This is a genomic window from Mesorhizobium sp., assembly GCF_041661565.1.
In the GTDB taxonomy this organism is placed as follows: domain Bacteria; phylum Pseudomonadota; class Alphaproteobacteria; order Rhizobiales; family Rhizobiaceae; genus Mesorhizobium.
Genome location: NZ_JBAZUD010000023.1, coordinates 1 through 44,007 on the forward strand (window position 1 = coordinate 1; position 44,007 = coordinate 44,007).

Annotated in this window: 46 protein-coding genes and 1 pseudogene; 26 read left to right on the forward strand and 21 right to left on the reverse strand. The window is 63.4% G+C overall.

From position 1 onward, the window contains the following. The 5 genes and pseudogenes from WC739_RS06430 to WC739_RS06450 form a co-directional block, all read right to left on the reverse strand. Positions 1-221 (reverse strand): annotated as a pseudogene (locus WC739_RS06430) (hypothetical protein); the annotation flags it as partial. Between the two features lie 172 nt (positions 222-393). Continuing rightward, entirely contained in the window at positions 394-1,242 is an 849-nt protein-coding gene (locus WC739_RS06435; protein WP_372952187.1) for a 23S rRNA (adenine(2030)-N(6))-methyltransferase RlmJ, read from the reverse strand. Next, positions 1,239-1,850, reverse strand: coding sequence for a hypothetical protein (locus WC739_RS06440; RefSeq protein WP_372952188.1), 612 nt, complete (start codon positions 1,848-1,850; stop codon positions 1,239-1,241). Before WC739_RS06440 ends, WC739_RS06435 begins: the two co-directional genes overlap by 4 nt. Positions 1,851-2,088: 238 nt before the next feature. Next, a complete protein-coding gene (locus tag WC739_RS06445) occupies positions 2,089-2,538 on the reverse strand; it encodes a DNA polymerase III subunit chi (RefSeq protein WP_372952189.1) in 450 nt (149 codons plus the stop codon). 28 nt (positions 2,539-2,566) lie between these two features. Then, a complete protein-coding gene (locus WC739_RS06450) occupies positions 2,567-4,063 on the reverse strand; it encodes a leucyl aminopeptidase (RefSeq protein ID WP_372952226.1) in 1,497 nt (498 codons plus the stop codon). On the opposite strand from WC739_RS06450, the gene WC739_RS06455 reads away from it, so the two are divergent. The 8 genes from WC739_RS06455 (at position 4,055) to WC739_RS06490 (ending at position 12,337) form a co-directional block, all read left to right on the forward strand. Continuing rightward, complete coding sequence (locus WC739_RS06455; protein ID WP_372952190.1) at positions 4,055-4,384, forward strand: hypothetical protein; 330 nt, start codon at positions 4,055-4,057, stop codon at positions 4,382-4,384. The genes WC739_RS06450 and WC739_RS06455 overlap by 9 nt on opposite strands. 31 nt (positions 4,385-4,415) lie before the next feature. Beyond that, on the forward strand, positions 4,416-5,618 hold the full coding sequence (gene lptF / locus WC739_RS06460) for an LPS export ABC transporter permease LptF (RefSeq protein ID WP_372952191.1): 1,203 nt from the start codon (positions 4,416-4,418) through the stop codon (positions 5,616-5,618). Beyond that, positions 5,615-6,700 carry an LPS export ABC transporter permease LptG gene (gene lptG / locus WC739_RS06465; protein ID WP_372952227.1) on the forward strand — a complete coding sequence of 362 codons (1,086 nt, stop codon included), beginning with the start codon at positions 5,615-5,617 and terminating at the stop codon, positions 6,698-6,700. Before lptF ends, lptG begins: the two co-directional genes overlap by 4 nt. Continuing rightward, positions 6,700-9,135 carry an LPS-assembly protein LptD gene (locus WC739_RS06470; protein WP_372952192.1) on the forward strand — a complete coding sequence of 812 codons (2,436 nt, stop codon included), beginning with the start codon at positions 6,700-6,702 and terminating at the stop codon, positions 9,133-9,135. Before lptG ends, WC739_RS06470 begins: the two co-directional genes overlap by 1 nt. Before the next feature lie 87 nt (positions 9,136-9,222). Continuing rightward, on the forward strand, positions 9,223-10,158 hold the full coding sequence (locus tag WC739_RS06475) for a SurA N-terminal domain-containing protein (protein ID WP_372952193.1): 936 nt from the start codon (positions 9,223-9,225) through the stop codon (positions 10,156-10,158). 13 nt (positions 10,159-10,171) lie between these two features. Next, positions 10,172-11,188: a 4-hydroxythreonine-4-phosphate dehydrogenase PdxA gene (gene pdxA, locus WC739_RS06480; RefSeq protein WP_372952194.1), complete on the forward strand. Its 1,017-nt coding sequence runs from the start codon at positions 10,172-10,174 to the stop codon at positions 11,186-11,188. Positions 11,189-11,213: 25 nt separating this feature from the next. Next, entirely contained in the window at positions 11,214-12,050 is an 837-nt protein-coding gene (gene rsmA, locus WC739_RS06485; protein WP_372952195.1) for a 16S rRNA (adenine(1518)-N(6)/adenine(1519)-N(6))-dimethyltransferase RsmA, read from the forward strand. A 26-nt stretch (positions 12,051-12,076) separates the two neighbouring features. Then, on the forward strand, positions 12,077-12,337 hold the full coding sequence (locus tag WC739_RS06490; protein WP_372952196.1) for a hypothetical protein: 261 nt from the start codon (positions 12,077-12,079) through the stop codon (positions 12,335-12,337). Positions 12,338-12,342: 5 nt separating this feature from the next. Here WC739_RS06490 and gmk read toward each other — a convergent pair whose 3' ends face one another. The 10 genes from gmk to WC739_RS06540 all read right to left on the reverse strand — a co-directional run bounded on the left by gmk (position 12,343) and on the right by WC739_RS06540 (position 19,623). Beyond that, entirely contained in the window at positions 12,343-12,999 is a 657-nt protein-coding gene (gmk, locus tag WC739_RS06495; RefSeq protein ID WP_372952197.1) for a guanylate kinase, read from the reverse strand. A 3-nt stretch (positions 13,000-13,002) separates the two neighbouring features. Then, positions 13,003-13,893, reverse strand: a complete 891-nt coding sequence (locus WC739_RS06500; RefSeq protein WP_372952198.1) for a YicC/YloC family endoribonuclease — start codon at positions 13,891-13,893, stop codon at positions 13,003-13,005. 156 nt (positions 13,894-14,049) lie between these two features. Beyond that, a complete protein-coding gene (gene mltG, locus WC739_RS06505; protein WP_372952199.1) occupies positions 14,050-15,297 on the reverse strand; it encodes an endolytic transglycosylase MltG in 1,248 nt (415 codons plus the stop codon). Positions 15,298-15,399: 102 nt separating this feature from the next. Further along, positions 15,400-16,662, reverse strand: coding sequence for a beta-ketoacyl-ACP synthase II (gene fabF, locus WC739_RS06510; RefSeq protein WP_372952200.1), 1,263 nt, complete (start codon positions 16,660-16,662; stop codon positions 15,400-15,402). Positions 16,663-16,696: 34 nt separating this feature from the next. Beyond that, positions 16,697-16,933, reverse strand: coding sequence for an acyl carrier protein (locus WC739_RS06515; RefSeq protein ID WP_006203723.1), 237 nt, complete (start codon positions 16,931-16,933; stop codon positions 16,697-16,699). A 211-nt stretch (positions 16,934-17,144) separates the two neighbouring features. Beyond that, positions 17,145-17,882: a 3-oxoacyl-[acyl-carrier-protein] reductase gene (gene fabG, locus WC739_RS06520; RefSeq protein ID WP_372952201.1), complete on the reverse strand. Its 738-nt coding sequence runs from the start codon at positions 17,880-17,882 to the stop codon at positions 17,145-17,147. 40 nt (positions 17,883-17,922) lie between these two features. After that, positions 17,923-18,189 carry a type II toxin-antitoxin system RelE/ParE family toxin gene (locus tag WC739_RS06525; protein ID WP_372952202.1) on the reverse strand — a complete coding sequence of 89 codons (267 nt, stop codon included), beginning with the start codon at positions 18,187-18,189 and terminating at the stop codon, positions 17,923-17,925. Further along, positions 18,173-18,394 carry a CopG family transcriptional regulator gene (locus WC739_RS06530; RefSeq protein ID WP_372952203.1) on the reverse strand — a complete coding sequence of 74 codons (222 nt, stop codon included), beginning with the start codon at positions 18,392-18,394 and terminating at the stop codon, positions 18,173-18,175. Before WC739_RS06530 ends, WC739_RS06525 begins: the two co-directional genes overlap by 17 nt. Positions 18,395-18,450: 56 nt before the next feature. Further along, positions 18,451-19,389 carry an ACP S-malonyltransferase gene (fabD, locus tag WC739_RS06535; RefSeq protein WP_372952204.1) on the reverse strand — a complete coding sequence of 313 codons (939 nt, stop codon included), beginning with the start codon at positions 19,387-19,389 and terminating at the stop codon, positions 18,451-18,453. Positions 19,390-19,467: 78 nt separating this feature from the next. Further along, positions 19,468-19,623, reverse strand: coding sequence for a hypothetical protein (locus WC739_RS06540; protein WP_372952205.1), 156 nt, complete (start codon positions 19,621-19,623; stop codon positions 19,468-19,470). A gap of 134 nt (positions 19,624-19,757) precedes the next feature. On the opposite strand from WC739_RS06540, the gene WC739_RS06545 reads away from it, so the two are divergent. From WC739_RS06545 to WC739_RS06605, 13 genes are all read left to right on the forward strand, one after another. Then, the gene (locus WC739_RS06545; RefSeq protein ID WP_372952228.1) at positions 19,758-21,593 is read left to right on the forward strand and encodes an LTA synthase family protein; all 1,836 of its coding nucleotides are present in this window, start codon (positions 19,758-19,760) and stop codon (positions 21,591-21,593) included. A 359-nt stretch (positions 21,594-21,952) separates the two neighbouring features. Next, positions 21,953-22,453: a 30S ribosomal protein S6 gene (rpsF, locus tag WC739_RS06550; RefSeq protein ID WP_372952206.1), complete on the forward strand. Its 501-nt coding sequence runs from the start codon at positions 21,953-21,955 to the stop codon at positions 22,451-22,453. Further along, the gene (rpsR, locus tag WC739_RS06555) at positions 22,453-22,701 is read left to right on the forward strand and encodes a 30S ribosomal protein S18 (RefSeq protein WP_006203718.1); all 249 of its coding nucleotides are present in this window, start codon (positions 22,453-22,455) and stop codon (positions 22,699-22,701) included. Before rpsF ends, rpsR begins: the two co-directional genes overlap by 1 nt. Positions 22,702-22,915: 214 nt before the next feature. Next, positions 22,916-23,500, forward strand: coding sequence for a 50S ribosomal protein L9 (gene rplI, locus WC739_RS06560; protein WP_372952207.1), 585 nt, complete (start codon positions 22,916-22,918; stop codon positions 23,498-23,500). A gap of 172 nt (positions 23,501-23,672) precedes the next feature. Further along, positions 23,673-24,977 (forward strand): class I SAM-dependent methyltransferase, encoded by a 1,305-nt coding sequence (locus tag WC739_RS06565; RefSeq protein WP_372952208.1) that lies wholly within the window; start codon positions 23,673-23,675, stop codon positions 24,975-24,977. 63 nt (positions 24,978-25,040) lie between these two features. After that, positions 25,041-25,364, forward strand: a complete 324-nt coding sequence (locus WC739_RS06570; RefSeq protein ID WP_372952209.1) for a YnfA family protein — start codon at positions 25,041-25,043, stop codon at positions 25,362-25,364. Positions 25,365-25,367: 3 nt separating this feature from the next. Next, positions 25,368-26,336, forward strand: coding sequence for a small ribosomal subunit Rsm22 family protein (locus tag WC739_RS06575; RefSeq protein ID WP_372952210.1), 969 nt, complete (start codon positions 25,368-25,370; stop codon positions 26,334-26,336). Positions 26,337-26,533: 197 nt separating this feature from the next. Then, positions 26,534-28,024 (forward strand): replicative DNA helicase, encoded by a 1,491-nt coding sequence (locus WC739_RS06580; RefSeq protein WP_372952211.1) that lies wholly within the window; start codon positions 26,534-26,536, stop codon positions 28,022-28,024. 120 nt (positions 28,025-28,144) lie between these two features. Further along, positions 28,145-29,563 (forward strand): DNA repair protein RadA, encoded by a 1,419-nt coding sequence (radA, locus tag WC739_RS06585; protein ID WP_372952212.1) that lies wholly within the window; start codon positions 28,145-28,147, stop codon positions 29,561-29,563. A 27-nt stretch (positions 29,564-29,590) separates the two neighbouring features. Then, positions 29,591-30,253: a CvpA family protein gene (locus WC739_RS06590; RefSeq protein WP_372952213.1), complete on the forward strand. Its 663-nt coding sequence runs from the start codon at positions 29,591-29,593 to the stop codon at positions 30,251-30,253. Between the two features lie 91 nt (positions 30,254-30,344). Then, a complete protein-coding gene (purF, locus tag WC739_RS06595) occupies positions 30,345-31,814 on the forward strand; it encodes an amidophosphoribosyltransferase (protein ID WP_372952214.1) in 1,470 nt (489 codons plus the stop codon). A 27-nt stretch (positions 31,815-31,841) separates the two neighbouring features. Then, complete coding sequence (locus WC739_RS06600; protein WP_372952215.1) at positions 31,842-32,582, forward strand: SDR family NAD(P)-dependent oxidoreductase; 741 nt, start codon at positions 31,842-31,844, stop codon at positions 32,580-32,582. Positions 32,583-32,776: 194 nt separating this feature from the next. Continuing rightward, entirely contained in the window at positions 32,777-32,995 is a 219-nt protein-coding gene (locus WC739_RS06605; RefSeq protein WP_224662188.1) for a hypothetical protein, read from the forward strand. Positions 32,996-33,045: 50 nt separating this feature from the next. Here WC739_RS06605 and WC739_RS06610 read toward each other — a convergent pair whose 3' ends face one another. Continuing rightward, a complete protein-coding gene (locus WC739_RS06610) occupies positions 33,046-33,552 on the reverse strand; it encodes an OsmC family protein (protein WP_372952216.1) in 507 nt (168 codons plus the stop codon). A gap of 233 nt (positions 33,553-33,785) precedes the next feature. On the opposite strand from WC739_RS06610, the gene WC739_RS06615 reads away from it, so the two are divergent. Beyond that, positions 33,786-34,673, forward strand: coding sequence for a DMT family transporter (locus tag WC739_RS06615; RefSeq protein WP_372952217.1), 888 nt, complete (start codon positions 33,786-33,788; stop codon positions 34,671-34,673). A 59-nt stretch (positions 34,674-34,732) separates the two neighbouring features. Further along, positions 34,733-35,638: a DMT family transporter gene (locus WC739_RS06620; protein ID WP_372952218.1), complete on the forward strand. Its 906-nt coding sequence runs from the start codon at positions 34,733-34,735 to the stop codon at positions 35,636-35,638. A 166-nt stretch (positions 35,639-35,804) separates the two neighbouring features. Here WC739_RS06620 and WC739_RS06625 read toward each other — a convergent pair whose 3' ends face one another. Then, entirely contained in the window at positions 35,805-36,668 is an 864-nt protein-coding gene (locus WC739_RS06625) for a LysR substrate-binding domain-containing protein (RefSeq protein ID WP_372952219.1), read from the reverse strand. Between the two features lie 112 nt (positions 36,669-36,780). Here WC739_RS06625 and WC739_RS06630 point away from each other — a divergent pair, with 112 nt between their 5' ends. Beyond that, positions 36,781-37,188, forward strand: coding sequence for a 4-oxalocrotonate tautomerase family protein (locus WC739_RS06630; RefSeq protein WP_372952220.1), 408 nt, complete (start codon positions 36,781-36,783; stop codon positions 37,186-37,188). A gap of 204 nt (positions 37,189-37,392) precedes the next feature. Further along, positions 37,393-39,615, forward strand: coding sequence for an AMP-binding protein (locus WC739_RS06635; protein ID WP_372952221.1), 2,223 nt, complete (start codon positions 37,393-37,395; stop codon positions 39,613-39,615). 27 nt (positions 39,616-39,642) lie between these two features. On the opposite strand, the gene pssA is transcribed toward WC739_RS06635, so the two are convergent. The 3 genes from pssA to WC739_RS06650 form a co-directional block, all read right to left on the reverse strand. After that, positions 39,643-40,392, reverse strand: a complete 750-nt coding sequence (pssA, locus tag WC739_RS06640) for a CDP-diacylglycerol--serine O-phosphatidyltransferase (protein WP_372952229.1) — start codon at positions 40,390-40,392, stop codon at positions 39,643-39,645. A 69-nt stretch (positions 40,393-40,461) separates the two neighbouring features. Beyond that, positions 40,462-41,244, reverse strand: a complete 783-nt coding sequence (locus WC739_RS06645; RefSeq protein WP_372952222.1) for a phosphatidylserine decarboxylase — start codon at positions 41,242-41,244, stop codon at positions 40,462-40,464. A gap of 39 nt (positions 41,245-41,283) precedes the next feature. After that, entirely contained in the window at positions 41,284-41,955 is a 672-nt protein-coding gene (locus WC739_RS06650) for a glutathione S-transferase family protein (RefSeq protein WP_372952223.1), read from the reverse strand. Between the two features lie 224 nt (positions 41,956-42,179). On the opposite strand from WC739_RS06650, the gene WC739_RS06655 reads away from it, so the two are divergent. After that, on the forward strand, positions 42,180-43,091 hold the full coding sequence (locus WC739_RS06655; RefSeq protein WP_372952224.1) for a LysR substrate-binding domain-containing protein: 912 nt from the start codon (positions 42,180-42,182) through the stop codon (positions 43,089-43,091). 151 nt (positions 43,092-43,242) lie between these two features. On the opposite strand, the gene WC739_RS06660 is transcribed toward WC739_RS06655, so the two are convergent. Beyond that, the coding region (locus WC739_RS06660; RefSeq protein ID WP_372952225.1) for an ATP-binding cassette domain-containing protein at positions 43,243-44,007 on the reverse strand (765 nt) is incomplete at its 5' end.

Genomic DNA, 44,007 nt, shown 5'->3' on the forward strand with positions numbered 1-44,007 from the left:
GTGATCCGCACGTCCGGCAGATGCGGGACGTGATGCACCTGATAGGAAAAGCGGCTGGTGATCTTGTTGAGCACCCAGGCTTCGCCACAGACGCCGCTGTCTTCATCGGAATAGACCTGAAGATCGGCCGCATGCACCGCCTGCGTGACGCCAAGGGGCGCGGCCAGTGGAGCGCACAGGGCGAGCAGTGCGGCGAGCGCGGATTTAGCGAAGCGAGTCATGGCAGCCTCATTTGAACGATTGCGCGCACTGTGCGGATTCGCTTGGCGGCGGTCAAGCGGTTGTATCGGCGATGGGTTCCCGGTTGAAGTGCCTTTCGGCCAATGCAGGCTCGGGGGAGCCGGAATGCCATCGGCCCGTTCGGATCCAGGAGGGCAAGTACGGCCCGCAACGCTACTCGCCGGCCAGCCACTCCAGCGACCAATGCGCCGGCTTCGCCAGGGCGAGCACTCTGTGCAGCGCCGGCAACAGAACCCTCAATTCGCCCTCCAGCGTGAAGGGCGGGTTGACCACCACCATGCCGCTGCCGTCGAGACTGGGTTCCGAAGAGGCCGGCCTGATCTCGAATTCGATGTCGAGCAGCCTCGGGATGCCGGATTGTTTCAGCGCTTTCCTGAAGGCGATGATCGCCTTGCGGTCCTTGATTGGATACCACAGCGCATAGATGCCGCCGGGCCATCGCCTGTGCGCCCTTGCCAGCCCGTCGACAAGGCGATCGAACTCTCCCGATTCCTCATAGGGTGGATCGATCAGCACCAGGCCGCGCTTTTCCTTGGGCGGAAGATGCGCGCCCAGCGCCAGCCAGCCGTCGAGCTCGATGATCCTGGTCTGGAAATCGCCGGCGAAGAGGGTCCTCAGTTTCGCGACATCCTTGGGATGCAGTTCGATCGCCGACAATCGATCCTGCTTGCGCATGAGATGGCGCGCAATCAGCGGCGAGCCCGGATATTTCTGGATGCCGCCATCGGGATTGAGGGCGCGCACAGCGTCAAGATAGGGCGCCAACAGGCCTGCCACCGGTGCGCCGAGCGGCGCATCGATCAGCCGGCCGATGCCGCCCAACCACTCGCCGGTCTTCTGCGCTTCGACCGAAGACAGGTCGTAGCGGCCAATGCCGGCATGGGTGTCGATGATGCGAAACGCCTTGTCTTTCTGCTTGAGATATTCGAGCAGTCGCGTCAGCACGACATGCTTGACGACATCGGCGAAATTTCCGGCGTGATAGGCGTGACGATAATTCACTTGGATCCCCTGCCCCAGCGCGGCGGTGGCGGCTGCGAGTTCGGATTTTCCGGCCTGCCGCCACCAGAGCGCAGGGTCAGCAGCAACCCGACCAAACCGATGGCCAGCAGGGCGAGACCAATCGGCCGCGCACGCGCGTCGGCCTCGCCCGCACCGGAGCGCAAGATGAGATCGACCGCGCGCATCGGAACGTCCTCCGCGTCGCCCTGGCCGACGGTGAAAATATAGGGGCCAGGACTGACGGTGGCGATCACGCCGGCCTCATCGCGGAAGATCTTGTCGGGCAGTTGCGGGCTGGCCTGCCGCGGGTTGTCGGAATGATTGAATTGAAGGGTCGACGCCAGCACCGTGCGGCCATTGGTGGCGGCGGTCAGCGTCAGCACGGTGCGCTGCTGCGAAACGATGCGTTCGGCGCGAGCCGTCAAATCGACCAGCACCCGCACCGGAGCGTCGCCGCTGGCGAGAGCCACCGTCACCGGTTTGAAGCGACCCTGCTCGTAGACCCGCCAGGTGCCGATCTCACGACCGGAGAAATTGGTCATCGCCCAGGGATAAATGACACCAACGCCGGCGCCGGCAAGCAGGATCAGGACAAAGAGAAAGCGCATTCACATCACCAAACAGTGTCATAGCCTTGCCAATACCGCCTGAATGAAAAAAAGGCGATGGAGACAACGCCGGACGCAAATTCGCCGGCGATCCCTGCATGAGCCGCACCAGCGTCAAGGTTCTTTGCAAGTTGACACGTTCTGGCAAGGGTGAGGACGTCGGGCGGTTGGAAACCTCTATCGCCAGGACCAGCCGGTCGGAACGAAAATCAACAAGGTGACGGCGGCCGTTGGCGCCTCAGGCTTTGCGCTCCCAGCGCCGATCGGGCGTCTGCTGCCAGTAGGTAACCGCGTGGCCGGCCTCCTTCATCAGCTTCCAGTGTCCCCGCGCGGCCCCGACCTGAGCCGAGTCATGCCCGTCGAACAGGAACACCGCACGTTCGTAGCCGCTGAGGTCGGACGGCGACGCGCCGTCGACGAGGAATCGTATCCTGGCCCCGTTGGGGTTGGCGTCGCCAGTGGTCAACAGGATCGGCTGGTCGCCGGGATAGGCCTCGCGGTCGGTCGCGTGCGCCAGGAACGAATCGTCGCGGAAGGTCCACAGATGCTGGTCCAGCGCGTCGCGCCGTTCCTCGGTGCCGGTCTGCACCACGGCGCGCCAGCCACGGTCGACGCTGCGTTCCAGCAGGCCGGGCAGAGTCTCCTCCAGCGTCGATTCGGTCAGGTGGTAGAACAAGACGTCGGCCATCGCTTCCGCCTATGTCGGCTCCCCGCGCTCACTGTTCATAATTGTCGCGCACCAGCCGGTCGAGCAGCCGGACGCCGAAGCCCGAACCCCAGGACTGGTTGATCTCGCTGGACGGCGCGCCCATGGCGGTGCCGGCGATGTCGAGATGCGCCCAGGGCGTGTCTTTGACGAAGCGCTGCAGGAATTGCGCGGCGATGGTGGCACCGCCATAGCGGCCGCCGATATTTTTCATATCGGCGTTCTTGGAATCGATCAGCTTGTCGTATTCGGCGCCGAGCGGCATGCGCCAGAGCCGCTCCTGCGTAGCCTGCCCAGCCGCCGCCAGCCTTTCCGCCAGGTCGTCATCGTTGGAAAACAGGCCGGCATAATGCTGGCCAAGAGCCACCATGATGGCGCCGGTCAGGGTCGCCAGGTTGACCATGAATTTCGGCTGGAAGCGGTCGTTGCAGTACCAGAGCGCATCGGCCAGCACGAGGCGGCCTTCAGCGTCGGTGTTGAGCACCTCGATGGTCTGGCCCGACATCGAGGTGACGATATCGCCTGGACGCTGGGCATGCCCGTCGACGGCGTTCTCGACAAGGCCGATGATGCCGACGACATTGGCTTTCGCCTTGCGGGCTGCCAGCGCGTGCATCAGGCCGGTGACGGCCGCCGCACCTCCCATGTCGCCTTTCATGTCCTCCATGCCCGAGGCGGGCTTCATCGAATTGCCGCCGGTATCGAAGGTGACGCCCTTGCCTACGAAGGCGATCGGACTGTCCTTCGGCTTGCCGCCATTCCACTGCATGACCGCCATGCGGGCGCCGCGCGGCGACCCCTGGGCGACGCCGAGCAGCGAGCCCATGCCGAGCTTCTTCATCTCCTTCTCGGCCAGGATCTCGACCTTGACGCCGAGCGCCTCCAGTTCCTTGGCGCGGGCGGCGAACTCGACCGGGCCAAGCGTGTTGGCCGGTTCGTTGACCAGATCGCGCGCCAGCAGCACGCCATCGACTATCGCCTCGCTCTCGGCGAAAGCCTTCTTGGCGGTCGACGGATCGGCGGTATGGATGGTTATCTTGACCGGCTTTTTCGATTCGGCCTTGCCGTCGTCCTTGTCCTTCCTGGTCTTGTACTTGTCGAAGGAATAGCCGCGCAGCAGAATGCCCGCCGCCAGGCTCGCGGCGTCCTTGCCGCTCGGCGAGGCGCCGACCAGGTCGAGCACAATAGCCACATCGGCGGCCTTGCGCAGCGATGCCGCGATGGTGCCGCCAAGCTTCAGCCAGGCATATTCGTCGAGCCCCGATACCTTGCCGACGCCGATCGCAACCAGCCTGTCGAGCGAACTTGCCTCGGGCGCCAGCACTTCCACGACAGCGGCGAACTTGCCCGTGAATTCCGCGACGGGAAAGGCGCGCTCCAGCGTATTGCCCGGATCGCAGGCCTTGGCCGCGTCGCTCGGTCCGCCCTCCTCCGCCGACAACACGAAGACGCTGCCCTTCCTGGGTACGGAAATCCTGGCAAAGGCGATCGACGGTCTGTGATTCATCATGTCCTGCTTTCGGGGAAAACCTGGCCTGCGGCGAAGCGGTTCGAAGCGAAGCGCGACATTTGGTCGTTTTCGGTCGTTTGGCAAGACTTTGCCAAATCCGCATCCCATATGACCAACGGAATCGATGGCGATTCTTGGCGACCCGGCCCCGCTTTTGGCCGCAACATGTTGTTAACCATCGATGTTCTCCCTTTCTTATCCATTGACGCCGACACTCCGGCTGCCTGGGCGGGTGACGTGGAACGGGACCGGATCGATCACCTGATGGAGCCAGTTGTGCAGGCGACGCCGGACAGCTACCCTTGCGCGGTGGCATGATGCCGTTCGAAGAAAATCGAGAAAAGCCTTCATGAAGGTTATTGAACGCTACATCATGCGCCGCGCTTTCGTGGTCTTTATCGCCGCGCTCGTCTGGACGCTGGCGATCGTGTGGACGACGCAGGTTCTGGCTAAGATCGATCTGGTCACCGACAGCGGCCAGTCGGCGCTGACCTTCTTCGAGGTTGCAGGCCTGATCCTTCCCTCCATCATCCCGATTGTCGTGCCTTTCGCGCTGGTGGTGGCCGTCGCCCAGACATTGAGCGTCATGAATTCGGATTCCGAGCTCGCCGTCGTCAACGCTTCGGGCGCCTCGCGCTGGACGATCGTGCGGCCGATCATCCTCCTGGCGCTGGCGGCGAGCGTCTTCTCCTTTGCCGTCGACAACGGCATCGACCCCTATGCCCGCCAGAAAAACCGCGCTTTGGTAGCGTCGTCTCGCGCCGACCTGCTGTCGCTGATCATCCAGGAGGGGACGTTCCGCAAGATCGAGGACGGGCTGTTCCTGCAGATCGGCGAGCGGCTTCCCAACAATCGGCTGGGCGGCATCTTCGTCGCCGATTCGCGCGAGGAAGGCGTCAATCTCGTTTATTACGCCAAGAGCGGCAGCATCATCGAACGCGGCGGCGAAAAGGTGCTGATGATGAATGACGGCGTCATCCATCGCAAAACCCTGACCGGCGACCTCAGTGTCATCCGGTTCACCTCCTACGCGTTCGACATGTCGGCTTTCATGGCGGCCGCTTCGGCGGTGACGCTGCTGCCGAAGGACCAGACGACACAGTACCTGCTTAACCCGAGCGCCAACGACAAGCACTACCAGCAAAGTCCCAACGAGTACCGGGCCGAGGTTGACCAGCGTTTCTCGGAATGGACCTATTCCATTGTCTTCGCGCTCATCGCGCTTGCCGTCGCCGGCGACGCGCGCTCGCATCGCGAGGCGCGGGTCAACCCGTTGATCACGGCCATCGCGATATCGCTGTTCGTTCGTTGGCTGGGCTTCTTCGCCGCCAGCAAGGCCGATGAGATCCCGCAATACGCCTATATGGTCTACGGCGTGCCGATCGTCGCGGCCGCGGTGGCGATCTGGTTCATCGTCTCGAACCGGACCATGGAGTTGCCCGTGGCCTGGGCGGACTGGATGACAAATTTCGCCAGCCGGATCGGCGACAGCTGGAATGCCGTCAAACTGCGTCTTTCCCGGCGTGACGCTTCTGGTCAGGGAGCCGGCTGATGGGCTGGACGCTGGGCCGCTATTTCTTCTTCCGCTACGTGACGATCACGGTCTGGTTCTTCATCGGCCTGCTCGCGCTGGTGTTTCTGATCGACTTCACCGAGCTTTCGGGCCGCACCACGGGGCTGCCCGGCTTCACCTACGGAACGGCGGTGGCCATTTCGGGGCTTCGCATGCCGATGATCATGCTGCAGACGGTGCCCTTCGTCGGCCTCTTCTCGGCGATGGCAACGCTGGTCTCGCTCAACCGGCGCTATGAACTGGTCATCGCGCGCTCGGCCGGCGTTTCCGCGTGGCAATTCCTGTTGCCTTGCTGCATCGGGGCGCTGCTGTTCGGGGTGCTTTCGGTGGGCGTCATCAATCCGCTCGCGGCGCATGCCTTTTCCTGGTCCGAGCAGATCGAGACCCAATTGCGCTCCGGCAAATCGAATACGGTCTCCGCCGACGCCGCCCCGTGGATCCGGCAGAAAACCAGTGCGGGCGACACCATCATCGGCGCGCGGGCGATCCTCAACCAGGGCCTCGAGATGGCTGATGCCGTGTTCTTCATTCTCGACCCGCAAGGCAACATCGTCGCGCGCAAGGACGCCGAGCGCGCCTTCCTGCGGGACGGCTATTGGGAATTGCAGAACGTCAAGACTTTCCAGAATGGGACGATCCAGGCAACCGCCAACGAGCGAGTGGCCACCAATCTAAAGCCGGAATTCGTGCAGGAGCGTCTGGCGCGGCCCGAAACAATCCCCTTCTACGACCTGCCCGGCAAGATCGAGGTTGCCCGCTCGTTCGGCCTCAAGGCAAATGCCTTCGCCATGCAGTTTGATTCGCTTGTGGCGTTGCCGTTCCTTCTCGTCGCCATGACGCTGATTGCGGCAACAGTTTCAATGCGATTTGCTAGGATGGGGCAGTCGGCGACGATGATTCTGGGTGGCATCGTGGCCGGGTTTCTGCTTTATGTCGTTTCGGTCCTGGTCAAGGCATTCGGCATCGCGGGGTTTGTGCCGACTGTTGTAGCCGCCTGGGTGCCGGTCGTGGTAGCTATGTTCTTCGGGGTGACTTTCCTGCTATACAAGGAAGACGGCTAGTGAGGGAGGCGTTTTTGCCCAGCAACAGGCAGCCCGTTTTGGCGCGCCTCTACGCGGCGAGCGCCTTGGCGTGCCTGCTTGCCTGCGCGGTCCCGTTGCCGGCTCTCGCGCAGGACGTTTCCGAGATGGCGGCCAAGGTCCCGTCGGGCTCGCAGATGTTGCTGGCCGCCGATACGCTGGTCTACAACAACGACAACCAGACCGTGACCGCTGTCGGCGCCGTGCAGATCGACTACGGCGGCAATCGCCTTGTCGCCCAGCGTGTCGAGTACAACCGTAAGACCAAGCGGCTTGTGGCCAGCGGCAATGTCGAGGTCGTCAACAGTGACGGCACCAAGATCAATTCGCAGCATGTCGACATCACCGATGATTTCGCCGACGGCTTCGTCAACGCGTTGCGCGTCGAGACCATCGACAAGGCCTATTTCGCCGCCGAAAGCGCCGAGCGCATGGGCGGCGTGCTGACCACGTTCCACAATGGCGTCTACACCGCTTGCGAACCGTGCGAGGACAAGCCCGACAAGGCGCCGACATGGCGCGTCAAGGCCAGGAAGATCATCTGGAACGGTGAGAAGAAGACTGTTCGCTTCGAGAACGCGAATTTCGAATTCTTCGGCTTCCCGCTCGCCTATCTGCCCGCATTCGAGATCGCCGACCCGACCGTGAAGCGCAAGAGCGGCTTCCTGATCCCCGGCATCGTCTACCAGAGCGATCTCGGCGTCGGCGTCAAGATCCCCTATTACCTGGCGCTGGCACCGACTTATGACCTGACCGTCACCGGCACCGGCTATACCAAGCAAGGCTTCCTCGGCGAGGCCGAGTGGCGCCAGCGGTTCAACAATGGCGAGTACACCCTGAAGATCGCCGGGATTCAGCAGCAGGATCCCGATGCCTTCGTCGACCAGCAAGGCTTCCCCGGCAGCTTGGGCCACAACGTCAATTCGGGAGAAGTCGGAGATCCGAACAAATTCCGCGGCATGATGGGCACCCAGGGCAATTTCGCCATCAATCCACGATGGGATTTCGGCTGGGACGTGCTGCTGCAGACCGACAAGAATTTCTCGAATACGTACAACATCGAAAAATACAATGCGTCCGTCCACCAGTCGTCGGTCTACCTGACGGGCCTCAATGGCCGGAACTATTTCGATGTGCGCGCCATGCATTTCGAGGTTCAGGAAGACACGCTCGACAGCAATCCCGCCGCGCGAAATGGCCAGCAGCCCTGGGTGCTGCCTTCGCTGGACTACGCCTATATCCCGGATGTCTCGGTGGGTGGCGGCCAGTTGTCGCTCAACGTCAACGCGCGCGTTCTTCGTCGCGACGATCTCGATGAGACCTACTTCGACCCATACGTTCCCGCGTCTGGCACGCAGCGTGTGCGCGGCATCGAAGGTGAATCCGGCCGCCTCACCGCCGAGGCCGAGTGGAAGCGGACATTCATCACCGATGGCGGGCTGGTGCTGACGCCTTTGCTGGCCCTGCAAGGCGACGCAGACTACGTCAACGCCTCATCCGGTTCTCTCGCCGCCATCAATCAGATGGCGACCAATCTGGGCGAGCAAGATGACACGCGCTCGTCATTTTCGCGCTACATGGCGACCGCCGGGCTCGAAATGCGTTGGCCGGTGCTGTTTTCGGGCATCAGTTCGAGCCATGTGTTCGAGCCGATGGCCCAGGTCTTCGTGCGTCCCAACGAACAATATGTCGGCGGCCTCGCCATTCCCAACGAAGACGCACAGAGCATGGTCTTCGACGCCACCACATTGTTCGAGCGCGACAAGTTCTCCGGCTACGACCGCATCGAAGGCGGTTCGCGCGCCAATGTCGGAGTGCGCTATTCCGGCTCGTACAACAATGGCTGGGGCACCAACGCCATTGTCGGCCAGTCCTACCAGATTGGTGGCGACAACTCGTACGCCGCGCCGGACCTGGTCAATGTCGGCGCCTATTCCGGGCTGGAGAACTCCAAGTCCGACTATGTCGGCCTGTTCGGCATCAACAGCCCCAACGGCTTCGCAGCCTCGGTCAGCGGCCGTTTCGACGAACAGACCTTCGAGGTTCGCCGTGCCGAGGTGAAGGCCGCCTATTCCGGCCTGCCAGTTTCGCTGAGCGCCAAATACGCGTTCATTGAAGCCCAGCCCCTTTATGGCTTCACGACCGATCGCCACGAGGTCACGCTGGGCGCTTCGACGCACCTTGCCGAGAACTGGCGCGTCTTCGGGACAGGAACCTACGATCTGCAGGAGAGCCTGCTGGTCAAGGACGGCGTCGGCTTCGCCTACAATGATTCCTGCTTCACCTATCTGATGACTTACTCGCAGTCGCGCGACCTGAACACCAGGGAGGTGACGCAGAGCATCGGCTTCAACCTGTCGTTCCGCACCTTGGGCGATTTCGGCTCGTCGACCAATGCCGTCGACACGATCCAGTAGTCGGCGACATCGTTTTGCCGCATAGGGCTGGCACCGGTTTCGCGCGCCGGAAACGATGAAATTGGGCGGAGCCGGGATAAAATTGGGATGCCAACGATGAGGAAATACGTCTTTTCAGCCGGGTTCGCGTTGCTTGTGGCAGCGACATCCGTGTCGATCACGGTGATGACGCCGCCGGCTTTCGCCAGCGAGATCAAATACGTGGTCAACGACATTCCCGTCACCACGGGCGACATCGCGCATCGGGCCGCTTTCCTGAAGCTGCAGCGCAAGAAGGGCGACGCCGGCCAGGAAATGATCGACCAGACCTTGCGAATGGCCGAGGCCAAGCGACTTGGCATCCGCATCAGCGACGCTCAGGTCGAGGCCGCTTACCAGCGCTTTGCAACCAACAACAAGATGCAGCTCAGCCAGCTCGACGGTGTGATGGAGAAATCCGGCGTCACCAAGGGCCATTTCAAGGAATTCATACGCGCGCAGATGGCCTGGAACCAGGCCTTGAGCGCGCGCTACCGGTCCGGCGACGGCACGGGTAAGGTCACCGAACAGGACCTCGTCCGGAAGATGCTGGAGAAGGGCGGCTCCAAGCCGAGCGCCACCGAGTACATGCTGCAGCAGGTCATTTTCGTCGTCCCCGCCGCCGAACGCAGCGCCACGCTGGCCAAGCGCAAGCGTGAGGCCGACGCCATGCGCGCCCGCTTCAATGGCTGCGGCACGACGCATGAGTTCGCCAAGGGCCTGATCGACGTCACCGTTCGCGATCTGGGCCGCGTGCTGGCGCCGCAACTGCCGTCGGACTGGGCAGAGCAGATCAAGGCAACCAAGGTCGGTGGCGCCACTGTCACCCGCGAGACCGATCGCGGCGTTGAATTCATCGGCATCTGCTCGTCACGCGAAGTGTCGGACGACAAGGTGGCACAGATGGTGTTCCAGAACGAAGGCTCCAGCGACAAGAACGCCGACGAGCTCAGCAACAAATATGTCGAAGAGCTGAAGGCGAAAGCCCGCATCGTCAAGCGCTGACGTGGGCGATGCGATGACATCGCTCGCGCTGAGCGCCGGCGATCCGTCCGGGATTGGGCCTGAAATCGCCATCGCGGCCTATATGGCGCGCGACCCCGCGGGCCTGCCTCCGTTTTACCTGCTGGCCGATCCGGCCCTGATCGCCTCACGGGCGCGCCGCCTCGGCATTTCGCTGCCGATCGTCGAGACCACGTCGGCGGAGGCGGCGCGGGTCTTCGCGCGAGCCCTGCCGGTCGTCGCGCTGGCCGCCCGTTGCATCGACAGCCCTGGCATGCCGGAGCCGGCCAATGCGGCCGCCACCATCGAGGCCATCGACCGCGCCGTCGCCGACTGCCTTGCAGGCGAGGCGGCGGCCGTCGTCACTTGCCCGATCGCCAAGAAGCCGCTCTACGATGCCGGCTTCCGCTTTCCCGGCCACACCGAATATCTGGCGCATCTGGCGGCCCGCCACAGCGGCGTCGAGGCGATGCCGGTGATGATGCTGGCCGGTCCCGACCTTCGCACCGTTCCCGTCACCATCCACATAGCGCTGGCCGAAGTGCCGAAGGCGCTGACCACCGACTTGATCGTCGCCACCGCGCGCATCACCGCCGCCGACCTCGTCAGCCGCTTCGGCATTGCCAGGCCCAGGCTGGCCATTGCCGGGCTCAACCCGCATGCCGGCGAAGGCGGCGCCATGGGCCTCGAGGATGAGCGCATCGTGCGGCCGGCCGTCGACATCTTGCGCGCGCAGGGCATCGATGCCTTCGGCCCCCTGCCCGCCGACACGCTGTTCCACGCCCGGGCTCGGGCCGGCTACGACGTCGCCCTTTGCATGTACCACGACCAGGCATTGATCCCGGCCAAGGCGTTGGCCTTCGACGAGGCCGTCAACGTGACGCTCGGCCTGCCCTTTATCAGGACGTCGCCCGACCACGGCACCGCCTTCGACATCGCCGGCAAGGGCGTGGCGCGCCCCGACAGCCTGATCGCGGCGCTGAAACTTGCCAGGCTGCTGGCGGACACCGACGCAAAGGCCGCCGCCGCGTGAACGCCTCCTGCCCGGACCTCGGCGCATGAGCATCGACGGCCTGCCGCCGCTGCGCGACGTCATCGAGCGCCACGGATTGCAGGCGAAGAAGGCGCTCGGCCAGAACTTCCTGTTCGACCTCAATCTCACCGGCAAGATCGCACGGACAGCGGGTGACCTGACCCGCTGCACGGTGATCGAGGTCGGGCCCGGACCCGGCGGCTTGACCCGGGCGCTGCTCTCGCATGGCGCGCGCCGCGTCATCGCCATCGAGCGCGACGAGCGCTGCCTGGCGGCGCTCGCCGAAATCTCGGATCATTATCCGGGCCGACTGGAGATCATTGCCGGCGATGCGTTGAAGACGGATTTTTCGGCGCTGGCCGGTACGCCGGACGGTGGCGGGCCGGTCAGGATCGTTGCCAACCTGCCCTACAACATCGGTACGGAACTGCTGGTTCGGTGGCTGACGGTCACGGAGTGGCCGCCCTTTTACCTCTCGATGACACTGATGTTCCAGCGTGAGGTGGCTCAGCGAATCGTCGCCCCGCCCGGCAGCGATGCCTATGGCAGGCTTGGCGTGCTCGCGGGCTGGCGCACGCAGGCCAGGATCGCCTTCGACGTGCCGCCACAGGCGTTCACGCCGCCGCCCAAGGTGACCTCCTCTGTGGTGCATCTGGAGCCGCGAGCGATGCCCCTGCCCGCCGATGTCAAAAAACTCGGCCGCGTCACCGAAGCCGCCTTCGGCCAACGCCGGAAGATGCTGAGGCAGAGTGTGAAAAGCCTGGGCGGCGAGGCGTTGCTCGAACGCGCAGGCATCGATCCGACGAGGCGGGCCGAGACCTTGAGCGTCGAGGAATTCGTTCGCCTCACCAACACGGTCTGACAGCACGCTGGCGAGAAACGCCGATCGTGACGGGCTATATGCGCTATGTCTGTGACGGCGATGTCAGCCGAACGACCATCGTGTGGGTCACGCGCTGCACGCAGATGCCGCTCGCCGAGGCCGCGCAATTTGTCGGTCGCGCCAGCGAATGGACAAAGGATGTCATGCCTTCAGGAATGCGGGAGTACTATCCGAACATCGAATGGACCGACAAGGTGCAGATCGTCGAACATCTGACTCCTGCCGACAGCGTGCGCCTGCCCGGCTATCGCGCCGGCACCCCATAGCGGGTTCAGTTCGTCTGCTCGTCCAGCAGCCCCGACACGAAATCGAACAGGCCCGGCCGGCGGTCCCGTCGCAGACGCTCGGCAATAACGATACCGCGCACTTCCGCGAAGGCACGGTCGAGATCGTCATTGATGATGACGAAATCATATTCCTTCCAGTGCTCGATCTCGTTGCGGGCGTTTTTCAGGCGCGTCTCGATCACCGCTTCCTGGTCCTCGGCGCGGCGTTTCAGCCGCGACTTCAATTCCTTCATCGACGGCGGCAGGATGAAGATCGAGACAATGTCGGCGCGCATCTTTTCCTTCAGCTGCTGCGCGCCCTGCCAATCGATGTCGAACAGCATGTCGCGGCCTTGCGCCAGCGCCAGTTCGGCCGGCTCGCGCGGCGTCGCGTAGCAGTTGCCATGCACCTCGGCCCATTCGAGCAGCGCGTCCGAATCGCGCAGCCGCTCGAACTCGCGCATCGTGCGGAAATGATAGTGAACGCCCTCGATCTCACTGCCGCGGCGGGGCCTTGTGGTGACCGAAACCGACAGTTCGAGGCTGGAATCGCTTTCCAGAAGATTGCGCGCGATCGTCGACTTGCCGGCGCCGGACGGCGACGACAGGACGAGCATCAGGCCTCGCCGGCGAATGCGGGACCCCAAATCCTTGGCAACCATCGGCTACTCCAGATTCTGGACTTGTTCGCGAAACTGGTCGACCACCGCCTTCAACTCCAACCCGATCGCGGTGACGGCCGCAGCGTTGGACTTCGAGCAGAGCGTATTCGATTCGCGGTTAAATTCCTGTGCCAGAAAATCGAGCTTGCGTCCGACAGCACCGCCTTGCCCGAGCAGCGCGCGAGCGGATGCGACGTGCGTCTTCAGCCGATCGATCTCTTCGCGAATGTCAGCTTTGGTGGCAAGGAAGGCCGCCTCCATGTGCAGGCGGCTGGCGTCCAGGCCGGCTGAAGCGTCCAACAACAGGCCGACCTGTTCGGCGATCCGCTCGCGGATGGCCGCCGTTTCGCGTGACGGATCCGCCTCTGCCCGCAGTGTCAGCGCCTCGATCGTGTCGACATGTCCGAGCAGCAAAGTGGCCAATGCCGCGCCTTCGCCCTGCCGCGCTTGCTCCAGTCCATTCAGGGCCCGCTCGAGCGCGGCCGTGATCGCGATATCCAGCGCTGCCCGCGCCTCTTCGGTCTCGACGGTTTCGGGAATGTCGAGGACGCCGCGCAGCGAAAGCAGCCCGTCGGCCGTCGCTGGCGCCACGCCGAACTGCTCCTGCAAGCGTTTGGCGAGCCCGGCCAGATCCTTCAGAAACGCCTCATTGACGACCGGCTGCGCCTGGGAACCGGCGGCGCGGCCGATTGTCAGCGTGGCCTGGAAATTGCCGCGCGAAAATCGCTTCTGCAGCGTCTGCCTGACGGCCGGCTCCAGCTGCTCGAACCCTTGCGGCAGCCGCAGACGCACTTCGACGCTCTTGCCGTTGACGGACTTGACCTCCCAGGCGATCGACGTGCCTTCATGCTCGGCAACGGCACGAGCAAAACCGGTCATGCTTTGCAAATTCATATAGCCCACAAACCCCTGGCGCATCACCCTCGACCGGTCACCGGAAAGGGAAGCAATGCTGCTTGAAAAGTAATCCAGCGCGGGCGCGTCCACATCGGAACGCGGCGCTCTTCCAAATGTCAGGGCATTGCGGTCAAGGCAACGCCTTTCGTCATCTTAATCGGCAGCGCCAGCATCACCGGCGTCGTCACTGCCATCGGCCGGCTTGTCGGCGGTGCTGGCGTCGGCCGGCTTGTCGCCATTGCTGCCGGCGGCCGCGGCCGCCTTGGCGGCGTCATCGGCCTGCTTCTTCTGCAAGGCGCGATAGCGGGCTACGTTCTCGTTGTGCTCTTCCAGCGTCGCCGCGAAGACATGCCCGCCGGTCCCATCGGCAACGAAATAGAGATCGTCGGTCTTGGACGGATTGGCGACGGCCTCGAGCGCGGCCCGGCCAGGATTTGCGATCGGCGTCGGTGGCAGGCCGCTGATCATGTATGTGTTGTAGGGCGTCTGCTTTTGGATATCCGACTGGTAGATGGGCCGGTCCGCTGGCTTGCCCTCGCCGCCGAACAGGCCATAGATGATGGTTGGGTCGGATTGCAGGCGCATGCCCTTGGCCAGCCGGTTCAGGAAAACGGCGGCCACGCGGGAGCGTTCGTCGCCCTTGCCCGTTTCCTTCTCGACGATCGAGGCCAGGGTGACGAACTCCTCGATGTTGGCAAGCGGAAGATCGGATGCGCGCCGCGCCCAGACGTCCTCGACCAGGCGCTTTTGATCCGCGAGCAGCTTATCGACCATCTGCTGGCGCGTCGCGCCGCGGGTGAAGCGCAGCGTGTCGGTGGCAAGGCTGCCCTCGGGAGGGGTCGCGGCCGGCATGTCGCCGGTCAAGGCTGCCTCGTCGGCGATGCGCTTCAGCGCCTGCTCAACCGTCAGCCCTTCCGGGATGGTCAGCGAATACATCACCGACTTGCCGCTCTTCAGAAGCTCCATGATGTCGCGCATGGAAGCCCCGGGCTTGATCTCGTACTCGCCGGCCTTCAGCGCCGAATCATTGCCAAAGGCACGCACGCCGAGGCGGAAGACGCGGGCGTCGCTGATCAGTCCGCGGCGTTCGAGCTGGTCGGCTATATCCTGGACGCCGGTATTGGGCTTGACCAGGAACGTGTCGCCATTGGCGGACGGACCGGACTCGGTGAACGCTTGCTTGCCGAGATAAAGGGCGACGCCGGCAGCCAGAACCATCAGCATCACCGAGGAGATGACGAAGTTCATGAACACGACGAACTGGCTGCGCGATGCACGCGAACGCTTCGGCGGCGGAGTCCCGGCTTCCGGGCGCAAAGCCTCGTTGGCCGTCTTTGGCACGATCGGTCCCGACGTCGGACCTCGCCCGAATTCCCCGCTGCCCGCCGGATTTGTGTTCATCTTGCCCTGCCGTTTGATCGCCCAACGAATCCCCTGCGGCAGAGTAGGGGCGAATATGGCAAAATTGACGACACGCCACCGCGTCGCCCGGCGGCTCGACGGTCAGCCATTGTAGCGCTGGAAGACGAGCGAAGCGTTGGTTCCGCCAAAGCCGAAGGAATTGGACAGCGCCACGTCAATCTGGCGGGCCCGCGGCTTGTTTGGCACTAGGTCGATCGCGGTTTCGCGCTCCGGATTGTCGAGATTGATGGTCGCCGGCGCGACATTGTCCCGGATGGCGAGGATCGAAAAGATCGCTTCGGCGGCACCCGCCGCTCCCAGCAGATGGCCGATCGACGACTTGGTCGACGACATGGAAATCTTCGAAGCGGCATTGCCGACGAGCCGCTCGACGGCACCGAGTTCGATCGTATCGGCCATGGTCGAGGTGCCGTGCGCATTGATGTAGTCGACATCGGCCGGCGTCAGCTTGGCCCGGTTCAGCGCCGCCGTCATGCAACGGAAAGCGCCATCGCCGTCCTCCGCTGGCGCGGTGATGTGATGGGCATCGCCAGTGAGGCCGTAACCGGTCACCTCGGCGTAGATTTTCGCGCCGCGCGCCTTGGCGTGCTCGAGTTCCTCGAGCACGACGACGCCGGCGCCTTCGCCCATGACGAAACCGTCACGATCGCGATCGTAGGGACGTGACGCCGTTTCCGGCGAATCATTGCGATCGGTCGACAGCGCCCGGCACGCGGCGAAGCCGGCGATGGACAGCCGCGTCACCGGCGCCTCGGCGCCACCCGCCACCATCACGTCGGCATCGCCCCACATGATCAGCCGAGCGGCGTCGCCGATGGCGTGCGCGCCGGTCGAACAGGCCGTCACAACGGCATGGTTCGGGCCTTTCAGCCCGTGCCGGATCGAAACCTGGCCGGAGACGAGATTGATGATCTGGCCCGGAATGAAGAAGGGGCTGATGCGGCGCGGGCCACGCTCCTTGAGGATCATCGCGTTCTCGGCGATGCCCTCGATGCCGCCAATGCCGGAGCCGATCAGCACGCCGGTGGCGCACTGTTCGGCATGAGTCTTGGGTTCCCACCCGGAATCCTTCAGCGCCTCGTCGGCGGCGGCAATCCCGTACAGGATGAAGTCGCCGATCTTGCGCAATTCCTTCGGCTCGAGCACTGCCTCGGGATTGAAGGTGGCATTGGAGCCGTCACCGCGCGGAATGACGTGGGCGATCTTGCAGGCAAGATCCTCCACCTCGAACTCGGTGATTCGCTTGGCGGCGCTGCGGCCAGTCAGAAGTTCCTTCCAGCTGTGCTCGAAGCCCATGCCGAACGGCGACAACAACCCAAGGCCCGTGACGACGACACGCCTCATCGCAGGTCCTCCCCGGTGATGACTGCGGAAAGCGTCAGGCCGAAGCCTTGTCGATGTACTTCACTGCGTCGCCGACCGTCAGGATGGTCTCGGCCGCGTCGTCGGGAATCTCGACGCCGAATTCTTCTTCGAACGCCATGACGAGTTCGACCGTGTCGAGGCTGTCGGCGCCCAGATCGTCGATGAAGCTCGCCTGCTCCGTCACTTTGTCGGCATCGACACCAAGGTGCTCGATGACGATCTTCTTGACGCGCTCTGCGGTGTCACTCATTTGGGGCATCCTCGTCTTGTGTTTGTCTGTCTTCGTTAGCGGGCGGAATGCCGCTAATCAAGCTGAAAGATGGTCCTGCCGGAAACGCAACGGCCGCGGACCGGTTTTTGCCCGAACCGCCGGGTTGCGGGCCGCCTTACACGAAAAACGGCCCTCGTCCAAGGCGAAATGGCTCTTTTCACAACCCGGCAGGATCGCTGCAGGACCGCGTTCAGATCATCGCCATGCCGCCGTTCACATGGATGGTCTGGCCCGTCACGTAGGCCGATTCGTCGGAGGCGAGATAGGCGACGGCGGACGCCACTTCGGCACTGGTGCCCATGCGGCGCGTCGGGATCGCCGCCATGATCGCTTCCTTCTGCTTGTCGTTGAGCTTGTCGGTCATTGCCGATTCGATGAAGCCGGGAGCAACGCAGTTGACGGTGATGTTGCGCGTGGCGATCTCCTGCGCCAGCGATTTGGAAAAGCCGATCATGCCCGCCTTGGAGGCGCAGTAATTGGTCTGGCCCGGATTGCCGGTGACCCCGACCACAGAAGTGATGTTGATGATGCGGCCGTGGCGGCGGCGCATCATTGGATGGGTGAGTTCACGCGTGAGCCTGAAGACGGCGGTGAGATTGACCTCGAGCACCGTGTCCCAATCCGCGTCCGCCATGCGCACGAAGAGGCCGTCCTTGGTGATGCCGGCATTGTTGACGAGAATGTCGACGCCTTCGAGGTCGGCCTCCGCCTTCTGGCCGAGCGCCTTGACCTCGTCGCGGTTCGACAGGTTGGCCGGGAACAGCTTGACCCGGTCGCCAAGCTCCGCGGCCAGCGTCTCCAGTTTCTCGACACGCGTGCCATGCAGGCCGACAGTGGCGCCTTGCGCATGCAGCACACGCGCAATCGCCTCGCCGATGCCTCCCGAAGCGCCGGTGACGAGCGCCTTGCGGCCGGTCAGTTCGAACATGTTTTTTCCTTCTCTCAAGTCGGACAGCCGTCGAGTTTGGCTATCTGTAGACGTCGCCGCGGTGACCTATTGTCACCACCAGAATTACGAGCCGGTTTTCCTGTACATCACAGATAATTCGATAATCCCCAACCCGATATCTCCAAAAGGTCGCAAGCGGACCGTTCAGCGGCTTGCCAGCTTCACGCGGATCGTCGAGCACCGCGATACGGTTCTCAATGAAATCCCTGATGCGATGACGCGTTTGCGGATCCAGCTTTTCGACGAATTTGCGCGCCGAGCGGGCATATTCAAGCGTCCAGGCCACGCCAGAAGTCCTCGCCCTTCACAACATCCTCTTCGCCACGCCTGATCCGTTCCACAACTTCGGCGGCGAGATAGTAATCTTCCATCTCCTCAATACCGCGTTCGATGAGTTCGCGCAGATAGTAGGCCTTGCTGCGGCCTGTTCTTGCCGCGAGGAAATCCAGACGCTCTTCGATCCCAGGGGCCAGGCGTATAGAGGTTGGCATGGCAATTCTCCATGAATACATGTATTCATGTACAACTGTGCAATCAGGAATTCAAGTCACAATGCGGCTAGCGCCGCCTCGACATCGGCCGAGGTGCCGACGGCTGATGTGGCGATATCGCGGTTGATGCGCCGAGCCAGGCCGGACAGCACCTTGCCGGCGCCGATCTCGTAGAGAGTGGCAACGCCGTTGGCGCCGAACCATTCCACCGTTTCGCGCCAGCGCACGCGGCCGGTTATCTGCTCGACCAGGCGCCGCGCGATCTCGTCGGGATCATTCGTCGGGGTTACGGTGACGTTGGACAGCACGGGCACCGCCGGAGCATGCTTCGTTACCCCGGCGAGCGCGTCGCTCATGACATTGGCGGCCGGCGCCATCAGCGCCGAATGGAAAGGCGCCGAGACCTGCAGCATCAGCGCCCGCTTGGCACCCTTTTCCGTACATCGCTTCGCCGCCAGCTCGACCGCGGCCTTGGCGCCGGAAATCACCAGCTGGCCGCCGCCATTGTCGTTGGCGACCTGGCAAACCGACCCTTTCGCCGCCTCGGCGCAGGCGGCTTCGACCTCGGCCTCTTCCAGCCCGATGATGGCCGCCATCGCACCCTCTCCCGCCGGCACTGCCGCCTGCATGGCATTGCCGCGGATGCGCAGAAGCCGGGCAGCGTCCGCGACCGAAACGAAACCGGCGGCGGCGAGCGCGGAATATTCTCCAAGCGAGTGGCCGGCGACATACGCGACCTTATCCTTCAGCACGAAACCTCGCGATTCCAGCGCCCTGATCGCAGCCAGCGACACCGCCATCAACGCCGGCTGTGCGTTGGAAGTCAGCGTCAAAATCTCCTCGGGGCCCTCCCACATCAGCTTCGAGAGATTCTCGCCGAGAGCGTCATCGACCTCCTGGAAGACCGCGCGCGCCTCGGGAAACGCGTCGGCAAGATCCTTGCCCATGCCGACAGCCTGGCTGCCTTGTCCGGGAAAGGTGAATGCAACGGTCATGCGCAGGCTCCGAACGGCTGGTTATGCTTGTCTGAAAGGCGAGTTTTTCTTGCCTGTGACGCAAGGCGGCACGCCAAGTCAAGTCACTTCGGCCTCGATGATGGCCGCGTTGCTGACGCAATGCGCGCTCCAAAGGACGTTTTTGCCGATCACTCCTGATGAAAACCGCTCACGAATCGTTTGCTGGCTCTTCTTATTTGCGCAACAGGCGCTAGTTTCGCGTGACAGTTCCATGACAATCGCGTGACGGGCGGTCGCTGGGTGGGGAAGTTGCGGTGGTAAAGAGTTCGAAAAGCGTCGGCAAGGTCGCGCCTCAGTTCCTTGAGGACGACCCATCGACCGGTTATCTGCCCGGCAGGACATGGCCGATGCTTCGTTACGGGCTGATCAGCCTGGCGATGTCGGCCGTCCTGGTGTTCGCGATCGAACTGATCGTGCGCGGCGATTTCGCGGGCACCGTCTCCTTCTTCCTTCAACCGCTGAAGCCGGGCTGGACGACGATCGTGGTGTTCGCGCTGATCCTGGTCGGCCTCGACGCGGTCCTCGGCCGCAGCCACCAGAGCCTGATGATCGTCGCGCCGCTGACGCTCGCCCTTGCCTTCGTCGGCCACCAGAAGTCGCATTATCTCGGCGACCCGCTTTATCCGACCGACTTCCTTTATGCGCGCCAGATCTTCGCTCTGCTGCCGCTGCTGGTGCGCGACAGGCCGATGACCGCCCTGGCGATGGTCGTCGGGATCGTCGCCGGCCTGTCGCTGCTCGCCTATGGCTGGAGGCTGTGGCGCCGCAAGGTGCCGGTCCTCAGCCGCAAGGGGCGTCTCGCCCGGCTAACGCTGGCGGTGCCGCTGCTCGCCTTCTTCGTTTCAATCATGGATTATGCGACTTTCTCCTGGACCAGGGATCGGCTGCAGATCATCCCGATCATGTGGGACCAGAAGGAGAATTATGCCTCCAACGGGTTCGCGCTGGCCTTCGCGCTCAACGTGCCGATGGCCCATGTCACGGCTCCGCCCGGCTATTCCGAAAAGGCGATCGCGGCGATTGCGCGGCCGCAGGTCGCGGCCTCGGTGCCTGATGAAAAGCCCGACATCATCATCGTCATGAGCGAATCCTTCTGGGATCCAACCCAGCTGCCCGGCGTCACCATCTCACCCGACCCGATCCCGAATGTTCGGGCGTTGCGTTCGGGTTCGATGTTCTCCCCTGAATTCGGCGGCATGACCGCCAATATCGAGTTTGAGGCGCTGACTGGTTTTTCCAATGCATTCCTTCCGGCCGGTAGCATCCCCTACCAGCAATATGTGCGCACCCCGACGCCCTCGCTGGCAACGTTCCTGAAAAGCGAGGGCTACGAGGCACGCGCGATCCACCCCGGCACCAACTGGTTCTGGAACCGTGGCGCGGTCTACGCCGATTTCGGCTTCAGCGACTTTAAGTCGGAAGAGACGTTGCCGCCCTTGGCAAAGCGCGGCCCGCTGGCATCCGATGCGGCGATGACCGACGAGATCATCAGCGAGGCCGATGCCAGCGTTGAGCCCGTATTCTTCTTCGCGGTCAGCCTGCAGAACCACGGTCCCTACGAACCGCGCCGGTATGACAACCCAACCCACGCGGTACAGGCGCCGATCAGCCAGTGGGCGCGCGAATCGCTGCTCAGCTATGCCGAGGGATCGGCGGACGCGGATCACGGCCTTGAGCGGCTCATCGAATGGGCGAAGAAGCGCTCCCGCCCAACGGTGATCGCCTTCTTTGGCGACCATCTGCCGCCACTAGGACCGGTCTATGTGGAAACCGGTTTCCTCAAGGACAATGTCGCGCCCCGCAAGGAAGCGTCGGCGGATGCTGCCCTCCTGCATCACGACACGCCGTTGGTCATCTGGTCCAATCGCACCGGTCCGGCCCAGGACCTGGGCACCGTCAGCCCGGCCTTCCTGCCCTATCACATCCTGAAATCAGCCGGGATCAGCCACCCCTACTATACCGGCTTCCTGGGCGAGATGCGCGAGCGCTACCGGGTCGTCGACCGCAACCTCTTGCTGACGCCGGCAGGCGGGGCTACGCCCGATTGGGCACGGCAGAAGCAGGTCGATCCGGCGATCAACGATTTTCGTTTGCTGCAATATGACATGATGTTCGGCAAGCGCCACGCTGCGCCCGACTTCTTCCCCGAAACGGTCGACAAGGTTGTCGCCCATACGAGTTGAGAAGATTGGGGCCGCCTGAGTTGCTGGGTTCCTGAGAGGCAGCGAGCTTTGCGGTTTTTGACGCTGGATGTCCGCATCCGCGACACCCAGCGCCCTGTTCACCCTTGCGCCGCGGCAGAATTGCTGTATAGACGCCCGCAATCTGCCGGTCCCAGCTGGGGGCTGAACGGAGGGCCGGAGGTTTTCTCGAAAACCTTCGTGTGAAGCCAGAAGTGCTTCCGCCTCCCGTGTCTCCGCTCTCGACCGTCTCGTAATGCTCCTTTCTTCCCCGTGCCTTCACAGGATCGCGGGTCAGAGAAGTTGCAGAGGCTTTTGCCGCCGGGAACCGGGAGAGAAACGAAGAAAGGCAAAGAACCATAATGGCTCTCTACGAACATGTGTTTCTTACCCGGCAGGACCTCTCGCAGCAGCAGGTCGATGCGCTTGTCGAACAGTACAAGGGCGTCATCTCCGCGAATGGCGGGTCCGTCGGCCGGGTCGAGAACTGGGGACTGAAGTCCCTCACCTACCGGGTCAACAAGAACCGGAAAGCTTACTACACACTGATGGACCTCACCTGCCCGCCAGCCGCGCTCAACGAGATGGAGCGTCAGATGGGCCTGTCCGAGGACGTGCTGCGTTTCCTGACCATCAAGGTCGAGGCGCATGAGGAAGGCCCCTCGGCGATGATGCAGAAGCGCGAAGAGCGTTCGGAACGCGGCGGCTTCGGCGACCGTGATCGTGGCGACCGTGGACCGCGCTCGTTTGGCGACCGTGATCGTGGCGACCGCGGCGATCGTCCGCCTCGCTCATTCGGCGACGCCGGTGCCGATCGTGGTCCGCGCCGTCCGCGCGAAGGCTTTGAAGGGGGTGCAGAATAATGGTCGACATCAATCAGATCCCGACCCGGCGCCCTTTCCATCGCCGTCGCAAGACCTGCCCGTTCTCCGGCGCCAATGCGCCCAAGATCGATTACAAGGACGTGCGTCTCCTGCAGCGCTACATTTCCGAGCGCGGCAAGATCGTGCCTTCGCGCATCACCGCCGTCAGCCAGAAGAAGCAGCGCGAACTCGCCAAGGCGATCAAGCGCGCTCGTTTCCTCGGCCTGCTGCCTTACGTGGTTCGCTAAATTCACCGGAGCGGGCGGTTCGCCGCCCACCTTTCCCGACCGTGACGGGCGCGGCCGGTAGAATACAAAATCCCAAGTTGGATTTCATGCTGAAATCCTAACTGCCGCGACAGGCAGGACAGCGATACCGGCGCCATGCGCCCCAAGCTCCCTGACCTGTTCCAGAGATACCCGGCGTCGATCCCCGATCGCGCCCAACCGAAGGAACAAAACCATGGACGTCATTCTTCTCGAGCGCGTATCGCGCCTCGGCCAGATGGGCGATACCGTCAAGGTCAAGGACGGCTTCGCCCGCAACTTCCTGCTGCCGCAGGGCAAGGCGCTGCGTGCCAACGAAGCCAACAAGAAGAAGTTCGAAGGCCAGCGCGCGCAGCTCGAAGCCCGCAACCTGGAGCGCAAGTCGGAAGCCGGCCAGGTCGCCGAAAAGCTCGACGGCAAGAGCTTCATCGCCGTCCGCTCTGCCGGTGAAACGGGCCAGCTCTACGGCTCTGTCTCGACGCGCGACATCGCCGAGCTGCTGACGGCGGAGGGCTTTACGGTCAACCGCAACCAGATCCTGCTCAACCAGCCCATCAAGACCATCGGCGTCACCAATGTGGCCATCGCGCTGCACCCGGAAGTCGAAGTCACGATCTCGCTCAACATCGCCCGCACGGCCGACGAAGCCGAGCGCCAGGCCAAGGGCGAGACACTGACCACGGCCGAAGCCATCTATGGCGACGACATCAACGACAATGCGCGGCCGGAGAACTTCTTCGACCCGAACACCGAGTTCGACGGTGACGAGGACAACGCCTGATCGGCAGGCCGAAGGGCCGCATCGGCGCTCCCATTGGTTGTCGGGTCCAGTCACTCTGGACCAATGCCCGGGTCTCACGACCCGGGCATTTTTGTGCCAAAAGGAACTTCCCGAAACCCTATATATTGATGCAGAATAGGCAGCCTGTCTGACCGAGAGGGGACATTTGGTCATGAATATCCTGTTGACGCGCGTTCTCGACCGCCTGGTGCGCACAGGCAATCTCAAGGTCACCGGACCGAAGGGCGTGTCGACGGTATTCGGAGATGGCAGCGGCGAGCCGGTCCATCTGCACATCAAGACCAGGCATGCCGAGCGCGCCATCACCTTCGATCCGATGCTGGCGGTGCCCGAATCCTACATGGACGGTGAACTGGATATCCTCGAGGGCGGCGCCCTCGGGCTGATGCGCATCGCTTTCCAGAACATGGGCAGCGGGGGCATAGACGCCACCTGGTCGAAAGCCATCGAAGGCCTGCGCCACGCCCTGCGGCGGCTGCAACAGATCAACACCGCCGCGCGCTCGCGCCGCAACGTGCAGCGTCACTACGATTTGTCGGGCGATCTCTACCGGCTCTTCCTCGACGAGGACATGCAGTATTCCTGCGCCTATTTCGAGCAGCCGGACATGACGCTCGACGAGGCCCAGGCGGCCAAGAAGCGCCATATCGCCGCCAAGCTCAGGCTGAAGGCCGGCCAGACCGTACTGGACATCGGCTCGGGCTGGGGCGGGCTCGGGCTCTATCTCGCCAAGGCATTCGACGTCGACGTGCAAGGGGTGACGCTATCGACCGAACAGCATGGCGTCGCCACCGACCGTGCGCATGCGCAGGGGTTGGAAAGCCGCGTCCATTTCGAGCTCAAGGACTACCGCGAGCTCAACGAGCGGTTCGACCGCATCGTCTCGGTCGGCATGTTCGAGCATGTCGGCGTCAACCATTTCCGCACTTTCTTCGACAAGAGCGCCACGCTGCTGAAGCCAGACGGCGTCATGCTCCTGCATACGATCGGCCGTTCGGGCGTGCCGTGGGCGACAAGCGCCTTCATCCGCAAATACATCTTCCCCGGCGGCTACATCCCCTCGCTGTCCGAGGTCATGCCGGCGATCGAGAAGTCGGGCCTTGTCGTCACCGATGTCGAAATCCTGCGCCTGCATTATGCCGACACGCTCAAGCACTGGGGCGAGCGATTCGCCGCCAACCGCGACAAGGCAAAAGCGATCTACGACGAGCGTTTCTGCCGCATGTGGGAGTTCTACCTGGCGGCCTCCGAAGCCGCCTTCCGCTGGCAGGACTTGGTCATCTTCCAGATCCAGATCACCAAGAAGAACGATACGCTGCCTGTGACGCGCGACTACATGGCCAAATGCGAAAAGGCGTTGGAGATGCGCGACATGGGCCATCGTGAAACGACGTCCGTCAAGAAAAGCGTGGCGGCCAAGCCAACTCGCCGCCGCAGGGTTGCTGGACAGGAATAGCATTGCCGCTTGCCATTGCCGGCCGATGTCCCGAAAAGGCTTTGTGACCATAAGGCCTTTTTCATGACTTATATCCTCTATATCGCCGCCGCACTGGCCGAGATCGCGGGCTGCTTTTCATTCTGGGCGTGGTGGCGGCTGGAAAAGTCACCGCTGTGGCTGCTGCCTGGCCTCGCGTCACTCGCCGCGTTCGGATTCCTGCTTGCGCTGGTCGAAGCCAATGCCGCCGGCCGTGCCTACGCCGCCTATGGCGGCATCTATATCGCGGCATCGCTCTGCTGGCTGTGGCTGGTGGAAGGCGTGCGCCCCGACCGCTGGGATCTTGCCGGTGCCACGCTTTGCATCGCCGGCGCCTCGGTGATCCTGCTCGCGCCACGGGGAGCCTGATCCGTGGAACTGCCGGCCCCGCTTCGCCAGGGCGTCGAGCGCCTGCTGGAAGACATTCCGCTCGCCTCCTTGAAGCAGGCAGCGAAGACGCTCTCCGACCGTTACCGGGCCGAACTGCGCGACGGCCGTCTGCACATGGCGCAGGATGAGGCCGTGCAGGCCTATCTGGCGACGCGGCTGCCGGCGACCTATGCCGCCATCCGCGCCAGCCTCGACGCGCTGAACGAGGCCCGGCCGGACTTCATGCCAAAAACCCTGCTCGACATCGGCGCCGGCCCTGGCACGGTGCTTTGGGCCACGACGGACCTGTGGCCCGACCTTGAACAGGCGGTTCTGCTCGAAGCCAGTGCAGCTGTGCGCAAGGTTGGCCAGACGCTGACGGCCGATACAATTGCCGCCCAGATCACATGGCTGGCCGGTGACGCCACCACCGATCTCGCAGAACTCAAGCCGGCTGACCTGGTCACCTGCGCCTATGTGCTCGACGAGATCGTGCCCGCCTCCCTGCCGAAGCTTGTCGCACAGCTCTGGCAACTCACCGCCGACACGCTGCTGGTCGTCGAGCCGGGCACACCCGCTGGTTGGCAACGCATCCTGGCCGCGCGCGGGCAATTGATCGAGGCCGGCGCTCATGTGCTGGCGCCCTGCCCGCATCAGGCGCCCTGCCCGTTGGCGCCGCCAGACTGGTGCCATTTCTCCCGCCGCGTCGCCCGCTCGCGCCTGCATCGGTTGGCCAAGGATGCCGACGTGCCGTGGGAAGACGAGAAATTCATCTTTGTCGCCGCCTCGCGTCAGCCCGCTCCCTTGCGTTCGGCCCGGGTGATAGCGCCGCCGAGATCCGGCTCAGGCAAGGTTTTGCTCAAGCTTTGCCAAGAGAACGGCATTGCCGAGGAAAAGCTGTTCACCAAGCGTGACGGTGAGTTGTTCAAGACCGCGCGGCGGCTGGACTGGGGCGACGCATTTCGCAGCTGACGCCACCGGGTGCCCACAAGCAACTTTCCTGTTTTGTTCCGGGCGTGCTTTCGCTAGATTTGTGACTTCGATTCGAGTCAATCGGGATTCTTTCCACCGATTTTTTTGCGCTGTGAACAAGCAGGAAAGAGCGACGATTCTTCACCTGCCCTTAGTGCTGTCTGCTACGGCAAGGTTGGATCAAGATCGGGGATATCATGGCAGAAGCAGCGCGAAAATTCGGCGTCGCGGAAACACCGCTTTATCGCGAGGCGCCGAACAACATCGAGGCCGAGCAGGCGCTGCTGGGCGCCATCCTTGTCAACAACGATGCCTTCTACCGCGTCTCCGACTTCCTCAAGGCTGGCCATTTCTACGAGCCGCTGCACCGCAAGATCTTCGAGGTCGCGGCCGAGCTGGTCAGGATGGGCAAGGTGGCGACGCCGATCACGCTCAAGACCTTCCTGCCGGCCGACGAGAAGGTCGGTGACATGACCGTCGCGCAATATGTCGTGCGGCTGGCGGTGGAAGCCGTCACCGTCGTCAACGCCACGGACTACGGCCGCGCCATCTATGACCTGGCGACACGGCGCGCGCTGATCACCGTCGGCGAGGACATGGTCAACATCGCCTTTGACGCTCCGGTCGACATGTCGCCCTCCGAGCAGATCGAGGATGCCGAACGCCGCCTGTTCGAACTGGCCGAGACCGGGCGTTACGATGGCGGCTTCGAGAGCTTCACCGACGCGGTCAAGACGGCCGTCGACATGGCCAACGCCGCCTATATGCGCGACGGCCATTTGTCCGGCCTCGCCACCGGCATGCGCGACCTCGACCGCCGCATGGGCGGCCTGCAGGCATCCGACCTGATCATCATCGCCGGCCGCCCCGGCATGGGCAAGACATCGCTTGCCACCAACATCGCCTTCAACATCGCCGAGGCCTACGTGCCGGCACAGCAAGCCGATGGCTCGTTCAAGGCGGCCAATGGCGGCGTCGTCGGCTTCTTCTCGCTGGAAATGTCGTCCGAACAGCTCGCCACCCGCATCATCTCCGAACAGACGGAAATCTCTTCCTCGAAGATCCGGCGCGGCGAGATCACCGAAATGGACTTCGAAAAGCTGGTCGCCTGTTCGCAGACCATGCAGAAGATCCCTCTGTTCATCGACCAGACCGGCGGCATCTCGATCGCCCAGCTCTCGGCCCGCGCCCGACGGCTGAAGCGCCAGCGTGGCCTCGACCTGATCGTCATCGACTATATCCAGCTGATGCAGGGCTCGAGCGCCAAGTCGTCGCAGAATCGCGTGCAGGAAATCACCGAGATCACCACCGGGCTCAAGGCGCTGGCCAAGGAACTGGCGGTGCCGATCATCGCTCTTTCGCAGCTGTCGCGTCAGGTCGAAAGCCGCGACGACAAGCGGCCGCAGCTCTCCGACCTTCGCGAGTCCGGCTCGATCGAGCAGGACGCCGACGTCGTGATGTTCGTCTACCGCGAGGAATATTACCTCAAGAACCGCGAGCCGAAGCTTGGCACCGAAGAATATGTCAAGTGGGAGAACGAGATGAACGAGATGCGCGGTAAGGCCGAGGTGATCGTCGCCAAACAGCGTCACGGACCGACAGGGTCGGTCACTCTCGCCTTCCAGGGCGAATTCACCCGCTTCTCCGACCTCGCCGAGGAACATCATATCGCCGAAAGGTTCGAGTAGCTTTTTGACCCAAAGTCGCGCTCCGTCACACTGCCCTCGGCCCTGCCGGACATCCCGCTTGCAAGCAGGGTGGGCTGGATCCGCATCTGGGATCGGCGAACTGCAAGCCGGGCCCGTCTGATGGCCAAATCCCGCGTTCAGTTCATCTGCCAAAATTGCGGCTCCGTGCATCAGCGCTGGGCGGGCAAATGCGATGCCTGCGGCGAGTGGAACACGCTGGTCGAGGAAGGCACGTCGGGCGGAATCGGCTCCGGGCCGGCCAACACGCGCAATGCGCGCAAGGGCCGTGCGGTGGTGCTCACCACGCTGTCGGGTGACATCGAGGACGCGCCGCGCATCATCTCGGGCATCGGCGAGCTCGATCGCGCCACCGGCGGCGGCTTCGTGCGCGGCTCGGCGCTGCTGGTCGGCGGCGATCCCGGAATCGGCAAGTCGACCCTGCTCACCCAGGCCGCCGCCGCGCTGGCTTCGCAGGGCCACCGCATCGTCTATGTCTCGGGCGAAGAGGCGGTCGCGCAGATCAGGCTGCGTGCCCAGCGGCTGGGCGTCGCCTCGGCGCCGGTGGAACTTGCCGCCGAGACCAATGTCGAGGACATCCTCGCCACGATCGCCGACGGCAAGCGGCCCGATCTTGTGATCCTCGATTCGATCCAGACGCTGTGGACCGACCTCGCCGATTCGGCCCCGGGCACCGTCACGCAGGTCCGTGCGGCGGCCCAGGCGATGATCCGCTACGCGAAATCCACGGGCGCGGCGATCGTGCTTGTGGGCCATGTCACCAAGGAGGGCCAGATCGCCGGGCCGCGCGTGGTCGAACACATGGTCGACGCCGTGCTCTATTTCGAAGGTGAAGGCGGTCATCACTACCGCATTCTGCGCACCGTGAAAAACCGCTTTGGACCGACCGACGAGATCGGCGTCTTCGAGATGTCGGACAAGGGCCTGCGCGAGGTCGCCAATCCATCCGAACTCTTCCTCGGCGAGCGCCACGCCAAATCGCCGGGTGCCGCCGTTTTCGCCGGCATGGAAGGCACAAGACCGGTGCTGGTCGAGATCCAGGCGCTGGTCGCCCCCTCCTCCCTCGGCACGCCCCGCCGCGCCGTCGTCGGCTGGGACGGCGCCCGGCTGTCGATGATCCTGGCGGTTCTCGAAGCCCATTGCGGCGTGCGCTTCGGCAGCCACGACGTCTATCTCAACGTCGCTGGAGGCTATCGCATCTCGGAGCCCGCGGCCGATCTGGCGGTGGCAGCGGCCCTGGTTTCCTCTCTCACCGGTCTTGCCCTTCCCGCGGATTGCGTCTATTTCGGCGAAATCAGCCTTTCGGGCGCGGTGAGGCCGGTTGCGCATGCGCAGCAGCGCCTCAAGGAAGCCGAAAAGCTGGGTTTTGGAAGCGCGGTCCTGCCCTCGGGCAGCGGGGAACTTGTTGGTGCCAACGGGTCCGGGGGGATCGGGGCCGGCGCTTTCCAGCCGACCGAGCTTGCGGACCTCGTGGCACGCATAGCCGGCTCACGCCGAAGCCGCGTGGACGAGCAGGACTGACGCGGCTGATGGAGTGGGGCGAAAGACATGCCAATTACGCTGCTTGACGGAATTCTGGTCGGCTTCACCCTGGTCTCGGCGATGCTGGCCATGGTGCGCGGCTTCTCACGCGAGATTCTATCCGTCATCTCCTGGGCGGCGGCTGCGGCGGCGGCATTCTTCTTCTACAAGCCGGTCCTTCCTTACCTCACGCCTTACATCGACAACGAAAAGATCGCCATGGCGGCCGCCGCCGGCATCGTCTTCATCCTCGCCCTGATCGTCGTTTCCGTCATCACCATGAAGCTGGCCGACTGGATCATCGATTCCAGGATCGGCGCGCTCGACCGCACCTTGGGTTTCCTCTATGGCGCGGCGCGGGGCATTCTGGTGGTTGCCGTGGCGCTGTTGTTCTTCAACTGGCTGGCTGGAGCCAAGGCGCCGGCCTGGGTTACGGACGCCAAGTCGCGGCCATTGCTGGAATCGATTGGCGCCAAGCTCGAGAGCCTGCTGCCCGAGGACCCGGAAAACGCGATCCTCAAGAAGCTGAACCCGAATCAGCCCGCTACCGAGACGCCCGCGGCTCCTGACGCCCCGGCGGCGGACGCTCCGGCGGGTAACGACGATGGCAGCACGCCAGCTCCCGACGACAGTGACACGACGACGCCTCCAGCCGACAGCGCACCGGCCAGTCCAGCGCCGGCGAACTGACGTCGAGTTTGACGATCATGTGAACGGCGGCACGGCGCGCGTTGCTTTCGACGCGAACCCGCACTATATGGCGATTTTAGCGGAGCTTATGATGGCAGACGCAGACGACGTGCTTTCCGCCGAGGCCGATGACCACTTCCATGACGAATGCGGTGTGTTCGGCATTTTCGGCCGGCAGGATGCAGCCGCCATCGTCACACTCGGCTTGCATGCGCTCCAGCATCGCGGCCAGGAAGCCGCCGGCATCGTTTCCTATGACGGCAGCCAGTTCCATGTCGAACGCCATGTCGGCCTGATCGGCGACACCTTCACCAAGCAGCGTGTCATCGACAGCCTGCAGGGCAACCGAGCCATCGGCCATACGCGCTACGCCACAACCGGCGGCGCCGGCATGCGCAACATCCAGCCCTTCTTCGCCGAACTCGCCGATGGCGGATTTGCCGTCGCCCACAATGGCAACCTTACCAACGCCATGACCGTGCAACGGGCGTTGCAAAAGCAGGGCGCCATCTTCTCGTCCACCTCCGACACCGAGACGCTTCTGCACCTTGTCGCCACCAGCAAGGAGCGCGATCTCAACTCGCGCTTCATCGACGCGGTGCGGCAAGTCGAGGGTGCGTTCTCGCTGGTGGCAATGACGGCCAAGAAGATGATCGGCTGCCGCGATCCGCTCGGCATCCGTCCGCTGGTGCTCGGCGACCTCGACGGCGCCTGGATCCTCGCCTCCGAAACCTGCGCGCTCGACATTATCGGCGCGCGTTTCGTGCGCGACCTGAAGCCCGGCGAGATGGTGGTCGTCACCGCCAAGGGCATCGAGAGCCTGTTCCCCTTCGAGCCGCAGAAGACCCGTTTCTGCATCTTCGAATACGTCTATTTCGCACGGCCGGATTCGTCGGTCGAAGGCCGCAATGTCTACGAGGTGCGCAAGCGCATCGGCGCCGAACTGGCGCAGGAAAGCCCGGTCGAAGCCGACATCGTCGTGCCGGTGCCAGATTCCGGCACGCCGGCGGCGATCGGTTTCAGCCAGGCGGCGGGCATCCCGTTCGAGCTCGGCATCATCCGCAACCACTATGTCGGCCGCACCTTCATCCAGCCGGGCGATTCGATCCGCCATATGGGCGTGAAGCTGAAGCACAACGCCAATCGCCGCATGATCGAGGGCAAACGCGTCGTGCTGGTCGACGACAGCATCGTGCGCGGCACCACCAGCCAGAAGATCGTGCAGATGGTGCGCGATGCCGGCGCCAAGGAAGTGCATATGCGCATCGCCTCGCCGCCGACGCGCGCTTCCTGCTTCTATGGCGTGGACACGCCGGAAAAGTCGAAGCTTTTGGCATCGCGCATGTCGATCGAAGAGATGGCCGAGTTCATCCGCGTCGATTCACTCGGCTTCCTCACCATCGACGGGCTTTATCGCGCCGTCGGCGAGGCCAGCCGCGACAATGACCAGCCGCAATTCTGCGATGCATGCTTCACCGGCCAGTACCCGACCCGCCTGCTCGATTTCGAAGGCCACGACAATGTGCGCACGCTGTCGCTGCTGGCGACGAACGGCGCGTAGGCCAGACCTCCTTACGGAAATTCTCGCATGACCCTCGACCTCACGGGCCGCGTTGCGGTCGTCACCGGCGCCTCGCGGGGCATCGGCTATTTCATCGCCAGGGAATTGGCGGCCGCCGGCGCCCATGTGATCGCGGTTGCACGCACCGTCGGCGGTCTGGAGGAACTCGACGACCAGATCAAGGCGGCAGGCGGCCAGGCGACGCTGGTGCCGCTCGACCTTGCCGACATGGCCGGCATCGACCGGCTGGGCGGTGCTATCCACGAACGCTGGGGCAAGCTCGACATTCTCGTCGCCAATGCCGGCGTGCTCGGCGTCATCTCACCCATCGGCCATGTCGAGGCAAAGACCTTCGAGAAGGTGATGACCATCAACGTCACCTCGACATGGCGGCTGATCCGCTCGGTCGACCCGCTGCTGCGGCTCTCCGACGCCGGCCGTGCGATTCTGCTTTCCTCCAATGCAGCACATTCGGCGCGCGCCTTCTGGGCGCCCTATGCGGCATCCAAGGCGGCGGTCGAGACGATGATGCGCTCATGGGCGCATGAAACGGAAAGCCTGCCGCTGCGCGTCAACGCCGCCGATCCCGGAGCCACCCGCACCGCGATGCGGGCGCAGGCTGTTCCCGGCGAGGATCCGACGACGCTTCCACACCCCTCCGAGATCGCCAGGCGCATCGTGCCATTGGCCAGCCCGGACCTGAAAGAGACCGGGCTGATTTTTCAGGCCAAGCACAATCGCTTCGTCGCCTATCGTCAGCCGGAATAGTCACATCCTCCCCGCGGGGAATTCCGCAACTCTCCAATTGCTGGCGTCAATGGACGGGCGAGGAATTATCACGCTGCTGTGAAGTCCTCCTGGATGCCAGCGCGGCGGTCATGCTTTCGTCATTTCGGAGGAGTTGATAAGATCGCAGCGACTCCCCTAGCAAGCGCCCAACCGGGCAGAACAAGGAAATCCCCATGGCTTCGACCGTAGCGTTGGTCTGGTATCTGGTAATCGCTGGTCCGCAAGGCGGCATGGTTGTGCTGCCCAGCACTTTCGACAAGCGCGAACAATGCACCGCCGCCATCACCGAATATCAAAAGCAGCCGACACCGGCCGGTTGGTCGGTACAGTGCGTGCCAAGCGCCTCGCCTTTCACCGACGAGGGCGATGCCGAAGAACCGGCGGCGCAGTAACCATCAGGCGCAGTGAGATCCGCGGCCGTCGGCCGGGATTTCATCGCGGTTCAGCGCTTTGCCCTCACGGTCAATTCGGGCTTCTGGTTGATGGTCTGGAACACCACGCAATAGCGCTCGGTCAGCTTCAGCAGGGAATCGATCCGCTCCTGCGGTTCATCGGTGTCGAGATTGAAAACGAGCCGGATGGCTTGAAAGCCAACCGGCGCGTCCTTGGCGACACCGAGCGTGCCGCGAAAATCAAGGTCGCCTTCGGCTTCCACCGTGGCGGCGCCAAGCTTGAACTCGAGCGCCGTGGCCACTGCTTTCAGCGTCACCCCGGCACAGGCCACCAGAGCCTCCAGCAGCATGTCGCCCGAACAGAGCTCAAGTCCCGAGCCGCCGGTTGCCGGATGCAGCCCGGCGATGGCGATCGCCCTGCCCGTCTCCACCTTGCAGGCAACCGACTGGTCGTCGATCGAGCCCCTCGCCCTCAGCGTGACCAGCGCCCGCGAAGCGTCGTCGCGATAGGCCTCCTTCAGCGGCGCCTGCATGGCCTTCAATCCCGTGGCGTCCATCTACGCTCCCTTTTCGTTTTCGTGACCGGCAGCAGGCACGGCCTGCGGATATAAGTGCCGATCGCCTCGCGCAAGCAAGATCGGCAAAGTCCTGCGCCAACGCAAGCCCAGGGCTGGCGTAGCGCTGGAGCGACTTTCGACCGTATAGCTTGGTAAGAAGGCCTGACCTTCCTCACTCGTGCGTCCCTTTACAAGCACGTCTTTCGCCTCTCGCACCACTGGTCGCGCGCCTTATGGCCGATATTGCCATTCTCGATACACGCGAAAGAGTTCTCGCCGGAATCCTGCTGACAGGGGGCGCCTATTTCCTGTTTTCGACGCAGGATGCCTCGATCAAGCTGCTGGTTGTCGGCATGAGCGTTTGGCAGATCATGTTCTTCCGCAGCATCACCATTCTCGGCGCGTGCGCGGCGATCGGCGGACGGCGGCTGTTTGCCGACGCGGTTCGCTCGCCGATCGTGCGGCCGATGCTGCTGCGCAGCGCCTTCACGCTCGCCGCCTGGCTCTGCTACTACAACGCCGCGCGCAGCCTGCAGCTGGCCGAACTGACCACCGTCTACTACGCGGCACCGATTATCGTCACCGTGCTTTCGGTTCTTGTGCTCGGCGAAAAGGTACCAGTGCTGCGCTGGCTGGCGGTCTTGATCGGCTTCGTCGGCGTCTTCGTTGCCTGCGACCCCACCCATCTTGGCCTGTCCGTGCCGGTGCTGCTGGTGCTGGCGGCCGCCTTCTTGTGGGGCATAGCCATCGTGCTTCTGCGCAAGACCGCCCTTGCCGAGCGCTCGATAATCCAGCTCCTTCTCAACAACTTCTATTTCCTGCTGTTTTCGGCAGTGCCGGCACTGTTGTGGTGGCACACGCCGAACTGGAGCGAGTTTTTGCTGCTCGCCAGCGTCGGTGCGCTCGGCGGCTTTGCGCAGTATCTTCTCTTCGAAGGCATGAAGCGAACTCCGGCTTCGATCCTGGCCCCTCTCGAATACACCTCCCTGCTATGGGCGTTCGCACTCGGCTTCGCGATCTGGGGCGACGTGCCGCGGAGGGAAGTTTTCCTGGGCGCTGCCCTTATCGTCGCTGCCGGACTGCTGATCGTCGGCACCGAGCATTTCCGCAAACGGCTATGATGTGGATGGCCATCCCTGCTGACACCACGGTGTCATGACCGAACGACTTAGGCTGGCGCATGACTGACACTGCAACCACCACCGACAGCGCGGAACGTACACTTGGCATCCTGCTGGTGTCGTCATCGGCGGCCGTCTTCGCACTCACCGGCGTTCTGACAAAATCGATCCACGCCGACCCGCTGACCATCATCTGCTGGCGCGGCTTTGTCGGCTCGATCCTGATCACGCTTTATGTTCTGTGGCGCAGCCGCCGCTCAGGCGGACGCGAGAGCCTGCGGCTGGGCTGGCGCGGCTGGCTGCTGGCCGCGGAAGGCGCGCTCGCCAGCATCGCCTTCATTTCGGCGTTCAAATTCACCTTCGTTGCCAATGTCGCCGTCATCTACGCCACTGCGCCTTTTGTCACCGCGCTGCTGGCCTGGGTTCTGACGCGTGAGCCATTCCGCCTACAGACCATGGCGGCTGCCGCCGTGTCGCTGTGCGGCGTGGCCATCATGGTGTGGTCCGGCTTCGGCACGGGAAATCTGTTTGGCGATGGGCTGGCTCTGCTGATGACCATCGGCAGCGGGCTTTACATGATCATGGTGCGCGCCTTCCGCGATACGCCTGTGGTCTGGGCCGGCGCGGTGTCGGCCTTCCTGCTGTTCATACTCGGCTGGCTCGTCACCGATCCGCTGGCTGTTTCGTCGAGGGACGCCGTTCTGCTGGTGACGTTCGGGGCATCCTTTGCGCTGTCTTCGATCCTTTGGACCGAAGGCGCCCGGCTCATCCCCCCGGCTGAATCCGGGCTGCTCGGCTCTGCCGAAGTACCGTTCGCCATCCTGTTTGCCTTCCTGTTCCTGAGCGAGATTCCTCCGGCCGCCAGCTTGCTTGGCGGTGTCATCGTCCTCTGCGCGGTGTTTGCCCATGCCGGCCGCGACTGGCTGGTCGCGCGCTCACAGAGGACGGCGGAAAATTCTTTTTAAAAAAGATTTGCGGAGTGCGGAACCATTGTGGCCGTCGGACATTTATGGTGCGACGGGCCACCCCAAAGTCCCCCCAAACCCCTCGGCCCGTCCTACTCCCAAGCCGACCGAAAGGTCGGCTTTTTCTTTGCCGTCGAGCGACCTCAAGGTAGACTTTTGCTCCGGCTCAGCCGGAGGCGGCCGTCAAGGCAAGATTGCTGACCAGCAGCGCGGACAGATCCCTGGCAGGCGCATCGGCCTGCGCGCGCAGCCGTATCGCAAACTCCGCCACAGGAACCGCCGGCAGGTCGAAATCCCTCGGCGCCTCAACGATGCCGGAATGGGCAAAGCGCGCCGTGCGAAGTGTCAGAGCGATGCCGGCATTCACGGCCGTGCGCAGTCCGGCCAGGCTGGCGCTGCCGGCGGCGATGCGGTAGCGGCGACCTGCAGCATCGAGCGCGGCTATTGCGGCTTCACGAAAGCCGCAATAGGGATCGAGCAACGCGAGCGGCAAGCCGTCCTGCTGCGAGGCCAGCCCTTTTTGTGAACACAGCCATATCATCGGCTCGCGCAGGACCCCAACTTCATCCGGTGCCGCCGTCCGGCGCATGATGATCGCCAGATCGAGGTTGCCAGCCTGCAGAGCCTGCGCCAGCTCGGCGGAGCGGCCGACACGCAATTCGATCCTGACGCGCGGATGACTCGCGGCGAAGGCACGCAGCAGGTCGGGCAAGCCGCTGTCGGCAAAATCCTGCGTCGTACCAATGGCAACATGCCCGGCAGCCCGCGCACCCCTCAGCGCGAGCCACGCCTCACGATGAACAGCGAGGATGCGCCTGGCATGGCCGACGAGGTTCTCGCCGGCCGGCGTCAGGCCCCGGCCTCTGCCCTGCGGCGCCAGAAGCGGTTCACCGACGATCTCCTCCAGCCGCTGCATCTGAGCGGTGACCGCCGAGGGGGAACGAGCGACACGGGATGCCGCCTGCGCCAGCGAGCCGCTATCGACGAAGGCGAGGAATGTTCTGAGCAGGTCTGGGTCGAGTGTATCCATAGTTCGATATTATCGAATCCTCATTTCAAAACAATTCGATTTTTTTGATCAAAGCAGGGTGACATGGTCTCTCTCGCGGCGATCGATGCCGCTCAAACCAAGGAGAAGAAAAATGCCGATCATCAACATCAGCGTAACCGGCATGCCTGACGTCGCTCTCTCCGCCAGCATCGCCAGGGAAATAACCGAGATCACCGCCACGCAGCTGCGCAAGGACCGGACCCTTACCGCGGTTGCAGTATCCTATATCGATCCGCAGCACTGGTTCGCCGGCGGCAAGTCGCTGGCCGAACATGGCACCAATACGTTCTGGCTTGACATCAAGGTGGTCGATGGCACCAACACCAAGCTCGAACTGGAAGCCTATCTCAAGGCGCTCTTCGATGCCTTCGGCCGCCTGCTGGGCGGCGTGCATGAGGAAAGCTACGCCTTCGTGCACGAAGTGCCGGCCGCCGCCTATGGTTATGGCGGCAAGACGCAGGAGTTCCGTTTCATCAGCGGACGGCTGAAAGCCGCGTAGCGAGCAAGTCCTGCAATCATTTCATATTTTGGTGTCGCGTTTCTTCCAGCGCCCCTGATCCGGCGGCGCTGCGCGCCGACCCACATCCCCCACGAGGGAGGAAGGCAAAAAGCTCCGCATTGACCTCGCGCCCACTTCCGCTACCCTCCCCTTCGAAGCGGCCACAGAGCCACGATGACAATAGTCGTTGGGAGGAATGCGGCGATGATCCTGACACTGGCGCTGCTTGCGGGTCTGGTCCTGGCCTGGCTGCTGATAGGGATGGTGGAGAAATTCCGCCTTGGCGTGCGTTTCACCCAAGCGCTGCTTTACGTGCCGTTCAAGCTCACCTACCGGATCGGCGACAGCCGCATCGCGATCGCCCGCAAGGCGCGGTTCCCGGTCATATACGTCATCTCGCATCAATCGCGCATCGAGCCGGCGCTGATGCTGTCGCTGCTGCCCGATGACACTTTGCATATATTGGACGAGGTATCGGCGCGGGCCCCCTGGCTGGAACCTTGGCGCGAGCTTGGCCGCACCATTGCCTTCAATGCCGAACATGTCTTCGTCAGCCGACGGCTGGTGCGGGTGCTGAAGGGCAAGGGTCGTCTCGCCGTCTATTTGCCGGACGCGGTCGAGCCTGACGTCAAGGCCTTCCGGCTGTTTCGCGCCGTCACCCGCATCGCCATGCAGGCCGATGCCCAGATCGTGCCGATCTTCATCGCCGGCGCGCGCAGCCTGCCTGTTTCGCTGACACCAGCAGGCAAGGCGCCGCGGCAATGGTTTCCCCGGCTGTCGATCAGCGTGCTCGAGCCGATGACCATCGCCGAACTGGTGACGCGCAATCCGGATCAGGCGTCGAACACCAATGCACTGTTCGATCGTTTCGCCGAGGCCCGCCTTTTCGGCACCGACCTCGATCGTGGCGTTTTCCTGGCCATGCGCGATGCCGCGGCCACGGTCGGCGCCTCACACCCGATCATCGAGGATGTCATCACGGGCGCGTTGAGCTACCGCAAGATGTTCATCGGCGCGCGGGTGCTGGGCCGACGCTTCGAGACGGTGACGGCGCCGGGTGAAGCCGTCGGGCTGATGCTACCCAACGCCAATGGCGTCGTGCTGTCGCTCAGCGGACTCCTGTCGGCTGGCCGGGTGGCGGCGATGATCAACTACACGGCCGGCCCAGCCAGCGTCACGGCGGCCGTGCGCACGGCCGTCATCCGCACCGTCATCTCTTCGCACGCCTTTGTTGAGAAGGCCGGTCTCGCCGATATCGTCGCGGCGGTCGAAAAGGGCGGGGCCAGGCTCCTTTGGCTGGAGGACATCCGGACCAGCGTCACCGCGCCGGAAAAGCTAGCCGCCGCCCTGCTGTGGCGCTGGCCACTGCGACGGCAGGATGCCGCCCAGCCAGCGGTGATCCTGTTCACCTCCGGCTCCGAAGGCACGCCCAAGGCGGTGGTTCTGTCGAACAGGAACCTGCTCGCCAATGCCATGCAGGCCGCGGCCCGGATCACCATTTCGCCGGCCGATATCCTGCTCAACGTCTTGCCGGTGTTCCATTCCTTCGGCCTGACGGGCGGCACCATCTTGCCGCTGGTCACCGGCGTGAAGCTGTTCCTCTACCCCTCGCCCCTCCACTACAAGATCATCCCCGAGATCGCGCGAAAGGTGAAGCCGACCATCATGTTCGGCACCGACACATTCCTCGCCAACTATGCGCGTACCGCCAAGGATGGCGACTTCTCCAGCCTGCGCTTCGTCGTCGCCGGCGCCGAGGCGGTAAAGCCGGAAACCCGCCGCGTCTATCGCGAACGCTTCCAGGCCGAGATCATCGAGGGATACGGGCTGACCGAGGCCGCCCCCGTTGCTGCCGTCAATACTGCCACCCACAGCCGCGACGGCAGCGTTGGCCGGCTGCTGCCAGCAATGCGCATGAGACTGGAGCCGGTCGAAGGCATTGCCGATGCCGGCCAATTGTGGCTCGACGGACCAAACCTGATGATGGGCTACATGACAGCGGACCGCCCCGGTGAATTGCACCCGCTGACAGGCTGGCATGACACAGGCGATATCGTGGCCGTCGACCGCGAAGGCTTCATCACCATTCGCGGCCGCGCCAAGCGCTTCGCCAAGATCGCCGGCGAGATGGTGTCGCTGGGCGCGGTGGAAATGCTGGTTCAATCGCTGTGGCCGGAGGAGCGCCACGCCGCGGTCGCGGTGCCGGACAAGCGGCGCGGCGAACGGATCGTACTGGTCACCACCGCCGACGAAGCCAATCCCGACGAGTTGCGCAAATTCGGCAAAAGGGCTGGCGCGGCCGAATTGATGGTGCCCAACGATATCATCAAGGTTGAGGAGATCCCGGTGCTGGGATCCGGCAAGACCGACTATGTTTCGACCAGGCAGTTGGCGCTCGACAGGCTGGGCCTCGGCATCGCCGCCTGAATCGGATCAACAACTTCGGCGAATCTTCTAACCTATGTCGGAAGGCGGAACCCTCTCGCCCTCCCGCTTCGCGCGCTTGGAATAGGCGAGCACGCTGAAGGGCAGGAAGACCAGGTATCCGGCGACGGAGGCAGTCAGCGTGTACCAGGGATAGGTCATCAGCAGGAGAACGTAGAGAACGACGCCGAGGATGATCGGCAGCACCCTGTCGCCCGGTACCTTCAAGCTCTTGCCGGAATAGACTGGCAACCGGCTGACCAGCAGGAATGCCACCAGCACGGTGAAGCCGGAGGCGACAAAAGCGGCCGCGCGGCTGGGCTCCAAGCCGGTACGCAGAAAGTAGAGATAAAGCGGCAGCATCACCAGCACGGCGCCGGCCGGCGCCGGCACGCCGACGAAATATTCGGACTGCCAGACAGGGCGATCGGAATCCTCGTCGAGCACGTTGAAGCGTGCAAGCCGCAGCCCACAGGCTATGGCAAACAGAAGGGCGGCGATCCAACCCGGCGATCCGGCACGATCAAGCAGGAAGGCATAAAGCACCAGAGCCGGCGCCACGCCGAAATTGACGATATCGGCCAGCGAGTCCATCTGGGCGCCGAATTTAGACGTCGCCTTCAGCATCCGCGCAAGGCGCCCGTCGATGCCGTCCAGGAACGCCGCAAGCAGCACCATCACCACAGCCGGTTCGAAGCGGCCTTCGAAGCCGAAGCGGATGCCGGACAGGCCGGCGCAGATGGCAAGCACGGTGACCAGATTGGGCAGCACCATGCGCATCGGGATTTCGCGGATGCGGGGGCCGCCGCTGCCATGGGCTTCGAACTTCTTGTATTGCGTTCCCACCGTTCAGGAAATCCGCACGAGGGGCGTGCCGGCGACGCCGCCAAATTCGGCCAGGACGGTTTCACCGCCGACCGCCGTCTGGCCAACGGCGACACGCGGCGTAGCGGTCAAGGGCAGGAAGACGTCGACGCGCGAACCGAAGCGGATCAGGCCGAAACGCTCGCCAATGGCGATCGAGCCGCCGGCCTCGGCCCAGCATACGATGCGGCGCGCCACCAGGCCGGCGATCTGGACAGCAGCCACGGTGCCGTTGGGGCTCTCTATCACCAGCCCGTTGCGCTCGTTCTCGGTGCTTGCCTTGTCGAGCTCGGCATTGAGGAATTTGCCCGGCCGATGTTCGATCTTGGCGATACGGCCGCGCACCGGGGCGCGGTTCACATGGCAGGAAAAGACGTTCATGAACACCGAGATGCGGGTCATCTCGACATTGCCGAGGCCGAGTTCGCGCGGCGGCACCGCCGGCCCGACCGCCGAGACGATGCCGTCGGCGGGACTGACCACCAGGCGGTCATCGACCGGCGTGACGCGTTCGGGATCACGGAAGAAATAGACGCACCAGGCCGTCAGGATCAGGCCGATCCAGAACAGGATGGACGAGAAATAACCAAGGAAAAGCGTCGCCGCGCCGAAAGCCGCGATGAAGGGATAGCCTTCGCGATGGATCGGTACGAATGTGTTCTTGACCGTATCGACAAGGCTCATCGGGCTGGGGCGGCTCCGTTTCAAGTCCGGCCTCAATAGCCCAAAGCCCCCTTCGCTGCAACGCAACAATGGTCGGCGCCTCATTGGCTGCGGCAGGGGGCAGGCTGACAGGAAGGCCAGAAATTACAGTTTCACGCCGACGCTCGCCAGGAAGCTGTCGATACGGTTGTCAACCTCAGCCTTCGTCTCCGCCCACTCCGGGACCGACTGGAGGAGATTGTCGTGCCAGGCCATGAGGTTTGGATAGTCCCGGAGGGGAGGCTTTGAACGATCGATCTGGGAGAAGGGCCCCGCAATATCGAAATCAGCAAGGGTCAGAGCTTGGCCGACCATGAACTTGCGGCCTTCAAGATGCTGGTCGAGCACCTTCGCTGCGGCGCGAAACTTGCCCTCGGCGAACGCGATCACCGGTTCGTTCTTCGGTAGGCCCATGACCGTCTTCCCCACCCGCTCATCGAACAGGGTGGTTGCGAAGATGCGCCATTGTTCGCCCGACCAGAACATCCACTGAAGGACCTGGAAGCGATCTTTCTCTGTGGTTCCGACCAGCGGCGAGTTTACCTTGCCAGCCAGATAAAGATTGATCGCGGCGGCCTCATAGAGAATGAGATCGCCATCTTCGAGTACCGGCGTCAAACCGTGGGGGTTGAGACGTGATTTGAACTCGTCGGTCTGGCTTTCGCCCTTAAAAAGATCGACGTTCGCGCGTTCAATTTCAATGCCCATTATCTTCGCTGCGGTGGTCACGCGACGCAAGCTGCCCGAGCCGGGATCGCCGTAAATCTTGATCGTCATAACTCTTCCTTTCGGTTCGAGGCCTGTGAGCGGGCCGTCGAAGGAAGATTCTCACATTCCTATTGAGAATGATATTGACCAATATGGAATGCCATCTATTACTAATACGAATGAATAAGGGATCGTAGACGTGGCGAGGCGTGGCGTTGGAGACTCGGCTCACTCGGCACTCAATCGGATCACAGTGAGATATCCGGCGATGTCGCCAGCCCGGAACGGAATTGATGGATAAGCTCGATGCAATGCGGATATTCGTGCGCGTGGTTGAAAGCGGAAGCTTTTCGCAGGCGGCTCGGGATCTAAACGTCAGCCAGCCGACGGTCAGCAAACAGCTCGCTGCGCTCGAAGCGCGGCTAGGGACGCAACTCCTCGCGCGAAATTCTCGTGCCCTTGCCGTGACCCCCGCAGGACAGGACTATTATGAGGCCACCGTCCGTATTCTGCAGGATCTCGAGTTCGTCGAAGAGAGACTCCTAGAGGGGCAGTCGGCCCCTTCGGGGCTGGTCCGCGTTACGCTCTCTCCAGCCTTCGGGAGGATGTTCGTTATCCCTCGGCTACCGGATTTCAGGGACCGCTTTCCCGATGTCGCGATCGAGATGGAAGTCTCCGGGCGGCACGTTGACCTGATCGAGGAGGGAATGGATGTCGCAATCCGTATCGGTTGGCTTACGGATTCGGCACTCGTCGCCCGGCACATAGGCGACATGCGGATGATAACCTTGGCCTCCGCCGGCTATCTTGCCCAATACGGCACGCCGCAGACCTTGGATGAACTGCGCAGCCACCAGCGTATCAGCTATGTCTACCAGGGGGATATCATCGGCTGGGGTTTCCACGTGGACGGCCGGCAGGTCACGGTCGACAGTGGGGGAGCGTTCCGAACGAATGACGCCGAGCATGTGCGCGGCGCCGTCCTCGCGGGCCTCGGCATCGCCCACCATGCGAGTTGGCTGTTCACGGATGTGCTGGCTTCCGGCGAGGTCGTACGTATTCTTGACCAGCATGCGCCGCCGCCCTTTCCGATCAACGCAGTTACCGCTGCCGGAAGGCGCATGCCCTCCCGAGTGCGGCAGTTCATCAATTTTCTCGCTGCGATTTGCGCCGAGGAGCCGGAACTAAAGGTAGGCGACGGCTAAAGAGTCGGGGAGCGGACGTCCGGGTTGACCTCGCACGGGAGAACGCTGAACAGGCCCTTATCGTCGGTCCAGTCGGCCATGGGCGACCATCCCGCTTCGCTACCGTCGGCCACGCCTTCAGCCGATGCTCCGCGCCGACAACGCGGAAAGATCAGCCTACCTCGGACGTCCGGCGCCGAACGATGACGCCGAGTTCGTCGCCCTCGCGGGCAATGCGCAACCGTTCCTCGGCTTCGGTCGCCTCGCGCTGGCGGTCCCACATCGAGGCGTAGAGACCATGCTTGCGCATCAGATCGGCGTGCGTGCCGCGTTCGGCGATCTGGCCATCCTGCAGGACGATGATCTCGTCGGCGGAAATCACGGTCGACAAGCGGTGGGCAATGACGATGGTGGTGCGGCCACGGCTGACCAGATCGAGTGCCGCCTGGATTTCCTGTTCGGTGTGGCTGTCAAGCGCCGAGGTCGCCTCGTCCAGCATCAGGATTGGCGGTGCCTTGAGGATGGTGCGGGCGATCGCGACGCGCTGCTTCTCGCCACCTGAGAGCTTCAGCCCGCGCTCTCCGACCATCGATTTGTAGCCGTCTGGCAGGCGCTCGATGAAAGGGCCGATCTGGGCGAGCTCGGCTGCCTTGCGCACATCGTCCTCGCTGGCGCCGACGCGGCCATAGCGGATGTTGTAGGCGATCGTGTCGTTGAACAGCACGGTGTCCTGCGGCACCATGCCGATAACCGCCCGCAGGCTTTCCTGCGTCACGTCGCGGACATCCTGGCCGTCGATCAACACCTGACCGGACTGGACGTCATAGAAGCGAAAGAGAAGCCGCGATATGGTCGACTTGCCGGCGCCAGACGGCCCGACGATGGCCACCGTCTTGCCGGCCGGAACTTCGAAGCTGACACTCTTCAGGATCTTGCG

Bases quoted from the DNA above. Each gene is read 5' to 3' on its own strand.
- WC739_RS06440 (WP_372952188.1), bottom strand. From the start codon at position 1,850: ATGCGCTTTCTCTTTGTCCTGATCCTGCTTGCCGGCGCCGGCGTTGGT.
- WC739_RS06445 (WP_372952189.1), bottom strand. From the start codon at position 2,538: ATGGCCGACGTCTTGTTCTACCACCTGACCGAATCGACGCTGGAGGAG.
- WC739_RS06450 (WP_372952226.1), bottom strand. From the start codon at position 4,063: ATGAATCACAGACCGTCGATCGCCTTTGCCAGGATTTCCGTACCCAGG.
- lptF (WP_372952191.1), top strand. From the start codon at position 4,416: ATGAAGGTTATTGAACGCTACATCATGCGCCGCGCTTTCGTGGTCTTT.
- WC739_RS06475 (WP_372952193.1), top strand. From the start codon at position 9,223: ATGCCAACGATGAGGAAATACGTCTTTTCAGCCGGGTTCGCGTTGCTT.
- pdxA (WP_372952194.1), top strand. From the start codon at position 10,172: ATGACATCGCTCGCGCTGAGCGCCGGCGATCCGTCCGGGATTGGGCCT.
- rsmA (WP_372952195.1), top strand. From the start codon at position 11,214: ATGAGCATCGACGGCCTGCCGCCGCTGCGCGACGTCATCGAGCGCCAC.
- gmk (WP_372952197.1), bottom strand. From the start codon at position 12,999: ATGGTTGCCAAGGATTTGGGGTCCCGCATTCGCCGGCGAGGCCTGATG.
- WC739_RS06500 (WP_372952198.1), bottom strand. From the start codon at position 13,893: ATGAATTTGCAAAGCATGACCGGTTTTGCTCGTGCCGTTGCCGAGCAT.
- mltG (WP_372952199.1), bottom strand. From the start codon at position 15,297: ATGAACACAAATCCGGCGGGCAGCGGGGAATTCGGGCGAGGTCCGACG.
- fabF (WP_372952200.1), bottom strand. From the start codon at position 16,662: ATGAGGCGTGTCGTCGTCACGGGCCTTGGGTTGTTGTCGCCGTTCGGC.
- WC739_RS06515 (WP_006203723.1), bottom strand. From the start codon at position 16,933: ATGAGTGACACCGCAGAGCGCGTCAAGAAGATCGTCATCGAGCACCTT.
- fabG (WP_372952201.1), bottom strand. From the start codon at position 17,882: ATGTTCGAACTGACCGGCCGCAAGGCGCTCGTCACCGGCGCTTCGGGA.
- WC739_RS06530 (WP_372952203.1), bottom strand. From the start codon at position 18,394: ATGCCAACCTCTATACGCCTGGCCCCTGGGATCGAAGAGCGTCTGGAT.
- fabD (WP_372952204.1), bottom strand. From the start codon at position 19,389: ATGACCGTTGCATTCACCTTTCCCGGACAAGGCAGCCAGGCTGTCGGC.
- WC739_RS06540 (WP_372952205.1), bottom strand. From the start codon at position 19,623: ATGGAACTGTCACGCGAAACTAGCGCCTGTTGCGCAAATAAGAAGAGC.
- WC739_RS06545 (WP_372952228.1), top strand. From the start codon at position 19,758: ATGCTTCGTTACGGGCTGATCAGCCTGGCGATGTCGGCCGTCCTGGTG.
- rpsF (WP_372952206.1), top strand. From the start codon at position 21,953: ATGGCTCTCTACGAACATGTGTTTCTTACCCGGCAGGACCTCTCGCAG.
- rpsR (WP_006203718.1), top strand. From the start codon at position 22,453: ATGGTCGACATCAATCAGATCCCGACCCGGCGCCCTTTCCATCGCCGT.
- rplI (WP_372952207.1), top strand. From the start codon at position 22,916: ATGGACGTCATTCTTCTCGAGCGCGTATCGCGCCTCGGCCAGATGGGC.
- WC739_RS06565 (WP_372952208.1), top strand. From the start codon at position 23,673: ATGAATATCCTGTTGACGCGCGTTCTCGACCGCCTGGTGCGCACAGGC.
- WC739_RS06570 (WP_372952209.1), top strand. From the start codon at position 25,041: ATGACTTATATCCTCTATATCGCCGCCGCACTGGCCGAGATCGCGGGC.
- WC739_RS06580 (WP_372952211.1), top strand. From the start codon at position 26,534: ATGGCAGAAGCAGCGCGAAAATTCGGCGTCGCGGAAACACCGCTTTAT.
- radA (WP_372952212.1), top strand. From the start codon at position 28,145: ATGGCCAAATCCCGCGTTCAGTTCATCTGCCAAAATTGCGGCTCCGTG.
- WC739_RS06590 (WP_372952213.1), top strand. From the start codon at position 29,591: ATGCCAATTACGCTGCTTGACGGAATTCTGGTCGGCTTCACCCTGGTC.
- purF (WP_372952214.1), top strand. From the start codon at position 30,345: ATGGCAGACGCAGACGACGTGCTTTCCGCCGAGGCCGATGACCACTTC.
- WC739_RS06600 (WP_372952215.1), top strand. From the start codon at position 31,842: ATGACCCTCGACCTCACGGGCCGCGTTGCGGTCGTCACCGGCGCCTCG.
- WC739_RS06605 (WP_224662188.1), top strand. From the start codon at position 32,777: ATGGCTTCGACCGTAGCGTTGGTCTGGTATCTGGTAATCGCTGGTCCG.
- WC739_RS06610 (WP_372952216.1), bottom strand. From the start codon at position 33,552: ATGGACGCCACGGGATTGAAGGCCATGCAGGCGCCGCTGAAGGAGGCC.
- WC739_RS06615 (WP_372952217.1), top strand. From the start codon at position 33,786: ATGGCCGATATTGCCATTCTCGATACACGCGAAAGAGTTCTCGCCGGA.
- WC739_RS06620 (WP_372952218.1), top strand. From the start codon at position 34,733: ATGACTGACACTGCAACCACCACCGACAGCGCGGAACGTACACTTGGC.
- WC739_RS06625 (WP_372952219.1), bottom strand. From the start codon at position 36,668: ATGGATACACTCGACCCAGACCTGCTCAGAACATTCCTCGCCTTCGTC.
- WC739_RS06630 (WP_372952220.1), top strand. From the start codon at position 36,781: ATGCCGATCATCAACATCAGCGTAACCGGCATGCCTGACGTCGCTCTC.
- WC739_RS06635 (WP_372952221.1), top strand. From the start codon at position 37,393: ATGATCCTGACACTGGCGCTGCTTGCGGGTCTGGTCCTGGCCTGGCTG.
- pssA (WP_372952229.1), bottom strand. From the start codon at position 40,392: ATGCGCATGGTGCTGCCCAATCTGGTCACCGTGCTTGCCATCTGCGCC.
- WC739_RS06645 (WP_372952222.1), bottom strand. From the start codon at position 41,244: ATGAGGCGCCGACCATTGTTGCGTTGCAGCGAAGGGGGCTTTGGGCTA.
- WC739_RS06650 (WP_372952223.1), bottom strand. From the start codon at position 41,955: ATGACGATCAAGATTTACGGCGATCCCGGCTCGGGCAGCTTGCGTCGC.
- WC739_RS06655 (WP_372952224.1), top strand. From the start codon at position 42,180: ATGGATAAGCTCGATGCAATGCGGATATTCGTGCGCGTGGTTGAAAGC.